The organism is Bradyrhizobium sp. AUGA SZCCT0177, from assembly GCF_018130125.1.
Lineage (GTDB): Bacteria > Pseudomonadota > Alphaproteobacteria > Rhizobiales > Xanthobacteraceae > Bradyrhizobium.
Map to the genome: position 1 here is coordinate 1 of NZ_JAFCMA010000031.1, position 57,671 is coordinate 57,671.

48 protein-coding genes and 1 tRNA gene are annotated in these 57,671 nt (G+C 61.8%); 26 read left to right on the forward strand and 23 right to left on the reverse strand.

Annotation, left to right across the window (positions count from 1 at the left end; genetic code table 11):
• Nucleotides 1-463 (reverse strand): Crp/Fnr family transcriptional regulator (locus JQ597_RS29470; RefSeq protein WP_212268991.1); only part of this gene is annotated, 463 nt, incomplete at its 3' end.
• Between the two features lie 335 nt (nucleotides 464-798).
• Between JQ597_RS29470 and JQ597_RS29475 the strand changes: the two genes are divergently transcribed.
• Nucleotides 799-1,770, forward strand: a complete 972-nt coding sequence (locus tag JQ597_RS29475) for an NAD(P)H-dependent flavin oxidoreductase (protein ID WP_212268992.1) — start codon at nucleotides 799-801, stop codon at nucleotides 1,768-1,770.
• 216 nt (nucleotides 1,771-1,986) lie between these two features.
• Here JQ597_RS29475 and JQ597_RS29480 read toward each other — a convergent pair whose 3' ends face one another.
• On the reverse strand, nucleotides 1,987-2,991 hold the full coding sequence (locus JQ597_RS29480) for an NAD(P)H-dependent flavin oxidoreductase (RefSeq protein ID WP_212268993.1): 1,005 nt from the start codon (nucleotides 2,989-2,991) through the stop codon (nucleotides 1,987-1,989).
• Between the two features lie 206 nt (nucleotides 2,992-3,197).
• Complete coding sequence (locus JQ597_RS29485) at nucleotides 3,198-3,611, reverse strand: GFA family protein (protein WP_212268994.1); 414 nt, start codon at nucleotides 3,609-3,611, stop codon at nucleotides 3,198-3,200.
• A 105-nt stretch (nucleotides 3,612-3,716) separates the two neighbouring features.
• Here JQ597_RS29485 and JQ597_RS29490 point away from each other — a divergent pair, with 105 nt between their 5' ends.
• Nucleotides 3,717-4,616, forward strand: coding sequence for a LysR family transcriptional regulator (locus JQ597_RS29490; RefSeq protein ID WP_212268995.1), 900 nt, complete (start codon nucleotides 3,717-3,719; stop codon nucleotides 4,614-4,616).
• Nucleotides 4,613-4,756, forward strand: coding sequence for a hypothetical protein (locus JQ597_RS29495; protein ID WP_212268996.1), 144 nt, complete (start codon nucleotides 4,613-4,615; stop codon nucleotides 4,754-4,756). The genes JQ597_RS29490 and JQ597_RS29495 overlap by 4 nt, the downstream gene beginning before the upstream one ends.
• Before the next feature lie 543 nt (nucleotides 4,757-5,299).
• Here the strand turns inward: JQ597_RS29495 and JQ597_RS29500 are convergent.
• From JQ597_RS29500 to JQ597_RS29510, 3 genes are all read right to left on the reverse strand, one after another.
• Nucleotides 5,300-5,890 carry a thermonuclease family protein gene (locus JQ597_RS29500; protein ID WP_212268997.1) on the reverse strand — a complete coding sequence of 197 codons (591 nt, stop codon included), beginning with the start codon at nucleotides 5,888-5,890 and terminating at the stop codon, nucleotides 5,300-5,302.
• Nucleotides 5,891-6,396: 506 nt separating this feature from the next.
• Entirely contained in the window at nucleotides 6,397-7,620 is a 1,224-nt protein-coding gene (locus JQ597_RS29505) for a hypothetical protein (RefSeq protein ID WP_212268998.1), read from the reverse strand.
• Between the two features lie 629 nt (nucleotides 7,621-8,249).
• Nucleotides 8,250-8,339, reverse strand: a tRNA-Ser gene (locus JQ597_RS29510).
• A gap of 194 nt (nucleotides 8,340-8,533) precedes the next feature.
• Here JQ597_RS29510 and JQ597_RS29515 point away from each other — a divergent pair.
• Nucleotides 8,534-8,878: a hypothetical protein gene (locus tag JQ597_RS29515; protein ID WP_212268999.1), complete on the forward strand. Its 345-nt coding sequence runs from the start codon at nucleotides 8,534-8,536 to the stop codon at nucleotides 8,876-8,878.
• Between the two features lie 17 nt (nucleotides 8,879-8,895).
• On the opposite strand, the gene JQ597_RS29520 is transcribed toward JQ597_RS29515, so the two are convergent.
• The 4 genes from JQ597_RS29520 to JQ597_RS29535 all read right to left on the reverse strand — a co-directional run bounded on the left by JQ597_RS29520 (nucleotide 8,896) and on the right by JQ597_RS29535 (nucleotide 16,013).
• Nucleotides 8,896-10,356 carry a trehalose-6-phosphate synthase gene (locus JQ597_RS29520; protein WP_212269000.1) on the reverse strand — a complete coding sequence of 487 codons (1,461 nt, stop codon included), beginning with the start codon at nucleotides 10,354-10,356 and terminating at the stop codon, nucleotides 8,896-8,898.
• A 208-nt stretch (nucleotides 10,357-10,564) separates the two neighbouring features.
• The gene (gene otsB, locus JQ597_RS29525; protein WP_212269001.1) at nucleotides 10,565-11,401 is read right to left on the reverse strand and encodes a trehalose-phosphatase; all 837 of its coding nucleotides are present in this window, start codon (nucleotides 11,399-11,401) and stop codon (nucleotides 10,565-10,567) included.
• Between the two features lie 6 nt (nucleotides 11,402-11,407).
• On the reverse strand, nucleotides 11,408-12,901 hold the full coding sequence (locus JQ597_RS29530) for an MFS transporter (protein ID WP_212269002.1): 1,494 nt from the start codon (nucleotides 12,899-12,901) through the stop codon (nucleotides 11,408-11,410).
• 1,141 nt (nucleotides 12,902-14,042) lie between these two features.
• Entirely contained in the window at nucleotides 14,043-16,013 is a 1,971-nt protein-coding gene (locus JQ597_RS29535) for a methyl-accepting chemotaxis protein (protein WP_212269060.1), read from the reverse strand.
• A gap of 489 nt (nucleotides 16,014-16,502) precedes the next feature.
• On the opposite strand from JQ597_RS29535, the gene JQ597_RS29540 reads away from it, so the two are divergent.
• The 4 genes from JQ597_RS29540 (at nucleotide 16,503) to JQ597_RS29555 (ending at nucleotide 21,503) form a co-directional block, all read left to right on the forward strand.
• A complete protein-coding gene (locus tag JQ597_RS29540; RefSeq protein WP_192735652.1) occupies nucleotides 16,503-16,988 on the forward strand; it encodes a (2Fe-2S)-binding protein in 486 nt (161 codons plus the stop codon).
• 88 nt (nucleotides 16,989-17,076) lie between these two features.
• The gene (locus tag JQ597_RS29545; protein WP_212269003.1) at nucleotides 17,077-19,416 is read left to right on the forward strand and encodes a xanthine dehydrogenase family protein molybdopterin-binding subunit; all 2,340 of its coding nucleotides are present in this window, start codon (nucleotides 17,077-17,079) and stop codon (nucleotides 19,414-19,416) included.
• A gap of 13 nt (nucleotides 19,417-19,429) precedes the next feature.
• Nucleotides 19,430-20,230: an FAD binding domain-containing protein gene (locus JQ597_RS29550; RefSeq protein WP_212269004.1), complete on the forward strand. Its 801-nt coding sequence runs from the start codon at nucleotides 19,430-19,432 to the stop codon at nucleotides 20,228-20,230.
• A gap of 160 nt (nucleotides 20,231-20,390) precedes the next feature.
• Complete coding sequence (locus JQ597_RS29555; RefSeq protein WP_212269005.1) at nucleotides 20,391-21,503, forward strand: CaiB/BaiF CoA transferase family protein; 1,113 nt, start codon at nucleotides 20,391-20,393, stop codon at nucleotides 21,501-21,503.
• Nucleotides 21,504-21,652: 149 nt separating this feature from the next.
• On the opposite strand, the gene hppD is transcribed toward JQ597_RS29555, so the two are convergent.
• Entirely contained in the window at nucleotides 21,653-22,768 is a 1,116-nt protein-coding gene (hppD, locus tag JQ597_RS29560) for a 4-hydroxyphenylpyruvate dioxygenase (protein ID WP_212269006.1), read from the reverse strand.
• Nucleotides 22,769-22,892: 124 nt separating this feature from the next.
• On the opposite strand from hppD, the gene JQ597_RS29565 reads away from it, so the two are divergent.
• A complete protein-coding gene (locus JQ597_RS29565; protein ID WP_212269007.1) occupies nucleotides 22,893-23,363 on the forward strand; it encodes an Lrp/AsnC family transcriptional regulator in 471 nt (156 codons plus the stop codon).
• Between the two features lie 48 nt (nucleotides 23,364-23,411).
• Here the strand turns inward: JQ597_RS29565 and JQ597_RS38360 are convergent, their stop codons facing one another.
• Together JQ597_RS38360 and JQ597_RS29575 are read right to left on the reverse strand one after the other, a co-directional pair.
• Nucleotides 23,412-24,620, reverse strand: a complete 1,209-nt coding sequence (locus JQ597_RS38360; protein WP_212269008.1) for a tetratricopeptide repeat protein — start codon at nucleotides 24,618-24,620, stop codon at nucleotides 23,412-23,414.
• 36 nt (nucleotides 24,621-24,656) lie between these two features.
• Entirely contained in the window at nucleotides 24,657-25,187 is a 531-nt protein-coding gene (locus JQ597_RS29575; protein ID WP_212269009.1) for a hypothetical protein, read from the reverse strand.
• A 178-nt stretch (nucleotides 25,188-25,365) separates the two neighbouring features.
• Here JQ597_RS29575 and JQ597_RS29580 point away from each other — a divergent pair, with 178 nt between their 5' ends.
• From JQ597_RS29580 to JQ597_RS29595, 4 genes are all read left to right on the forward strand, one after another.
• Complete coding sequence (locus JQ597_RS29580) at nucleotides 25,366-25,677, forward strand: DUF1272 domain-containing protein (RefSeq protein ID WP_212269010.1); 312 nt, start codon at nucleotides 25,366-25,368, stop codon at nucleotides 25,675-25,677.
• Nucleotides 25,678-25,926: 249 nt separating this feature from the next.
• On the forward strand, nucleotides 25,927-27,426 hold the full coding sequence (locus tag JQ597_RS29585; RefSeq protein ID WP_212269011.1) for a ferritin-like domain-containing protein: 1,500 nt from the start codon (nucleotides 25,927-25,929) through the stop codon (nucleotides 27,424-27,426).
• 37 nt (nucleotides 27,427-27,463) lie between these two features.
• The gene (locus JQ597_RS29590) at nucleotides 27,464-28,981 is read left to right on the forward strand and encodes a LodA/GoxA family CTQ-dependent oxidase (RefSeq protein WP_212269012.1); all 1,518 of its coding nucleotides are present in this window, start codon (nucleotides 27,464-27,466) and stop codon (nucleotides 28,979-28,981) included.
• A gap of 2 nt (nucleotides 28,982-28,983) precedes the next feature.
• Nucleotides 28,984-30,117 carry an NAD(P)/FAD-dependent oxidoreductase gene (locus JQ597_RS29595; RefSeq protein WP_212269013.1) on the forward strand — a complete coding sequence of 378 codons (1,134 nt, stop codon included), beginning with the start codon at nucleotides 28,984-28,986 and terminating at the stop codon, nucleotides 30,115-30,117.
• A gap of 108 nt (nucleotides 30,118-30,225) precedes the next feature.
• Here JQ597_RS29595 and fahA read toward each other — a convergent pair whose 3' ends face one another.
• The 5 genes from fahA to JQ597_RS29620 form a co-directional block, all read right to left on the reverse strand.
• Entirely contained in the window at nucleotides 30,226-31,497 is a 1,272-nt protein-coding gene (fahA, locus tag JQ597_RS29600; protein ID WP_212269014.1) for a fumarylacetoacetase, read from the reverse strand.
• 204 nt (nucleotides 31,498-31,701) lie between these two features.
• Nucleotides 31,702-33,048 (reverse strand): homogentisate 1,2-dioxygenase, encoded by a 1,347-nt coding sequence (gene hmgA, locus JQ597_RS29605; RefSeq protein ID WP_212269015.1) that lies wholly within the window; start codon nucleotides 33,046-33,048, stop codon nucleotides 31,702-31,704.
• A 2-nt stretch (nucleotides 33,049-33,050) separates the two neighbouring features.
• Nucleotides 33,051-34,007: an MBL fold metallo-hydrolase gene (locus tag JQ597_RS29610; protein WP_212269016.1), complete on the reverse strand. Its 957-nt coding sequence runs from the start codon at nucleotides 34,005-34,007 to the stop codon at nucleotides 33,051-33,053.
• A gap of 130 nt (nucleotides 34,008-34,137) precedes the next feature.
• On the reverse strand, nucleotides 34,138-34,365 hold the full coding sequence (locus JQ597_RS29615) for a DUF2783 domain-containing protein (protein ID WP_212269017.1): 228 nt from the start codon (nucleotides 34,363-34,365) through the stop codon (nucleotides 34,138-34,140).
• On the reverse strand, nucleotides 34,362-35,987 hold the full coding sequence (locus JQ597_RS29620) for an FAD-dependent oxidoreductase (protein ID WP_212269018.1): 1,626 nt from the start codon (nucleotides 35,985-35,987) through the stop codon (nucleotides 34,362-34,364). The genes JQ597_RS29615 and JQ597_RS29620 overlap by 4 nt, the downstream gene beginning before the upstream one ends.
• A gap of 257 nt (nucleotides 35,988-36,244) precedes the next feature.
• On the opposite strand from JQ597_RS29620, the gene JQ597_RS29625 reads away from it, so the two are divergent.
• Nucleotides 36,245-36,682 carry a MarR family winged helix-turn-helix transcriptional regulator gene (locus JQ597_RS29625; RefSeq protein WP_249148314.1) on the forward strand — a complete coding sequence of 146 codons (438 nt, stop codon included), beginning with the start codon at nucleotides 36,245-36,247 and terminating at the stop codon, nucleotides 36,680-36,682.
• A 177-nt stretch (nucleotides 36,683-36,859) separates the two neighbouring features.
• Here JQ597_RS29625 and JQ597_RS29630 read toward each other — a convergent pair whose 3' ends face one another.
• Together JQ597_RS29630 and JQ597_RS29635 are read right to left on the reverse strand one after the other, a co-directional pair.
• Nucleotides 36,860-37,204, reverse strand: a complete 345-nt coding sequence (locus JQ597_RS29630; protein ID WP_212269020.1) for a RidA family protein — start codon at nucleotides 37,202-37,204, stop codon at nucleotides 36,860-36,862.
• Between the two features lie 9 nt (nucleotides 37,205-37,213).
• Entirely contained in the window at nucleotides 37,214-38,020 is an 807-nt protein-coding gene (locus JQ597_RS29635; protein WP_192735666.1) for an N-acyl homoserine lactonase family protein, read from the reverse strand.
• Nucleotides 38,021-38,406: 386 nt separating this feature from the next.
• Here JQ597_RS29635 and JQ597_RS29640 point away from each other — a divergent pair, with 386 nt between their 5' ends.
• From JQ597_RS29640 to JQ597_RS29660, 5 genes are all read left to right on the forward strand, one after another.
• On the forward strand, nucleotides 38,407-39,945 hold the full coding sequence (locus JQ597_RS29640) for a caspase family protein (RefSeq protein WP_212269021.1): 1,539 nt from the start codon (nucleotides 38,407-38,409) through the stop codon (nucleotides 39,943-39,945).
• A gap of 136 nt (nucleotides 39,946-40,081) precedes the next feature.
• On the forward strand, nucleotides 40,082-40,759 hold the full coding sequence (locus JQ597_RS29645; protein WP_212269022.1) for an OmpA family protein: 678 nt from the start codon (nucleotides 40,082-40,084) through the stop codon (nucleotides 40,757-40,759).
• 157 nt (nucleotides 40,760-40,916) lie between these two features.
• A complete protein-coding gene (locus JQ597_RS29650; protein ID WP_212269023.1) occupies nucleotides 40,917-41,846 on the forward strand; it encodes an efflux RND transporter periplasmic adaptor subunit in 930 nt (309 codons plus the stop codon).
• Nucleotides 41,846-45,013: an efflux RND transporter permease subunit gene (locus JQ597_RS29655; RefSeq protein WP_212269024.1), complete on the forward strand. Its 3,168-nt coding sequence runs from the start codon at nucleotides 41,846-41,848 to the stop codon at nucleotides 45,011-45,013. The genes JQ597_RS29650 and JQ597_RS29655 overlap by 1 nt, the downstream gene beginning before the upstream one ends.
• A 177-nt stretch (nucleotides 45,014-45,190) precedes the next feature.
• Nucleotides 45,191-45,577, forward strand: coding sequence for a nuclear transport factor 2 family protein (locus tag JQ597_RS29660; protein WP_249148316.1), 387 nt, complete (start codon nucleotides 45,191-45,193; stop codon nucleotides 45,575-45,577).
• A gap of 10 nt (nucleotides 45,578-45,587) precedes the next feature.
• Here JQ597_RS29660 and JQ597_RS29665 read toward each other — a convergent pair whose 3' ends face one another.
• The gene (locus tag JQ597_RS29665; RefSeq protein ID WP_192735671.1) at nucleotides 45,588-46,262 is read right to left on the reverse strand and encodes a Crp/Fnr family transcriptional regulator; all 675 of its coding nucleotides are present in this window, start codon (nucleotides 46,260-46,262) and stop codon (nucleotides 45,588-45,590) included.
• Between the two features lie 218 nt (nucleotides 46,263-46,480).
• Between JQ597_RS29665 and JQ597_RS29670 the strand changes: the two genes are divergently transcribed.
• The 4 genes from JQ597_RS29670 to JQ597_RS29685 all read left to right on the forward strand — a co-directional run bounded on the left by JQ597_RS29670 (nucleotide 46,481) and on the right by JQ597_RS29685 (nucleotide 52,264).
• Nucleotides 46,481-48,643: an AsmA family protein gene (locus JQ597_RS29670; protein ID WP_212269026.1), complete on the forward strand. Its 2,163-nt coding sequence runs from the start codon at nucleotides 46,481-46,483 to the stop codon at nucleotides 48,641-48,643.
• 248 nt (nucleotides 48,644-48,891) lie between these two features.
• Nucleotides 48,892-51,372, forward strand: a complete 2,481-nt coding sequence (locus JQ597_RS29675; RefSeq protein ID WP_212269027.1) for an adenylate/guanylate cyclase domain-containing protein — start codon at nucleotides 48,892-48,894, stop codon at nucleotides 51,370-51,372.
• A gap of 315 nt (nucleotides 51,373-51,687) precedes the next feature.
• Nucleotides 51,688-51,954: a hypothetical protein gene (locus JQ597_RS29680; RefSeq protein WP_212269028.1), complete on the forward strand. Its 267-nt coding sequence runs from the start codon at nucleotides 51,688-51,690 to the stop codon at nucleotides 51,952-51,954.
• 43 nt (nucleotides 51,955-51,997) lie between these two features.
• Nucleotides 51,998-52,264 carry a hypothetical protein gene (locus JQ597_RS29685; RefSeq protein ID WP_212269029.1) on the forward strand — a complete coding sequence of 89 codons (267 nt, stop codon included), beginning with the start codon at nucleotides 51,998-52,000 and terminating at the stop codon, nucleotides 52,262-52,264.
• Between the two features lie 69 nt (nucleotides 52,265-52,333).
• Here the strand turns inward: JQ597_RS29685 and JQ597_RS29690 are convergent, their stop codons facing one another.
• Nucleotides 52,334-52,564, reverse strand: a complete 231-nt coding sequence (locus JQ597_RS29690; RefSeq protein ID WP_212001010.1) for a hypothetical protein — start codon at nucleotides 52,562-52,564, stop codon at nucleotides 52,334-52,336.
• A gap of 1,086 nt (nucleotides 52,565-53,650) precedes the next feature.
• Here JQ597_RS29690 and JQ597_RS29695 point away from each other — a divergent pair.
• Nucleotides 53,651-54,427: a calcium-binding protein gene (locus JQ597_RS29695; RefSeq protein WP_212269030.1), complete on the forward strand. Its 777-nt coding sequence runs from the start codon at nucleotides 53,651-53,653 to the stop codon at nucleotides 54,425-54,427.
• A gap of 204 nt (nucleotides 54,428-54,631) precedes the next feature.
• Nucleotides 54,632-54,940 carry a HigA family addiction module antitoxin gene (locus JQ597_RS29700; protein WP_212269031.1) on the forward strand — a complete coding sequence of 103 codons (309 nt, stop codon included), beginning with the start codon at nucleotides 54,632-54,634 and terminating at the stop codon, nucleotides 54,938-54,940.
• 20 nt (nucleotides 54,941-54,960) lie between these two features.
• Here the strand turns inward: JQ597_RS29700 and JQ597_RS29705 are convergent, their stop codons facing one another.
• Nucleotides 54,961-56,565 (reverse strand): winged helix-turn-helix domain-containing tetratricopeptide repeat protein, encoded by a 1,605-nt coding sequence (locus JQ597_RS29705; RefSeq protein ID WP_212269032.1) that lies wholly within the window; start codon nucleotides 56,563-56,565, stop codon nucleotides 54,961-54,963.
• Nucleotides 56,566-56,819: 254 nt separating this feature from the next.
• On the opposite strand from JQ597_RS29705, the gene JQ597_RS29710 reads away from it, so the two are divergent.
• Nucleotides 56,820-57,665, forward strand: a complete 846-nt coding sequence (locus JQ597_RS29710; RefSeq protein ID WP_249148310.1) for a class I SAM-dependent methyltransferase — start codon at nucleotides 56,820-56,822, stop codon at nucleotides 57,663-57,665.
• The last annotated feature ends 6 nt before the right edge of the window (nucleotides 57,666-57,671 follow it).

The following is a 57,671-nucleotide window of genomic DNA, read 5'->3' on the forward strand; positions in this document are numbered from 1 at the left end:
CGAGCAGAAGCAGCAGCCGCGCAAGTCGTTTCTCACTCGAATTAAATAGTTGGTCGATCAAATCGTCTTCAACCCGGCTGTTTCGGGTCAATAGATAAGCTACAAATAGCTCCGAAAACTTCGGTTCGTCATGCAGGACCGCAATCATTGCAGACTTTGATATCGAGGTGATCAGGCTTTCTTCCGTCGCCGTGCTCGTTGCGATCCGTAGGGAGTGGCCATTCATACACCCTTCGCCGAAGAACTGGCCGGGTTCTAAAATACCGACGACCGCTTCCTTGCCTTGGTCAGATAGCACGACAATTTTGACGCCGCCCTTCTGAAGGTAGAAAATCGTATCGGCGACTTCTCCTTGAGAGAAGATGATCTGATCCTTGCGATAAACCGATATCGTTTTTCCCGTCCCAACTTTGGCGAGAAACGCCAGAGGGTCAAACGGGTTCTTGGTGCGCTCAATTGCCATGTCTTGGCCCGCGGAAGGTGCGCAGCGCAGCTATTATACGCCACCACCATTTCAAATAGAACGGCAAAATGGAGCCAAATGGGGCGGGTCACAAGATAGAGGAGCCCGCTCGGGGGCGGGCGTATCGCGACGTCCGTTGTTGGTCAATCGCGTCGGTTTGACGGTCGGCCAGCCACTTCCGGTCTACCCCCGTCAACGGACATCGCCAGATCGTCTCGGCTCTTCCGCTTCGTGCCACAAACGGACCTTCTCTGTGGCTATGTGGGGCATCTCATGTGACAGTGTTTGACGTTTGCCAGCAACGATCAGCCGGCGCGCTGAGAGAAACATACAACATGATCACAACAAGGTTCACCGAGTTGGTTGGTTGTACAATCCCGATCCAGCAAGCCGGAATGGGCGCGGTATCTCCTCCGGAACTGGCGGCGGCAGTATCGGAAGCCGGTGGCCTCGGGATGCTCGGTATGGCCCATCTGGGGTTGACTCCTGCTTCGCTCTCAAACCACCTCGACCGACTGTGTGCTCTCACCGACAAGCCTTTCGGCGTGAACTTCATCGTCGCGCCCCAGATCAAACAACTCGACCTGCGCTGCGTCGAGATTGCCGCGCGTGCGGCTAGAGTCGTCGAGTTTTTCTACGGCGAACCGGACCGCGCACTCGTAGAGATGGCGCACGGCGGTGGCGCGCTGGTTAGCTGGCAGGTTGGCTCGAAGAGCGAGGCGGTCGCGGCTGCCGACGCCGGATGCGACTTCATCGTGGTGCAGGGCGTCGAGGCTGGCGGTCATGTCCGTGGAAATGTCGAAATGATGACGGTCCTCGGCCAAGTGATCGGGTCGGTCGATGTGCCTGTGCTTGCGGCCGGCGGGATCAGTACCGGCCGTGCGATGGCGGCGGCGCTCGCAGCCGGAGCGGACGGCGTACGCGTGGGGACGCTCTTTGTCGCGGCGACGGAGGCGGCCGCGCACCCCGAGTACGTGGCCGCGCTGATCGCCTCACAGGCCGAAGACACCATCTACACCACGGCATTCTCGCGCAGCTTCCCTCATGCGCCCCATCGCGTCCTCCGTTCGTGCGTCACAGCGGCCGAAGCCTTCCAAGGTGATACGGTCGGCGAGATAACCGCGCTCGACGGCACACGGATGCCGGCGCTGCGTCTCGCAAGCTTTGGTGTTGACAAGACCGCGACGGGAACGATCGCGGCGATGTCCCTCCTTGCCGGCAAATCGGTCGGCGCGGTGACGCAGGTCCAATCGGCAGCGGAAATTCTTCGGAATTTGGTCGATGAGTGCGTTCGGGAGCGCCAATAGGGCGTTGTTCGTCGTTGCTCAAGATGCTCCAAGACCGCGAGGAAACCCTCGCCTGTGTAGACAAGGGTATCGAGTAAGCGGTTCCGCAATATCCGCTCGGGGTCAAGCGTCGTTTTACCGGTCCGCCGATGGCTTCCGGTTTTCAATGAAAGCGGACATCGCCATGACCGGTCAGCATGTCTCAAGGGTGCCAGGACAAACATGCGCCTCGACCATTCAACTTCCTAGCTGCTGTTGAGCTAACCGAAGCAAGATGGCTTGAGCTTCGCCAACAATCTCGCGCACGATCTCTGCTGCGGGTTGTCTCTTGTGAACAAGGGCAACACCCTGTCCAGCCCAGAGCGACAACGCATCTATATCCCCCTCGGAATCAGCGCCGGGCGTGTAGGATCGATAGCGCACAATCGACCCGCGTGATTTCGAGTTAGCCACCATATCACCCTCACCGGGGCGCTTGCCCGCTGCGGGGCGTCCTGCGGCTTCCCACGCAGCGACAGTACTATTGCGCAATACACGATGAGGTGCGTTGGGCCAGCCGATGTCAAACAGTTCTTCGAGATAAACGGTATCGTCTTCCGTGGCCTGCAGTATTCGCTCGCGATAGCGCGGATGAATGGCGGCCTCATCGCTCGCAAGAAAACGGGTCCCGATCCAAGCCCCCGAAGCGCCCAGTGCCAAGGCAGCAGCAAGCCCGCGGCCGTCGGCAATACCGCCCGCTGCAAAGACGGGAACTGGTCCGACCGCATCGACTACTGCGGGAATGAGTGGCATCGTTGCGACGTTACCACGCACATGGCCCCCAGCTTCCCATCCTTGTGCGACAACGGCGTCAACCCCGCTCGCTACTGCGTGCCGCGCTTCCGCAGCCGTGCTAACGGTGTGGAGCACTGTGGCACCACCAGACTTTGCGCGGGCCACAAGGCCTGAAGGATCGCGCCAGAAGAAGGAGATAACCGGCACGCCCTCCTCCAAACAGGCGTCAAGGCGCTCTTCTTGCGGAAACTCTAAGTTCAGATTGACGGCAAACGGTTTAGTCGTGAGAGCGCGAGTTTCGCGGACCAATTGGCGCAATCTCGATACATCCGCCCCCCACAGCGCAAGTGTACCGAGACCGCCAGCGTTGCTGACTGCAGCAGCGAGGGCGGGGCCGACTGCCCCACCCATGGGCGCTTGAATTATTGGAACTTCGATCCCAAGCCGTTCACAACCTGCCGTAATCATTGGGTCACTCCATCAGCAAAATACGCATTCTGGACCAATCGTTGGGCAATATTGTCCGAGTTAGCGCGCTGGGCACGTTATAAGTGCCACCAGCAGACCAAAGCGCCCGCGCAGATCCTCTAGCCCGATGCCGCGGGGAATGGCGGACGACGATGAAGACGCGTTGATCGGCTTCGCTGGATCGATATGGGAAATTGCTGTCCTGCTCAGCCCGGGTTCGCGGGTGCTTGCGTGGCCCCCTCGGGAATACCGACCCAAGGCAGTTTTTCGGCACACCAGATATGCAAGTTGGGCGCGAGCCAGTTCGAGTCGTCGAGCGTGCCAGCCTTGATGAACACGATAGCGCCGTATGCCGCGCCGTGGCTGTAGACGTGTGAGCCGCAATCGCCGCAGAAGAACCGATAGAAGGCCTTGCCGCTCGCGCCGCTGTGGTCCTCGTAGTGGCGCGGACTACCGCGTTCGATGCGGAGTGTGTCCTGCGGCACGGCGACGTTCATCGAGAAAGCAGAGCCCGAGTTCTTGCGGCACGTCCCGCAATGGCAGACCACTTGCATCACCGGCTCAGCGCCGGAGCGGTAGCGTACGGCGCCGCAGAGGCACCCTCCCTCGATCGTCGGCATCGCATCTGCCTCCCTGCTGTTCACTCCCGTGTGGAAATCCGTGAAACGACCATACCCAGCGACCTGACATTGCTCTAATCGCGATACTATGGTTCTAATATTGCTATGGCCAATATCAGGAAAGTTGATCTCAACCTGCTCGTCGTGCTCGACGCACTGCTCGAAGAACGCAACGTCACGCGAGCGGCCGCGCGGCTCGGCTACACGCAGCCGACGGTTAGCGGCATGTTGATGCGCCTCCGCGACCTCTTTGGCGATCCCCTGTTCGTACGCACCCAACGCGGCCTGCTGGCGACCCCACGAGCACAGGCGCTGACCATTCCATTGAAACAGTTGCTCGACGACAGCCGGCATCTCGTCGCACACGATGCGTTCGATCCGGTTCACGCCGAGGTCACCTTCAGGGTCTCGAGCAACGACTATATGCAGCACGCTGTTCTCACCCCGTTCGTAAAAGTGCTGAGGAGCGAGGCGAGACAGATCCGGTTGGCCATAGTGCCACCGATTATCGAGGGCCTCAGCGAGGCCCTCGCACGCGGGCAGATAGACCTGGCGATCACCGCGGCTCAGTTTGCGATGTCTGATCTGCCGTCACGGCTGCTTTATCGCGACCGCTATGTCGTCGCGGTTCGCCGTCAGCATCCGCTCGCGGGCGATGCGGCCATGACTGTTGAGCGCTTATGCGAATACGATCACGTTGTGGTGTCGCCAACAGGCGGATCGTTCGAGGGCGATCAGGCGTTTGCGCGGCTTCAGCAACGGCGCAAGGTTCGCTATTCCCTGTCAACCTTCCTGCTCATTCCGGAGATATTGCAGACGGACGATCTTGTGGCGCTCGTTCCATCTCGCCTCCTGCGTCAGCACAATAAGCGGCTGTTCGTGCGCGAGCTCCCTTTCCAAGTCCCCAGTTTCGAGGTGATTGCCGTTTGGCATCCGCGCAACGAGAAGGATAAAGCCCATCGTTGGCTGCGTAGTCGATTAGCGGAAATTGCAAAACTCCCGTGATCGAGACACTGCTCGATGTCGCACAAACCGGCGCCATTGCCTGGTTCGGCGCAAGCGAAACGCGCCGTGCTAATAAGCGCACAGTTACGGCTTCTGCGCCGCAGCACTCTCGTGAACTGCTGGTGGTTCAATTAGGCTAAGTCGGCTGCTGCACGGGTCGACGCGCTTAATCTTGTAGAACTTGCGCCGGAGGATCGATGATGGGTTGACCGCTTTCACGCATCAATCCCAATGCAAGTAGGGCACGTCCGACGATTGAAAATCACCTGCCGCTCACGCCTCTTTCGTAGTCGACGACCTCGCCCCAATTCGGCCGGGGGTCAACCCAGCCAACGCTACCGCACTTCGTACACTTCAGGTGCGCGCATATGTCGGCCCAATCCCATTCCGGCAGGTCGTCCAGCTTCACGCACGCCGAATGCCAGCAACGTTCGCGCGGGTCGCCAACCGGCGGGCCGATGCAATAGACAAGAATGGACTTGAAGCCAGCCGCCTTCGCGGTCGTCGGCGTCCCGCCGGACCAATATCGGAGTTGGGAATTGGGTTTTCTACGCCACGGCATGGTGCATCAAAGCGCAGCCGGGTCGGACTCACGAATCACACCACCGCTTGCGACCGGAACAGCATCGCGGCGCGACCGGCGGCGGGTGTGGATATGTCGGCGAGAGAATCGGAAGCCTGCATCAACACCAAGGGCGGGGCAGCGCTGGACAGCTAGTCGCTCCGCACACGAACCGAACTGCCAACCCTTCGCCGATCAGAGTTGACCCAACGTCTACGCCATTGACCCGGAGCGTTCCGCAGCGGCGGCCGAAGTTGCAGGCATTGGTGCCTTCCGTTCCCACCGGACAAGAGCAAGCGACTTGCTGGAAATCTGGACGACCGCCGTTGACAAGTTCGCGCAGCCGCCGTTGAGCGGCTTCGCCCTTCTGGCGCTCCGCTTCGCATCGCGCGCGGTTGCCTGTTTCGGGCGCGTTGAAGCCTACCAAGCGGACGTTCGATCCACCGTCGCCAAGACCAATAGTATCCCCATCGACGACATACACCGAAATTGAAGCGGGGGCAGAAACCGATTTGGTTGGGCTCGCTATCTTCAGGTCATTGGAAAACTTCGGCCAGGCTAGGGCGGCCACTAAACCGATCAGAACGCAAAGGACGATCAAGCCAGAAAAATAGAGCGAGCCGCGCGGCTTCGATTTGAACCCATCGATCATCTTAAACCGCTTCGGGTCGGCCCATTTGATTCTGCGAAATTTGTGGACGTTGTCGGGCATGGCCCCATCATCTTAGCGTTCACGCGGTAAAGCCACTGACCTTGACCGCGTCTTCGAAGCGTCGGGGCGCGAGCGCTGGCGTTGTGCTCCTTATGCAACCGCGAACGACGTTAGGACGGCGTTGATACGTTCGTCGGTTGTCGGCTTTCATTTTAATCAAATCGGAACGAAGCGCTTTAGAGTGCCTTGAACCAGTGCCGCACCGGTCGGGGGAATCGTACAATGAAAATCTTAGCAGCTTTGAGCCGGGTCGCCTCCCCGCCGGAAAGGCCAACCCCGCGCGCCCGCCCGTTCGACGATGGTCTTGTCGAACTCGCCCGATTGATCGCGCGCGAAGTGCCTGCCGGGGACGCTGAGGCCTCGTCAACCGCCCCCAGCGCCAACCCGCCTCAGAGCGAACGCAGATAGCGCTCAACGGCCGAATAGGCAGATTGACCCCGAGGGCGCTACCTACCCCCGACCTACCCCGCCTGATTTTTGAGGGCGCACGCCCTACGCGCAAGAATTCATGTGCCTCCCGATTTAAAATCGTGGACATCGATTGATGTCTTACAGCTCACGTTGGCTTGATAATTAGCATCGCTTGTCCGAAGCAATTCGCGAGTGAGTGTATGCACCAGCTCGACTAGATCGCTCAGCTTTTTGTCTTCCTCCTCGTGCGAAAACGGCGATATCAATATCCCGTGCATCACCGAGTTGCGTATTTCGTTCCAGGCCGAAAACTGAGCTGGCGTAATTATCGCCTTCGCTTTGAGGCTCCGAAGGTTGTTTTTGGTTGTTTCCTTTTCGAAGTTAAAATTGTGTACAGCTGTGACTGCCGTTCCCTTTAGGCGCACAGGAGCCGTTGAGTTCTCAATCACCTTAACAAGGGCGGCCTTTTCGACCTTCTCAGCATTTTTGTCTCGCATGGTCATCGGCTTCACCGGTCTCAGCAGCTTGGTCAAACCCTCGCTTGCGCTTGCTAGAGTTAGAGCCATCACCCAACGCGACGCCAATGCAACTTGGCCCAACTCATCATAAAAGCGAGTTATGGGGTGTGGCTCGAAATTGGGATGACCACGGTCATCCCGCGCGAGCGCAATCAAATTGAGAAATCGGCTGTACCATTCAAAGAAATCGCCCCACTTTGCATCATCTCCCCAGTGCCAAAACGCAGACCAAACCGCGTTCTTCACCTGCGGCACGGTCGAGACAAACACTATCGAACGATCGCCCAAGTTTCGGGCATGGAGGCGCGGCATAGCCGGTTGACCGAACAAAATTCGAAGCGGTTCGACCAACCAAGCCTCTGTGAATGTTGGCGGTAGCTGTTCTGAGTGAGAAGCCGTTATCATGACGCAACCGGCTTTCGTATCGTAACTGAACGAAATGGTCGAACCGAGCATCTCAATTTTCTTTTCCTTATGGCCGATCATCGCAAGCGCCAAAGGATGGTGTCGATCAACAGAATAAATCAGTTCGGTGCATGAGGATCGAGTGATGCTCTCACTCGCATCATCGCGGATCAGCGACTGCAATTCGCCCTCAAACCTTCCCTCGCTCGGGTTCCAGGTATGGGGTATAGTGTAACCACAAGTCCACTCGATCCCGTCAGCGTCAACGCCTTCAAGACGCATGCGAGCGATGCCGTCATACGAATGCTCACGTTGGTAACGCATGGTGTCGAGAAGCGATTTTCCATCCACCGCGGATGCTTGAAATTTGTATGATAAATTCGACAGAGATTGCATGCGGATTTCCCCGCTGCCGGTGGCGAGCGCGGATGGTAAGTGATCTCGTCCGATCAACTGCATCCTAGGGAAAGTGAGAACTTTCGGAGTGATCAGAAATGATCGCCATCGGTCTAGCGTTGCCAACGTAGGCCCCTTAATTCACGACCGGACTAGAGTGGCAGCCCATCGAATATGCTGCCTTGAAGAAATTGATTGACGGCCCGACCCCGCTTCTTCTCAATTGAACCGGAAGCGCTAAACGCGTGCAAGGTGCATCGCCACACTCTCAACAGTGCTACGGCGGTGGATCGGCGGCTCTGCGAAAGGGTGTATGCTAAGGTGTATGCATTGGTTACAAATAGCTAAGTGGCTGAATAAGCAATAATTGTCATCGTTTTCGGCGGACACTCTCGTAACCGAGCCGCGACGAGGGAAACCGGAGACTGGGTTTCTTTCGTCTTGCGGTTGAACTCTGGGTCGGAGCGTCCCAAAATCCTGAAGTTTCTGTCTAGCCCAAGCGCAAACACCCGCGCTCCCCTCTCGCCGCGGTTTCGGCTTTAGCGACGGCAAGTGCGAAACTGATCCGGGGGTCGATCCGGGGGTTAGTTTCCATTTTCCGCATAAAATTTAGCATTTTCAGGTGCTTCTGGCGGAGAGAGTGGGATTCGAACCCACGGTACGGTTTCCCGCACACACGCTTTCCAAGCGTGCGCCTTAAGCCACTCGGCCATCTCTCCGGAGGCCCTCTCTTGAAGGGGCAGGACACATTTTGCAAGGGACCGCGGACCCGCGCGCTGAAATTTCCCCAATTGTCTGAATTTATTGGGTAATTTGTCCCTAATGTCGGCCTGGGCAACAGCTTGGCGCTGGGCCTTGAACCGGAATCAGGGTATCGCCGACGACCATACGGCAACCACGGGCGGAGAACGGCATGATGATCACGCGAGCGCTTTCATTCGCCACCCTGATAGCGGCGCTGGTCGCAGGCGCCGCGGTCCCCGCCATGGCGCAATCCTGCACCCGCCAGGGCGTCGATGTGAGTTGCGACGACGGAAGGCGCGGCATCCTTTCGGGGGAAGCGATCATCTGGGCCGACGGCACGCGCTCGAGCCTGGCCTCGCCGCATCCGAGCGTCATCATCGGCAACAAATCGTCCGTCATCGTCGGAAAAGGCGTATTCGTCGGGAAGGGCAACGGCGTGGTGCCGATGGAGAATCCGAGCGATCCGCGCCGGGCACGCTGTCCGGTGCTGGATGGCGTCTCCTATTGCTACTGAGCTGTTCGTGGACGTCTCTAATGATACCGCGCGCCGTTATTGACGGAGCGTAGCGGCAACCGGGTCGGCGTATCAGCCGTGACAGGTTCCAAAGGGCCACTATCGAGCTGGCTTTCCTGCAGCGCGTCGATGAAATCGGCAAACCATTGCTGGATCGTGCCGCCGCGCAGCTTTTCCATCATCGCCTCCCAGCGCATCCGCCGTTCGGTCAGCGGCATCGAAAGCGCCGTTGAGATGGTGCGGGCCATGCCGTCGATATCGTGCGGGTTTACCAGCAATGCGGTGTCGAGTTCGTTGGCGGCGCCGGCGAATTTCGACAGCACCAGCACGCCGGGGTCGGCGGGATTTTGGGCGGCGACATATTCCTTGGCGACGAGATTCATGCCGTCCTGCAGCGGCGTCACCACGCCGACCTGCGCGGTGCGGTAAAGCCCCGCGAGCACAGCCTGGCCAAAGCCCTTGTTGAGATAGCGGATCGGCGTCCAGTCGACTTCGCCGTGGACGCCGTTGACGTCGCTCACGAGTCTGGCGACATCGCTCTGCAGATTGCCATAGGCTTCGATTGCGCCGCGCGACGGGGTCGCGATCTGCAGCAGCGACACGGTGCGCAACAGCTGCGGATGCAACGCCCACATCCGGTCGAACGCCTTGATGCGGTTGATCAGCCCCTTGGAATAATCCAGCCGGTCGACGCCAATCGCGAGCTTCTCGCCATTCAGGCTGCGCCGCAGCCGCGACACATCCGGATGGGTCGTGGCCTTGGCGGCCTGCTGGGCGAATTTCTGCGGATCGATGCCGATCGGAAATACCGCGGCGCGCGTCCGGCCATGGCGCGAGACGACGATCCCGTCCTGCACGGCGAGCCCGAGATCTGACTGCGCGTAAGCCAGGAAATTCTCGCAATCCTCTTCTGTCTGGAAACCGATGAGATCATAGGCCAGCATCGCCTCGATCAGATCGCGATGGTGCGGCACGCCTGATATCACCGAGCGCGTCGGCCACGGCGTATGCAGGAAGAATCCGATCGGCTGTGTTACGCCGAGATCACGCAGCTCGGCGCCGAGCGCGAGAAAATGATAGTCCTGAACCCAGAACGCGGAGTCCGGCTTTTTGAAGCGCAGCAATGCGCGCGCCATGAAGGCGTTCACTTCGCGATAGCTGACGTAATCGTCCTGGGAGGCGCGAATCAGATCGGCGCGGGAATGCAGCGCCGGCCACAGCGCCGAATTCGCAAAGCCCTCATAATATCCGCCGTAATGCGCCGCCGGCAGATCGAGCATGGCAAGCGCGCCCGCGCCCAATGCTTCAATTTCGGCGAAAGGTTCCTTCAGGTTCCCGTCACGCACGCGACCGCTGGAACCGACCCAAATCGCCCCGGACTTCTCGACAACCGGCAATAAAGCCGCCGCGAGGCCACCGGTCATGGGTTCATTGGGCTTTCCGCGCGCAACGCGGTTCGAGACGACGACGAGGTTCACAGGTCCCCTCCTGTTGCTGCACTCGCGAATTAACAACCATTCATCAATATGGTTCCTGGCCAACCTTTCAACGAATTGAAACCAAATTCGGGCTGGCGGGGACGGAACTCACCTGATCTCACGAAAAAGAAAATTTTTCGCGAGATGATGGTGATGCGTCAGGGAACTGTGTTCTAAAACCGGCGCCATTTGAAAAATCGTGCGCTGATCATGGCAACGCCGCGTCTCTTTCGTCGTCGAGCAGGTGCGCTAGAAACTCCCGGACATCGCTCGGCGAATCGAAATGTCCCTGCACGCCTTGCGCGCGGCGACCGACAGAGAATGCGAGACCATCGTAATCAGGCATAATGCCGAACACCGTTTCGTCGGTGACGTCGTCGCCGATGAAGAGCGGACGGCGGCCCTTGAACGGTTCGCGCGTCATCAGCTCGCGCACGCCGGTCGCCTTGGTGAAACCGGAATGCTTGATCTCGCAGACGCATTTGCCCGGCAGCACTTCGATCGGCGCATTCGGCAGGTCGGCCCTGATCAGCGACACCGCTGCATAGATCGCCTTCTCCGCATGCGGCGCCAGGCGATAATGCAGCGCCAGTGAATAGCCCTTGTCTTCCAGCAGTATTCCCGGACTGAGCTTGGCAATCGCCGCCAGGCGGCGCTTCAATTCCCTGTCCATCGGCGGCGCATGGGAATCGACCGATTCGTTGTCGGGATCGATGCGCATTTCCGCGCCATGGCCGCCGACGGCCGGGAATTGCTCCGGCGCGAAGATCAGGTCGATATCGTTGAGCGAGCGGCCGCTGACGAGCGCCAGCGCACCGTTGGTGCGAGCCAACAGCCGGTTCAGCGTCTTCGACAGCCCCGGCGGCACCCAGACCTCGCGCGGCGTCGGCATCAATTCGAGCAGCGTGCCGTCGATGTCGAGCAAGATAGCGGTTTCGCTCAAATGCGGCACCAGCGAGCGCGGCACCGGAACGGTTTCCGGCGCACCTTCCTCCTCGCCAACGATCTCATCTTCCAATGGCATTTCCAACAGATCCTCGTTCATCTTATCCTACTCCACAAAGGCTAGCGGTCGTGCGACAGTTTCGAGCGACTTGCGCTCGGCGGCGACGGCGTAGCGCCATGCCACGGCTGCCGCAACGACCATCAGTGCCGACCCCAACAGGTAGCCGGCGAAAACACTCGTGCGCGATCCCGTATCGATCAATGCACCAAACAAAGCAGGCCCAATTACGCCGCCAATTCCGGTGCCGATCGCATAAAACAGCGCGATCGCCAGTGCGCGCACCTCCAGCGGGAACGTCTCGCTGACGGTGAGATACGCCGCACTCGCCGCGGGCGAGGCAAAGAAGAAGATCACCATCCAGGCGATCGTCTGGGTCTGCGCGGTCAGGGCCCCGATCGAGAACAGATAGCCCGACAGCGCCAGCAGTACACCCGACACGCCATAGGTCAGCGTGATCATCTTGCGGCGGCCCAGCGTGTCGAACAGCCGGCCCAGCAGCAGCGGACCGAGAAAGTTACCCGCCGCGAACGGGAGGATATACCAGCCGACATGATTGGCCGGAATGCCGAAGAAATCGGTCAGGATCAGCGCGAAGGTGAAGAAGATCGCGTTGTAGAAGAACGCCTGCGCGACCATCAGCACGAGGCCAACCATCGAACGCTGGCGATAGACCGTCAACAGGGTGTGCGCGACTTCGCGCAACGGCGTATGGCTGCGCATACGCAATCTGATCTTCGGCAAGACATCCTTCGTCTCATCCCGTACCTGCCCCGCCGACTTCTCGATTGCATCCACGATCGCGTGCGCCTCATCAGGACGGCCATGGATCATCAGCCAGCGTGGGCTTTCCGGAATCCACATCCGCATCACGAACACGACAAGGCCAAGGACGGCGCCGGTCATATAGGCGAGGCGCCAGCCCATATCGGGGCCGATCCACGCCGGATCGAGCAGCACGATCGCGCAGACCGCGCCGAGCGCAGCTCCGAGCCAGAAGCTGCCGTTGATGACGAGATCGGTCCAGCCGCGATAGCGCGCCGGCACCAGCTCCTGGATCGTCGAATTGATCGCGGTGTATTCGCCGCCGATCCCGGCACCGGTCAGGAATCTAAAGAGCGCATAACTTCCCACGCTCCATGAAAACGCGGTTGCCGCGGTCGCCGTGAGATAGACCGCGAGCGTGATGAAGAACAGTTTCTTGCGGCCGATCCGGTCGGTCAGCCAGCCAAAGCCGAGCGCACCGAGCACGGCGCCGGCGAGATAGGCGCTATTGGCCAATCCGACATCGAAATTCGAAAACCGAAGCGTCGGGCTTTCCTTCAACGCACCGGACAAGGCGCCGGCCAGCGTGACTTCCAGCCCATCCAGAATCCAGGTGATCCCGAGCGCCAGCACGACGCGGGTATGAAATCCGCTCCAGCGCAAATCATCGAGCCGCGCCGGAATGGAAGTTTCGATGACGCGATCATTATCCTGCCGCACGGCCGCGGCGGCGGGATCATTCGCTGCCGAACGTTTCCCTGTCAGCTGCACACCCATGGGAATTGAACCAATGAAAAAACACCCGGAACGCCCCAGCCCCAAGGTTCTTTGGCCCGAATTAAGGCAGACGTGATGCCCGCCACGGGGAGACAACGTCCGCGTGGTGTCATGGTTCCCGCATTGCGGCAGGGGAGCCGTGCGGATTTAGCACCGCGGTTCCTTCGCATCATTGCGAGTCAACGGGTCGCAATGACGGAGGATAGTGCGACTCCACTCGATCCTGTCGTCGTCATGCGCGGGCAGCCACCACCATTTGTCGTCCCGGCCTCGAGCCGGGACCCATACCGCGTGATGCTCATTGTTGCAGAAGGTATTTGACACTTGCGTTCTCACCGATGGGCCGCGGCGTATGGGTCCCGGCTCAAGGCCGGGACGACGGCGGTACTTGTTGCGCGACCGTCATACAAAACGCGGTTTCGCGATCTCGCGACGCGATGCGCCCGAGCTTTGCCAGAAACTTCCCGCCCTCGAAAATGAGGGCGCAGGGAAGACCGGGTGCGCGCTGCACCCGCGGTCTCGCGTGCGGTTTGCACAAAACAAAGTGCACACGAGCATACAGGGCAGCGGTGAACACCCGGCCTTCCCTGCGCAATGGCTTTACGGCTTATGCCGTGATCTCCCCGGAGACGAGTTCTTGGTTGACTCCGTCGCCGCCGTTCCCGCTTGCGCTTCTCCGACAGCTTGACGCCTGCAACGGGCGCCAGGACCACACGGTTTTGCCGTACGCTTATCCACGCCGTCGTCGAGGCGTAAACCAGCGTCCACCGCAACCCGTCCAACGTCCGTGACGACGGCCGACGCCCTTCTGAGTAGGACGGGATGGCGATAGATGCGCACTGATTTGGGTCGAAGGAAAGGATAATACTTTTGATTTTCGGAAATTTCTGACTTGACACAATTTCTGATAATCGCAACTGATTTGCCCGTCGGGTTGTTTTGTCGCAGGCGACAACGACATTTGCTCTTGCGAGCGAAGCGACTCAGGCGAGAGCGATCCCATTCATGGTCGTCCCGGCGAAGGCCGGGACCCATACGCCGCGGCCGTGGTGATACGGCGAGCCGGCAGAGATTCTTCAAACAACAAACAGTTGTGGCTATGGGTCCCGGCCTTCGCCGGGACGACGATGGAGCGATGTCCTTACGCCGCGCGGATATTCGCCATGAAGCGGTCGAGCTCTTCGCGCAGCCGGGTGCTTTCGCTCGACAGCGTGCGCGCCGAATGCAGTACCTCTTCCGAGGCCGTACCGGTCTCGGTCGCGCCGCGGTTGACCTGCATGATGCTGGCGGCGGCTTCCTCGGTGCCTTGCGCGACGTTCTGAACGCTGCGTGCGATTTCCTGCGTCGCCGTACTCTGCTGTTCGACTGCGTCCGCAATCGTCGTGGCGATGTCGGAGATCTTGCCGATGGTGCCGCCGATTTCCTTGATCGCGGCGACCGATTCCTGGGTTGCGCCCTGCATGCCCGAGATGTGATTGGAGATCTCGTCGGTCGCCTTCGCGGTCTGGCTGGCGAGCGATTTGACCTCGGAGGCGACGACGGCAAAGCCGCGGCCGGCATCGCCCGCGCGGGCGGCCTCGATGGTCGCGTTCAGCGCCAGCAAATTGGTCTGCTCGGCAATCGCCGTGATCAGCTTGACCACGTCACCGATCTCTTGTGCTGCGCGCGACAGTTTTCCGATGCGGTTATCGGTCTGTTCGGCCTGGCGCACCGCGGCTTCCGCAATCTGGCTGGATTCCTTGACGCGGCGGCCGATCTCGTCGACGGAGGCCGAAAGCTCCTCGGTCGCGGACGCCACCGATTGCATGTTGCCGGACGCCTGCTCCGAAGCGCCGGCGACCTGGCTCGACAGGCTCTGGGTGGTTTCCGCCGTTCGCGTCAGCGTTCCCGCCGATGCTTCCAGCTGCACGGCCGAGGCCGAAACGTTGGAGACGATGGCGCCCACCGCGGCCTCGAATTCGTCGGCAAAGCGAATGAGTTCAGTGCGGCGCGCGGCGCTGCTCGCCTTGTTCTGCGCCTCTTGCGTGGCGGCGTCGCGTTCGGCCTTGGCGACCGCCTGGACCTTGAACTCCTCGACCGCGCTGGCCATTTCGCCAAGTTCGTCCTTGCGCCCGAGGCCGGGCAGCACGACATCGAAATTGCCGGCGGCGAGTTCACGCATCGCACCACACATTGCGGTCATCGGCTTGGAAATGCCCTTGCCGAGCAAGAACGCCCAGACACAGCCGAGCAGGAAGCCGCCGGCCGCCAGGATCAGGATCAGCCGTTCGGTTTCGCCAATGCTCGCATTCGACTCCGCCTCGAGCCGCTTCTGATCGGCCAGCAGGCTGGACTTCATGACGGCGGCGCCCTTGCTGATCGCGGTGACGGAATCCGTCATGTCGAGCGTCAGATCGTCGATTTCCTTGGCGTTGTGAATCAGCTTCGCCAGCGCCTCCCGGTAGGCTTCCAGAAGTCCGGCGGACTCCTTGAGGTCGGCCACGACCTTTTCATTCTTTGAGGAAATCGACTTCAGCGAGTTCTCGACGAATTTCAGACGCGCCAACGCGCTGGCGGCCACCGCCTTGTCGGAATTGATGACGAACGTGTTGACCAGTGCGGTGACGGCCTGAAACTGCTCATAGACCTTTTTCGCGCCGAGACTGATGACCTGCTGCTCGGCCTCGTCGGCGTTGCTGGGGAGATCGTCGAGCTTGTAGTGCAGCGACATGCCGCTGCGCGTGAGCTGGTTCTGGGTGATCCGCGCGCTCTCGTCCTTGACCTTGACGACGTCGGCAAAGATCTTGGCAAAGGCGCGGAATTCCCGCTCCAGCTTGGCGAGCTGTTCGAGCCGGCCTGGATCGGTGGTGCCCTTCATCGAGGCAATAATGGCTGCCTTCAGGCTGGCTTCGGCCGCCAGCGTCGCCTTGCCATCCTCTTCCTTGGCCGTGACCACGAAATAGCGGGCGAGCGAACTATAGGAAATCAACTCGCGGTCGATGTCGCGCGCCAGATCGGCTTCCTGCACGCTGCGCCGGTAGGCGTCGACGCCTGCGGAAACGTGTTCAAATCCCATATAGGCAATGCCCATGCTGACCGCCGAGATGGCCAGGGTCACGGCAAAGCCGAGCATGATTTTGGCGCGGAATCGAAAGGTTGGGAGTTTGATCGAGAACAGGCCCGTACGTTTCAGCAATTCCACCTCAAGCCCCCCGTTTTCATTCTGAAAACCCGGATCGGGAGGCCCTGCCCCCGATCCAGTGCGCAAAACTAAGGCACAATGGATAAGGCTGGGTAAATTCCGGCTCCATTCGCCTTGGGTTGCAGGGCTGGAAGCATACTTTTTTGTCTTGGTCCCCCTTTGGGGGCCCGGACGATCTCCGCAAGTATGATGCGGTGCGGGGTGGACGAGACCTCACCCCGTCAATCTACCTTCCGCCACGCGCAGCGCTTTGGCTGCACCTCGGCCCGCCCGCTGGAGCGCGCCGAAGAATCGGCTGATCGACGCCGCGTCGCCGCGAGGATGTCATCACAATGACAAGGGCGACCAAAATCCTAGTTGCAAGTTCCCCCGCCCGTGTTTCTAATTGGAATAATTATAAAACATCGGGAGGTATCACGCGTGTCTACCATCAAATTGACGGTGAACGGCAAGGCTGTCTCAGCCGACGTCGAGGACCGGACCCTCCTCGTCCATCTGCTTCGCGAAAACCTCAACCTGACCGGCACCCATGTCGGCTGTGACACCAGCCAGTGCGGCGCCTGCGTCGTCCATATCGACGGCCGGGCGGTCAAATCCTGCACCGTGCTGGCGGGCCAGGCCGCCGGGTCCAACGTCACCACCATCGAGGGCATCTCGAAGGGCGACGAATTGCACCCGATGCAATTGGCGTTCCGCGACAATCACGGCCTGCAATGCGGCTATTGCACCCCGGGCATGATCATGTCGTCGATCGATATTGTGAATCGCCATGGCGGCAAGCTCGACGAGGAAACCGTTCGGCAGGAGCTGGAAGGCAATATCTGCCGCTGCACCGGCTACCACAACATCGTCAAGGCGGTGCTCGATGCAGCCGGACGCATGAAGGTCTCGCAGGCGGCCGAATAGCTGCCGCAGACTACCAAACCAGCATTCAAAGGCCGCTTCGTTTCGATGGAAATGGCGGAAACAATAACTCCGGTTGGGAGGACAGGACATGGGCGTTGAAGGCATTGGCGCAAGCGTTGTGCGCAAGGAAGACCGCCGTTTCATTACCGGCAAGGGCCGTTACGTCGACGACATCAAGATTGTGGGCCTGACCCACGCGCACTTCATCCGCAGCCCGCACGCCCACGCCAAGGTAAAGAGCATCGATACTTCAGCGGCAAAGGACATGCCCGGCGTGGTCGGCATCCTGACCGGCCAGCAGATCGTCGACGACAAGGTCGGCAATCTGATTTGCGGCTGGGCCATTACGTCGAAGGATGGCACCGGCATGAAGATGGGCGCATGGCCGGCGATGGCGCCGGAGACCGTGCGCTTTGTCGGCCAGGCGGTCGCGGTCGTGATCGCCGAGACCAAGAACCAGGCCAAGGACGCCGCCGAAGCCGTCGTCGTCAACTACGAAGAACTCCCGGCCGCCGCTGATATTCGCGCGGCCATCAAGCAGGGCGCGCCGCAGCTTCACCCTGAAGCGCCCGGCAACGTGATCTACGACTGGACGATCGGCGACGAGGCCGCCACCGAAGCCGCTTTCAAAGCGGCGGCCAACGTGGTTTCGCTCGACATCACCAACAACCGCCTGGTGCCGAACGCGATGGAACCGCGGGCGGCGATCGGCGAATATAATGAGGCGGAGGAGCACTTCACGCTCTATACGACCTCGCAAAATCCGCATGTCGCCCGTCTTGTGCTGTCGGCGTTCTATAACATCGCCCCGGAGCACAAATTGCGGGTGGTGGCGCCCGACGTCGGCGGCGGCTTCGGCTCCAAGATCTTCATCTACCCTGAGGAGATGGTGGCGCTGTGGGCCTCCAAGAAGGTGGGGCGTCCGGTGAAGTGGACCGGCGATCGCACCGAGGCCTTCCTGACCGACGCCCATGGCCGCGATCACCTGACCAATGCCGAACTGGCGCTCGACGCCAACAACAAGATCACCGGCTTGCGCGTCAAGACCTACGCCAATCTCGGCGCCTATATGTCGCTGTTCTCGTCGTCAGTGCCGACCTATCTCTACGCGACGCTGTTGTCGGGCCAGTACAACATCCCCAACATCTTCGCCGAGGTGATCAGCGTCTACACCAACACCACCCCGGTCGACGCCTATCGTGGCGCGGGCCGGCCCGAAGCGAGTTTCGTGGTTGAACGGCTGCTGGAGACGGCGGCGCGGCAGTTGAAGGTCGATCCGGCGGAACTGCGCCGCAAGAACTTCATCACCCAATTCCCGCATCAGACGCCTGTTATCATGGCCTACGACATCGGCGATTTCGGCGCCTCGCTGGACTCGGCGATGAAGGCGATCGACTACGCCGGCTTCCCGGCGCGCAAGGCGAAGGCCAAGTCCGAAGGCAAGCTGCGCGGCATCGGCCTCTCCTGCTACATCGAGGCCTGCGGCATCGCGCCATCGAAAGCGGTCGGCAGTCTTGGCGCCGGCGTCGGCCTGTGGGAATCCGCGGAAGTCCGCGTCAACCCGGTCGGCACCATCGAGATCCTCACCGGCTCGCACAGCCACGGCCAGGGCCATGAAACCACGTTCTGCCAGCTGGTGGCCGAACGCCTCGGCGTTCCCATCAGCCAGGTGCAGATCGTCCATGGCGACACCGACAAGGTGCAGTTCGGCATGGGCACCTACGGTTCGCGCTCGGCCGCCGTCGGCCTGACCGCGATCCTCAAAGCGATGGAGAAGGTCGAGGCCAAGGCGAAGAAGATCGCAGCCCATGCGCTCGAAGCCTCCGAAAGCGACATCGTGATCGAGAACGGCGAGTTCAAAGTCACCGGCACCGACAAGTCGATCGCGCTGCCGATGGTCGCGCTCGCCGCCTACACGGCGCACAATCTGCCCGACGGCATGGAGCCGGGCCTGAAGGAGGGCGCGTTCTACGACCCGACCAACTTCACCTTCCCGGCCGGCGCCTATATCTGCGAACTCGAGGTCGATGCCGCCACCGGCAAGACCTCCTTCGTCAACTTCGTGGCGGCGGACGATTTCGGCCGGCTGATCAACCCGATGATCGTCGAGGGACAGGTCCATGGCGGGCTCGCCCAGGGCATCGGCCAGGCACTGCTCGAAGGCGCGGTGTATGACAGTTCGGGTCAGCTGCTGACGGCGTCGTTCATGGATTACGCCATGCCGCGCGCCGACGATCTGCCGTCGTTCAAACTGAACCACACCACGACGCTGTGTCCGGGCAACCCGCTCGGCGTCAAGGGCTGCGGCGAAGCCGGCGCGATCGGCGCGTCGGCTGCCGTGATCAACGCGATCACGGATGCGATCGGCAACAACAAACTCGAAATGCCGGCGACGCCCGATCGCGTCTGGCACGCCATTCACGGTTGAGAGGGAGAGAATCATGTACGAGACAATTTATCATCGCCCCTCCTCGGTCGACGAAGCCGTGGCACTTTTCGGCAAAGGCTCGGATTCGAAATATCTCGCCGGCGGCCACACGCTGATTCCCGTGATGAAACAGCGGCTGGCCGCGCCGTCCGACGTGATCGATCTCGGCAAGATCAAGGAACTGATCGGGATCGAAGCATCAGGCGATACGCTGACCATCAAGGCGGCCACGACCTATTTCGACATCATGCAAAGCGCAGATGTGAAGAAGTCGATCCCCGCGATCGCCTACCTCACCTCGGTGCTCGGCGATCCCGCAGTCCGCTACCGCGGCACGATCGGCGGCTCGATCGCCAACAACGACCCGGCGGCGGATTTTCCCGCGGCCTTGGTTTCGCTCGGCGCCACCGTGAAAACCAACAAGCGCTCGATAGCGGCGGATGATTTCTTCAAGGGCCTGTTCACGACGGCGCTGGAAGACGGCGAGATCATCACGCAGGTGTCGTTCCCGGTGCCGGCCAAGGCCGGTTACGAGAAGATGCGCCATCCCGCCTCACGCTTCGCGCTGACCGGCGTGTTCGTGACCAAGACCAAGGCCGGCGATGTCAGGGTTGCGGCAACAGGCGCATCGCAAAACGGCGTCATGCGGGTACCGGTGATCGAGACAGCGCTGAAGGCGAACTGGTCGGCCGGCGCGCTCGACAGCGTCAAAGTCTCCGACAGCGGCATGCTCGCCGATATCCACGGATCCGCAGCCTATCGCGCCAACCTGGTCAAGGTAATGGCGCAGCGCGCGGTGACTGCGGCGGGCTAATAACCACTAAACGCAAGTTCCCATGCAAGCGGCGCGCAGCGATGCGCGCCGCTCTGCATTTGGTCAGATTCTTGAGCAAAGAATGCTTGCCACGCGCAGCCGGAGGCGAGACAATTTAGCTAATCAGCTAATTAAAAATACCTTTTTGGGAGAACAAGACGTGCTCGACAAACCCGCCGCCCAATCCGCAGTTCGCGCCTCCGGCCCGCTCGCCGGTTTTCGCATCGTCGAGTTCGCGGGCATTGGCCCGGGTCCGTTCGCCTGCATGATGCTGGCCGACATGGGCGCGGAGGTCGTGACGCTCGACCGCGTCGGCGCCAGGAAGAATTTGAAATCGGTGGCCGGCCGCGGACGGAAAGTCGTCGAACTCGATCTGAAGGACAAGACCGCGGTCGCGGGCGTGCTCGACTTGCTCGCCAATGCCGACGCGCTGATCGAAGGCTTTCGTCCCGGCGTGATGGAGCGGCTGGGCCTCGGGCCCGACGTCGTGATGGCGCGCAATCCGCGCCTGGTGTTCGGCCGCATGACCGGCTGGGGTCAGGAAGGCCCGCTGGCGCAGGCCGCCGGCCATGACATCAACTACATCTCGGTCACCGGCGCGCTCGCCGCGATCGGCACCAAAGAGAAGCCGGTGCCACCGCTCAACCTGGTCGGCGATTTCGGCGGCGGCGCGCTCTATCTCGTGGTCGGTGTCCTCGCGGCGCTTTTGGAAGCGTCCAAATCCGGCAAGGGCCAGGTGGTCGATGCCGCGATGTGCGACGGGGCGGCATCGCTGATGTCGATGTTCTTCGACATGACCGCGATCGGCCGCTGGACCGAAGGACGCGATCAGAATTTCCTCGACGGCGGCGCGCATTTCTATGGCGTTTACGAATGCTCCTGCGGCAATTTCATTTCGATTGGATCGATCGAGCCGCAGTTCTACGCGCTGCTGCGCGAACACGCTGGCCTGACCGACGCCGATTTCGACGCCCAGATGGACCGCAACGCCTGGCCGGCGCTGAAGGAAAAACTCACAAAAGTGTTCAAGAGCAAGAGCCGCGAAGACTGGTGCAAGATCATGGAAGGCACCGACATCTGCTTCGCGCCGATCCTGACCATGGCGGAAGCGCCGAAGCATCCACACAACGCCGCGCGAAAGATCTTTGTCGAACGCCACGGCGTAACCCAGCCCGCGCCGGCGCCGCGTTTTTCGCGCACGCCGTCGGCGATCCGGGATGCGGAGAAGGCGGAGATTGGGGAGCTGACCAGCGCGTGGAAGGCGGGGAGATAGCCCCTGTTGTCGTCCCGGCCTTGAGCCGGGACCCATACGCCGCGGCTCCTCGGTTAAGAACGGCTGTTCGTCGACCTTTCGTCTCACGAACGACGGTGGTTATGGGTCCCGGCTCAAGGCCGGGACGACACCGAGTTTTACGCGCGGGCTTACGCCGCGTCCACCTTCAACACGCCCCTGCGAATCTGATCCTCCTCGATCGATTCGAACAGCGCCTTGAAATTGCCCTCGCCAAAACCGTCGTCGCCCTTGCGCTGGATGAACTCGAAGAAGATCGGCCCGATCGCGTTCGCCGAGAAGATCTGCAGCAGCACCTTGGTATGGCCGCCTTCGACGACGCCTTCGCCGTCGATCAGGATGCCGTCGCGCTGCAGCCGCGCGACGTCCTCGCCATGGCAGGGCAGCCGTGCGTCGATCTTCTCGAAATAAGTCAGCGGCGGCGACGGCATGAACGGCAAGCCGTCGGCGCGCAGCATTTCCACCGTGCCGTAGATGTCCCGCGCGCCGCAGGCGATGTGCTGGATGCCTTCGCCGCGATAGGTGTTGAGATATTCCTCGATCTGGCCGGAATCACCGGCGTCCTCGTTGATCGGAATCCGGATCTTGCCATCCGGACTGGTCAGCGCGCGCGAGAACAGGCCGGAGGCGCGGCCTTCGATGTCGAAGAAACGGATCTGGCGGAAGTTGAACAGTTTTGCGTAGAAGCCGGTCCAGACATCCATGCGGCCGCGATGGACGTTGTGGGTGAGGTGGTCGATATAGAACAGACCGGCGCCGGCGGGACGCGGGTCTTTGGCATCAAGCCATTCGAACTCGCTGTCATAGGCCGAGCCCTTGGCGCCGTAGCGATCGACGAAATACAGCAGGCTGCCGCCGATGCCCTTGATGGCGGGAACGTCGAGCGTCTTCTGCGCGGACGGGATATCCGCGGGTTCCGCGCCGAGCGAGATCGCGCGCGCGTAGGCCTGTTTCGCATCGACCACACGGAACGCCATCGACGGCGCGCAGGGGCCGTGGGCGGCCACGAAATTAAAACCGTGGGTGCCGGGTTCCTCGTTGATGAGGTAATTGATGTCGCCCTGGCGATAGACCGTGATGTTCCTGGTCCTGTGGCGGGCGACCGGCACATAGCCCATCAGCTTGAACAGCGCGTGCAGTTCTTCCGGCCGGGGATGCGCGTATTCGACGAACTCGAAACCGTCGGTGCCCATCGGATTGTCGGCGCTGATGACGGCGGCCGGCGCGTCGTGCGGAAATGGACCCATGGCGGAATCTCCTTCTTGATTTGATCCATGGAGTTTCCGCCAGATCAGGCGCAATGTGCATGCAAATGGCGGCGGGATTGGCTATAGTCATGCACAATTCGTGCATCAAATGGACATTTCGCGCATGATTCCGGTAGACGCTTTCGACCTCAAAATGCTGGCCGCGCTGCAGGACGACGGCCGGCTGACCAACCAACAACTGGCCAATCTGGTCGGCCTGTCGGCATCGCAATGCTCGCGGCGGCGGATGCGGCTGGAGGAAGAGAAGGTGATCGCGGGCTATCACGCCGACCTCGCTAGCGAGGCGCTCGGCTTCAACCTGATCGCCTTCATCCACATCACGCTGGCGACGCATTCGCCCGACAACGCCAAGAAGTTTCGCGCGCTGGTGGGCCGCGTCGACGCGATTCAGGAGGCCTATTCGCTGACGGGTGACGCCGATTATCTGCTCAAAGCCGTGCTGCGCGACCTCAAGAGCCTCTCCGACATCGTCAACAACGTGCTGATGCCGCACCAGAGCGTGGCGCATGTGCGCTCGTCGATCGTGCTGGACCGGTTGAAGGAGAGCGCGAAGCTGCCGCTGAAGGAGCTGTGACGTTCAAATTATGCAGTAATACTGATCCCGCGCCCGGTAACGCCAAAACTAATTTCCCAGCAGCTTGTTCACACTGTTGATCGAAGCAAAGAAGCCTCGATTTCGTGTGAAGATAAACCATGATGGAGCCACCATCGTCCTCAGCTCCTTGAATGACTGCTGGGCGTGGGCCGTCAATTTGTCGACCGATTCTGGCGCCGCGCCGTTTTTTCTACTTTCTTGTGCTTCAAGATACGCCTTTGAATACATCGCGAGGGCAAAAACCTCCAAGCCATAGTAATTTGGGTCTTGATAGAGTTTGTCGCCGAGTTCTGCGTATATGTTCGCCATTCTAAGTTGGTAAGGCTGGACATGACTAAAGTCGAACAGCTTCAGCTCTTTTAGAACTTTTGCGTATGCTGCTGGTGCTTCGCTGGATGCGCCCGTTTCAGCATTCAAGTGTGCAATCGCGACCTCTGCGAGGACTACATCTCGCTTACTCTCGACTTGTAGCTGCTTGTCATCAACAGCTTCCTGAAACGCCTTCTTTGCTTTGTCATAGTCTCCATCGGCCATGTAAGCATAGCCGAGATTGGTTCTTGCGTACGGGAATGTACTGTCTTCCACCAGCGCCTTCGCGAAGTTCTCCTTTGCGGCTTCTACGTCCCCTGAAGCTAGACCGACGTAGCCTAGATCATTGTAAGCTCTGGCGCGCATGCCTGGATGTGTCGACTTGGAGGCCAAGGGCACCGTAAAATCCTTCTTTGCGCTATCGAGGTCCCGCAGGTAGACGTGCGCAATGCCACGAAAGATTTGAGCGCTCGGATGTGCCACGCTTCCGAAGCCGCCGTCCTTGTGAGATTCCAGCAACGTAGCTGCCGCGTCAAATTCAGCTATTGCAGCATCAATACCGGCGGCTTCTGGCTTTGAGCCCGCTTTCAGATTTTGCGTCGATCGCTTAAGCTGATTGACACCTTTAAAAAACCTATACGTGGCAGCCCACAGCGGGTCCGAAGGAGGAGGATCATTAAGCTCCAACAGCGCACCTTCGAAGTCCTGTCGCCCGTACTTCACACAAGCCCTCAGCAATGGTTTCCAGTTCGATCGAGGGTATTCTCTAACAAATCGTTCAAGCAAAAAATCTCCTGTTCGAGCAATGTCATTCTCCAAAAGGCAAATCCGAAGCAGGTTGAAGGCTTGGTAAAGACTCAAGAACTTCTTAGCAAGTGGATCGTCAGTGAAATAACTTTGCGCTTGGGCTAGGTAGCGGTTTTCCACATACTGGTACAGCGAGAGCCGGAGTAGATTTGTGACTTAGCCATATGCAGGACTGGCAGCATATAGTTCTTCGTCGGTCAGGGTCACTCGATTTAGGAAGTATGGGTAGCTTTTTACTTTTCGCGAGAGATCTTGCGCACTAATGAGGCGCTCGGCGAACGGCAGGCTCCAGAGGTCGTAAGTTCTATCCTCGCTTTGAATTTTGATAGGCTCACCGTCAATGGCGATGCCGTTGTCGGGTAATTCGCCCTTCCAGCCGATAACTGTCCGCGTGCAAACAAAACCGAAAACGAAAATCACACAAATAAAGCCGACTAGGCTAAAGAAGACTGTTTCAGAAGTGAGGAGCGGTCTAATCCGACCAAGAATCATGCTCTTTGTTCGCTCCGGAAGAAAGCCGTACGCAGTGCCGATGAGTCCACCTGTCGCAGCTGCGAGGAGAGCACTGACCTTGTCTAGCGTTGTGTCAAAATAATACCAGAGCAACCAACCAATTGTTCCGACCGAAAGCAAAAAAGCCAATACATTTAGAAGCTCTATCGGAATCGATTTCGCTAACCTCTTCATCAAAACGCCCTCCAAAAGGAGCGGGTTGAGATTCAAACTATATTCTACTTATAGTCGATTATACAATCCTAGATTTTTGCAGCCTTTTGGGTCCATGGCCGGATTCGAGGGGTATTCGCCATTATCTTACCCATGCGAATTTGCGATCATCCGTTTGAACCAACGCGAAGAGACCACCATGGCGCTGCAACTCCGGCCGAACTGCGAATATTGCGACAAGGACCTGCCGCCGAACGCGACGGAAGCGCGGATCTGTTCCTATGAATGCACGTTTTGCGCCGACTGCGCCGACAACAAGCTGCACAATGTGTGCCCGAACTGCGGCGGCGGTTTTGCGCCGCGACCGATCCGGCCCGCCACCGAGCGGCGGCCCGGCGTGTCGGTGACAAGACATCCGCCGTCGGAGAAGCGCGTGCACCTGAAATACAGCATCGAGGATGTCGCGGCGCATTGTGCGAAGTTTCGCCATATCCCGCCGGAGCAGCGTTGAGCCGCCCGCCGTCCCGACCAGCGCCGTGTCATCTCGCTTCGGATAGCGGATGGCTTGGCAAAAACTCTTGGACATAGGAATTCCACGGTCCGGTCGAAGCGGCTGACGCATCAGTCAAAAAAGCTTCGATCTCCGATGTAGCGCCTCTGTGAAAAATTCAACCGTTTCAAATTTTCTTGCAGAATTGAATTCTCCCGCTTAGCGTGTATTGTAACAGATCCTAGTGCCTGGCTGGTATCGGTGGCGCGCATGTCTACGCATGAACGTGTGGTCTGGTATAGAGCTCGCCGAGAGGCGCCCGTCGCCAAGCAGAAGCCCCTGGCGCCATCTGCCCCGATGGATGGGCACTTTGATGAACGAACACTCCGGAGCCTGCGCCGCGGGTTCCAAACTCATCAGAGCCGCCAGGCCGACCTCCTGGTCCATCCCGACTTCGGAATTGGCATTCCTGTCGTCGAGGGAGCTGACACCGCCAAGAAGTACGCGATCGGCCTGCTAAAGCTCGCGGCCGAGATCGAGCACGCACTGATGGTGCAGTATTTGTATGCGGCAGACTCAATCGATCCTGAGAAGGATACCGAAAATCTGGCAAAGAAAATTCGCCAGGTAGCGATCGAAGAAATGGGACATCTCGGCACGGTGCAGAACCTGCTGCTCCTTCTGGGTGGTCCTCAAGCATTCCACATGCAGCGAGATGTGATCCGCCGTAAAAGCCCCTTCAATCCCATACCGCTGGTTCTAGAGCCCGTCACACTCCTCTCGCTCGCGAAATACGTTGCCGCCGAAATGCCGGAACATGTACCTGAGGCCCACCAGGCCAAGGTTGACGAACTGGTCGCGCTCGCCAGGTCGGACCTCGGCTTCGAGCCGCGGCGTGTCGGAACGGTCTATGCCATGATCCGCTGGCTGTTCCTGCCCAAAGCGGAAGCGTTGGCATGGATGGACCTGAAAACTTTGGTGCCGGATGCGCCACTGGCGGCCCATCCCCACCTGGAGGAGTCGGACTTCCAGCCGGCGGCCGTGATCGAGGCGTACGAGCTGTTTGGTGGAGATTGGGGAGACGATAGCTCGCTTTTCCTGCTGGAGAGGGCCACCGATCGAGCCAGCGCATTGGCCGCATTGAAATTGATCACCGAACAGGGCGAAGGCTTCGAGCGTAGCGAGGACGCACATTTCAATGAATTCCTTGAACTGGTCGACGCGTTCGAGAAAGCGCCGTTCGGTCGGCCGATTGCCACATCGCCAACGTTGAGCCCGGGGCACGGCGGCGAGAAGCCAACAGTGGTTACGGCGCTCTATACGGGCAAGTGGATGGAAGTGCAGGCGCTGCAATACCAGCTTCTGGTGGTCGGCCTGTTGCACGCAATGAGCCTGCCGCGGACCGGTCCCGACCCGACCTTGGCCGCGGCGCGTGTCGAATTAGCACGCCAGGCCATCGTGGTCATGCGCAGTACACTTTTGCGACTGGCGTCGCACTTGATCAGCCTGCCTGTCGGAGCCACCGGATCAGCCGCCGCCGGCCCGTCTTTCGATCTGGACCCGCGCGTCGCGGAAACTGCTGGCGTAGCCGATTACTTGGCCAGACAACGCGCGATCCTGACCCGACTCTCAGTCCTCTACGGTGAGATCAAGGCCTCCCCGGAGTTCGATGCCGGTTCGACGATCGCCGACTTTTTGCGCGTCTTGCGAAGGCAGGATCGTGAGCGAGGCGACTTCCTTGATACGTTGCCGCCGCCGGCGATGGTCTGATGGGTTTCTTAGATCACAGAGAACGTGGAGGCTGAATATGGCCATCTATCGGATATATCCTTCAATCGGGTTCGCCCGCGTGGGCGGCGACGACGATTTCTTCCTTGGTCCAGAGATTCCAGGTCAGGGCCCCATTGAACTCGACGGCGCGACGGTGACGCGCTTCAAGAGCACGAACCACAAACTCATTCGCAAACAAGCTGCCCGTTTTCGGCTGTTTCAGTCCGATGACGGCGGAACAACCTGGCTTCCGGCGGAGCTCCCTGCGAGCGCCACGGTCGAATGGTCGGTCACGCTGCACAACAAGAAGGCCGCCGTTGTTCGTTCTTCCGAGCCGCCGACGTCTCCCCAGCGACCGGTGATGGATCCTGCGGCCGCCGCCATGAGTATCCAGCCGCCGACTGCGACCATTAGCGGTCCGGGCAAGGTTGGTACGCCGATTGAAGACACATTCACGACCACAGGCAACGGCGGGACCCCGTTCAACGCCCAGGTGAAGCTTGGTCAGTTGCGGACCGACGCGGAGGGGCGCCTGATCGTGCTGGGTGGTGACGGCATCTCGGATTCTCCGACCGGCACACCAATCGGTGGGCTAGCGGGTACAACCTACTACAAGAACCCCAAATGGTACGATGACGTCGCCGATGGCCCAGTGACCGCGACGATCAAACTCACCCCCGACGCCGAACCAATTGCTGCGGAAGGCGGTGCGTGGGTAATCGTGGGACCACCCGACTTTGCGCCAGGCATCGGGGGTATCGTCACACTTTATGACGTTGTCCGGCAGGTTGGAATCGACCAACTCGGCTTCCCGCCGCCACCGCTCATCCCATCCTTTGATCGGGACATCATGCCGATAATTCGGCGCGCGCGCCGTCATCGCTGGGTGCATAATGGACCACAATGGGGCAACGCCGCGTTCGATGCCTCCGACGCCGATCTGCGAAGCAAGGATCCGGCGAAGGACGGTATAAAGGAGGCCGTTCGGAAACGTATTCTCTTGGCCGAGGACGTCACCGAGGGTGGCTTTGCGGGCCATACCTCGCCTGCTGGGCCTCCGTTCAAGCTGCGCAAGCATCAGACTGACGCGCTCAACGCTTGGCTGGCGCGAAACTTTGACGATAAGCCCGCCCCGTTCGACGCAACGCCGACGGCCGAGGGGCTCACCCGCGCGGCACTTGAAGGGGCTGTTGGTCAAGGGTTCTGTCCCGGGATCGAGGCTGGCATTCTCGTCCTCGACAAGACGATATACCGTTCGCCTTTTGACTTTCGGATCGACCATGCGAGTGTGGCAGCGGGCGACCTGACTGCATTGATGGCGCAGCCTTGGCAGGCAGACTTCCTGAAATGCCACACTGAGTGGTGGCCAAGCCAACGGCCAGACCTGGCACCACAATCCAACGATTTCGAGGATAACAAGCGCTGGATTCGCGGGATTGGCGGCAGTGAACACGGCAAGCTGGTCAAGGAGTTCCAGCGGCTCGGCTTCATTGTGCAGACCGGCCCGGAGTCGTTCGTCGAGGCGGAAAGAGATACGACGTTCCCGGTAGCGTGACGATGACGGCGCCCTTCGATGTCGCCGTCATCGGGCCCGGACCGGCAGGCTGCGCTTGCGCTATAGAACTTGCACGGGCGGGGTGGCGTGTTGCGCTCCTGGGTCCGCTCATCGACGATGACTGCCGCTCCGGCGAAGTCATTGGTCCTAACGTCCGCCGGTATCTGCCGGCGGAAAAAGCCTTGAATGGGATTCCCATACGCTTCGTCGCATCGGAATGGGCTGACCAGGGTTTGGAAATGCGCGACCTGCAGCTTGAGACAGGCCGAGCCGCTGTAACAGCCGCTCGGCCTGCCCTTGATCAATATCTCTTGGCCGAGGCTTGTGGCGCAGGGATCCGTCATATCGCGGCGAAAGTTCTCTGGTGTTCGCGGGACGATGCAACCTGGCGAATTCACCTCGCGGGAATCGCCGCGCCACTAGCCGCACGCTTTGTAGTCGAAGCTACCGGGCGCGGCGGTCGCTCACCGGCAGTTGATGGTGCCAAGCGGCACTATCTCGATCGACTGGTCGTGCTTTGGCGCTTGGTTGCCGCGGAAGGCGCCGACGATAACACACTGCATCTCGCAGCCTCGGCAGACGGCTGGTGGTATCGCGTCCCGAACGGACATGGTCGCGACTTCCTTGCCCTGGTGACCGACGCAGATTTGGTGCCAGCCGGCACACGTACTGGCTTTTTCGAGATGTGCGCTGCGCGCACCGAGTTCACGGCGGACATCACAACACCGTTGACGCCGGTGCGGATCACTGACGCCCGGACCTCGCTTCGCCTGCCGCAATCGGCGCCGGGCTGGATACCCATCGGCGATGCTGCGTTCTCATTAGACCCTTTGTCCGGTGATGGCGTTTCGCGCGCACTCGTCGACGGGATCGAAATTGCGCGTTTCCTGACATCCGGCAGTGCACCCGACGGACCGACATGGGATCTGCGCGACGTGGCCGCCGATCGGATGCGGCGTTTGATGCGACAATTGTCGGCACGATTTGACTATTACGCCGCGGTAACTCGCTGGCCGGAGTCCGTGTTTTGGTCCCGACGCCGGTCCGCTGCCGATCTCTACAAACGCGGCGACAAGGCCATCATTTTCCAAGATCCGCGCCGCGCGACAGCTCTCAGCATCGACGGCGGCATCTAGTCGAAACTTCTTCTGCAAGCCCGATGATTTGAAGCGCATCGCGCTACGTGCAGATAAGGCGGGTCAAGGCATCTCCCAACCATAACCCATCCCCGTGCAGCCACGACCTTACTCCGCCCCCACGATCGTGCCTTCGACTTCGCCGAAACCAACGCGGTAGCCGTCGCCCTGGCACCAGCCGCGCATCACGAGCGAATCGCCGTCTTCCAGGAACGTACGCTTGACGCCGCCGGGCAACTCAATCGGCTCGCTGCCGTTCCAGCTGATCTCCAGCAGGCTGCCGCGCTGATCCTTCTCCGGGCCGGAGATGGTGCCGGACCCTAAGAGATCGCCGACATTCATGGCACAGCCGGACGAGGCGTGGTGCACCAATTGCTGCACCGACGACCAGTACATGTACTTGAAATTGGTGTGGCAGATGCCGGCGGCCGCGTTCATGGAGCCGGCGCGCAGGGCGACGTCGAGTTGCATGTCGTAATTGTTCGGCTGCGCCTGGCGCAGATATTCCAGCGGCTGCGGATCCTGTGCGGGACCCTGGACGCGGAACGGCTCCAGTGCCTCGCGCGTCACGATCCACGGGCTGATCGAGGTCGCGAACGCCTTGGCCTGGAACGGCCCCAGCGGCACATATTCCCATTGCTGGATGTCGCGCGCGCTCCAGTCGTTGAGGATCACAAACCCGAAGATCATCTCTTCGGCCTGTTTTTCAGTCAGCATCTCGCCGATCGCCGACGCCTGCCCGACGACGACCCCCATTTCCAATTCGAAATCGAGCCGTTTACACGGCCCAAAACTCGGCACGTCAGCTGTCGGCGGCTTCAATTGCCCGCGCGGCCGGCGCACCCTGGTGCCGCTGACGACGACGGTCGATGCGCGGCCATTGTAGCCGATCGGCATATGCAGCCAGTTCGGCTGCAGCGCATTGTCCTTGCCGCGGAACATGACGCCGACATTGGTGGCGTGCTCCTTCGAGGAATAGAAGTCAGTGTAGCCGGAAACCGCGATCGGCAGATGCAGCGTGACCTCCGCCATGGGCACCAGCGTGCGCTGGCGCAGTTTTTCATTGTCGCGCAGTTCGGGATGATCGTGGCGCAACAGCTCGCTGATCCGCGCCCGCGTCCGCGACCACACCTCCGGCCCGAGCGCCATGAACGCGTTGAGCGATGCGTTCGCGAACACGCCGGGTTCGACGACGTCGATCCGGCAATCCTGCGCGAGCTGCCACAGATCGAGCACATAGTCGCCGATCGCGACGCCAACGCGTGGGGCGAGCCCGTCCTTGGCGGAGAACACGCAGTAGGGGAGATTCTGGATCGGGAAATCCGACGCGGGATCGACCGGGATGAAGGATTTCAGCTTGGGATCGTTGGGATGGGGCATCATTTTTCCCGATGTTGAGTGGCCGGCACTTCACCCTCCCTGGAGGGGGAGGGTCGGCTCGCATGGAGCGAAGCGAAATTCGAGACGGGGTGGGGTGACGGTCTCTCAACTCGGGCACTGTTCGGAACGAGAGACTTCCACCCCACCCCGCCACTCATTTCATGAGTGGCGACCCTCCCCCTCCAGGGGAGGGTAAGAGAACCGTCACGGTTTGTTCGGATCGAATCGCTTTTCCAGTCCCTGCCAGCAATCCGCGTAGTCGTCCTGCAAGGTCGCCGACTTCGCCGCGTGCGCGGTGACGCGCTGCGGGTAGCGGGTCTCGAACATGAAGGCCATGGTGCCGGTGAGCTTCACCGGCTTCAGCTCGCCGTTGCTGGCATGATCGAAGGCCTGGCGGTCCGGGCCGTGCGGCAGCATCATGTTGTGCAGGCTGATGCCGCCGGGAACAAAGCCTTCCGGCTTGGCGTCGTAGACGCCGTAGATCAGCCCCATGAACTCCGACATGATGTTCATGTGGTACCAGGGCGGACGGAAGGTGTTTTCCGCGACCGCCCAGCGCTCCGGGAAAATCACAAAGTCGATGTTGGCGGTGCCCGCGGTTTCCGACGGCGAGGTCAGCACCGTGAAGATCGACGGATCCGGATGGTCGAAGCCGATGGCGCCGACCGGCGAAAAGGTGCGCAGGTCATATTTATAGGGCGCGTAATTGCCGTGCCACGCCACCACGTCGATCGGCGAATGCGGCAGCGTCGTCTTGAACAGCGAACCGCCCCATTTCACGAACAGTTCGGTCGGCGTGTCCTTGTCCTCATAGGCCGCCACCGGGGTGAGGAAATCGCGCGAATTGGCCAGGCAATTGGCGCCGATCGGACCACGTTCGGGCAGCGTGAAGGCGCCGCCATAATTCTCGCAGAGATAGCCCCGCGCCGGCCCATTGGTGAGCTCGACACGGAATTTGACGCCGCGCGGGATCACGACGATCTCGCCGGGTTCGGCGTCAATGCGGCCAAACTCGGTGACAAGGCGCAGATTGCCCTGCTGCAGCACGAACATCATCTCACCATCGGCATTGTAGAAATGCTGATCGACCATCGATTTGGTGATGAGATAGACGTGCGCGGCCATGCCTCCTTGCGTGTTGGCGTCGCCTGCGGTCGTCATGGTCTGCACGCCCTGCAGAAACGTCATGTCTTCTTTCGGAATCGGCGCCGGATCCCAGCGCAATTGCGCGATCGGCAGTTCGTATTCGTGGCATGGCGCGGTGCGCCACAACCCGGCATCGGCCTTCTCAAAACGTCCCGAGTGCTTCACCGAGGGACGAATGCGATAAAGCCACGACCGCTCGTTGGCGCCGCGCGGCGCGGTGAAGGGCGAGCCGGAAAGCTGCTCGGCGTAGAGCCCATAGGCGCAGCGCTGCGGCGAGTTGCGGCCGATCGGCAGCGCGCCGGGCAGCGCCTCGGTCTCAAAGCTGTTGCCGAAGCCGGACATGTAGCCCGGCGTCACGCCAACGGTGCCTCGGGAAATCGTGTCAGGCGAGGTGTTGATATTCATGGTCATCCTCCTCCTTGCAGGGCGGCCCACATTTCCTGATCGCGCTTGTCGGTCCAGATCACGGGATCGTCGATCCCCGAAGCCTCGTCGAACGCGCGCGAGACGTTGAACGGCAGGCAGTGCTCGTAGATCGCAAAGCTGGAAAATTTCGGGTCCATCACCTCGCGCGTCGCCGCCATCGATTCCTTGAGGTTGCGGCCCCTGGCGACCGAGGTCTCGGCCGCGCCATAGAGCGTGGTGACGAAATCGCGCGTCATCGCGATCGCGTCGCGTCCGGTCGCAAGCCCCTTCAGCGCATCGCCGCGGCCGGGCGCGATCGCCTTGGGATTGAAGGCGCGGATTTCGTTCAGGGTCGTCGGCCATTCGCGCAGATGCGCATCGCCGCAATAGCAGGCCGAGTGATACTCGATGAGGTCGCCGGAGAACATCACTTCGGCATCCGGCACCCAGGCCACGATGTCGCCGGAGGTGTGCCCCGCGCCGAGTTGCATCAGGCGCACCTCGCGCTTGCCGAGATAGATCGACATCTCGCCTTCGAAGGTCAGCGTCGGCCAGGTCAGGCCGGGGATGCTCTGGGCATCCTGGAACAGGCGCGGGAAGCGGCCATACTCAGAGTCCCAATCCTGCTGGCCGCGCTCCTCGATCAGGCGATAGGTTTCCGCCGAGGCGACGATGCCCTGCGCCTTGTAGGCGGAAGCGCCTAGCACGCGCACGGCGTGGTAATGCGACAGCACGACATATTTGATCGGCTTGTCGGTGACGGTGCGCACCCGTTCGATCACTTTATTCGCCATCGCCGGCGTCGATTGCGCGTCGAACACCAGGCAGCCATCGTCGCCGACGATAACAGCGGAATTCGGATCACCTTCGGCGGTGAAGGCGTAGAGATCAGTACCGATCTCGGAGAAAGTGATCTTCTTTTCCGCCATGTCCGTGGTGGACGCGAAACCCTTGGCCATCAATTCAATTCCTTTTGCGCTAGCTCTATCCCCGTCATTGCGAGGAGCGAAGCGACGAAGCAATCCACACTTGCTTTGCTGCTCGATGGATTGCTTCGCTGCGCTCGCAATGACGGCATGTTCAAACTTTTCATTGTTGTTGCTGCTGTTGCTGCTGGCTGGCATCGAGCATCCGCCGCTTGGCGAGCGCGATGGCTTCGTTCAGCACCGCGATGTCGCCGATATGGTTGGCGAGCACCAGAACCAGCGCGGCGTCGAGATCGGCGCTCTGCGCATCGCTTAAGCCCCGATGCACCTCGACGATGGCGCGGAAGGCGTCGTCGGGTTTTGCGAAATTCGAACTGGTGGACAGCGTCATGACAGCCCTCGATTGAGACCCGCCGCACGCGCCAACGCCGCATCCAGCGCCGGCCGGGTCGGATGCCGGAAGCGCGCGGCGACATAGCCGTCGGGCCTCAGCAGATAGGCGGTGCCGGGCTCGGCGTCGTAGCGCGTACCCGCAAGGCCCATGGTGTCGGCAAGGCCGTGGTCGCTGCCGATGCGAATGGTTTCCACGCCTTCGGGCGCATCGATCGCGGCACCGTTGCCAAATTCCAGCAACGTGAATTGCGCTCCCCTGCCAACGAAGGCTTCGGTCAGAAACATCGGCTGGCCGCTCGCTGCCGCAATCGGCGCATCCGGCATCGACGCGCCGGGCCGCGGGCCGCCGCGCCACGCATCGCGATCGGCGGTCGACAGCGGCGTGTCATAGGTGGAAGGCACCGACAGCCGTCCGCCATTGACCATGCGCTTGCCGAATTCGGTTTCCTTGGCCAGCGACAGCACCGCCTTGCGCAGCCGCGCCTCCTGTTGCGACACCGGCGCCATGAAATCGGTCGAGCGCGTTGACTCGCGGATGTTCTCGTCCGCCGCGGCGCTGCGTTCGGTGTGGTAACTCTCGAGCAGCGCTTCCGGCGACGACCCGCGCAAGACGCGATCGAGTTTCCAGGCGATGTTCTCGGCGTCTTCGAGGCCTGAGTTGGCGCCGCGGGCGCCGAACGGCGAGACCTGGTGCGCGGCATCGCCGGCAAAGATCACGCGGCCGTGCAAGAACTTCTCCATGCGCCGGCACTGGAACTTGTACAGCGATATCCATTCGAAATCGAACTTGTCGTGGCCGAGCATGCGCGCGATCCGCGGCCGTACATTTTCCGGGCGCTTCTCGACGACAGGATCCGCATCGGGATGCAGCTGCAGGTCGATGCGCCAGATGTCGTCCGGCTGCTTGTGCAGCAGCGCGGAGCGCCCGGCGTGGAACGGCGGATCGAACCAGAACCAGCGCTCGGTCGGGAACGCCGCCGTCATCTTGACGTCGGCGATCAGGAACTGATCCTCGAACACTTGCCCGGCGAATTCCGCGCCCACCATCTGCCGCAACGATGAGCGGGCGCCGTCGCAGGCGACGACGAAGCCGGCATGCAGCCGGTACGGTCCGTCAGGCGTTTCGATCGTCAGCAGCACATGGTCGTTGCGCTGTTCGAGGCCGACTACCTTGTTGCGCCAGCGCAGGTCGATGCCGGAAAGCTCCTGGACCCGATCGACCAGATAGGCCTCGGCATAGAACTGCTGCAGGTTGATAAAGGCGGGCCGCTTGTGGCCCTCTTCCGGCAGCAAATTGAACTGGTAGAGCTGCGAGGCGCCGTGAAAGATCTTGCCGACGCTCCAGACCACGCCCTTGTCGACCATGCGCTGGCCGACGCCGAGCCGGTCCCAGAATTCCAGCGAACGTTTGGAAAAGCAGATCGCGCGCGAGCCCTCGCCGATCCGGTCGGCATCGTCGAGCAGCACCACGGATTGGCCGCGCTGAGCGAGATCGATCGCCAGCGACAGCCCGACCGGCCCGGCGCCGACCACGACGACGGGATGTTCGGCCGCATCAGCACCGGCCCGATCCTGGTCGGGGTGCCTGCGGTAGCCGAATTGGGTTTTGGTCTGGACCATTGGAAGGTTTACTCTGGCCAAGGGTGCGCGGACTTGCTAAATTAGTCGCATCTGCAACTATCTTAAACCCGCTGGCGCCCCCGGCGTCAACTCAAATTGGAGCGATTTTGGCCAACGCGTCGTCCAGCGAGAACAGCGCCCGATCCCGATCCGCGCCCGACAGCGGCACGCGCAAAGACGGGGATAAGGATGGAACGCCTGCGAAAGCCGCAAGAAACGGCGGCCGTCTCGACCTCTTCAAATTCGTACCGTTCCGGCTGAACCGGCTGGCGGCCGAAGTCTCCTCGGCGCTCTCGGCCGAATATCAGGCGCGGTACGGGCTCGACATTCCGGAATGGCGCGTGCTGGCGACGCTGGGTTTTCGCGTTGAGCCCTGCAGCGCGCAATACATCGCCCATTGCACCCGCACCCATAAATCGACCATCAGCCGCGCCGTCACCACGCTGATGAAACGGCAGATGATCGAGCGCGTCGAGAACGAAGAGGACCGCCGCGAATTCCGGCTGCGCATGACGGGAAAAGGCAAGGTGCTGTACGAGGAGCTGATCCCGCGCCTGCTGCGCCGGGAACAGGAGATTTTGTCGTGCCTCTCCGCGCCGGAGCGAAAGGCGTTGGCCGCGCTGCTCGGCAAGATCGAGGCAAGCCTCGACCTCGTGCAGACCAGCGCGGAGGCCGACGCGAAGGAAGCGTATTAATCCTCAACCCTCATGGTGAGGAGGCGCTCTTGCGCCGTCTCGAACCATGAGGCCATAGACGGGCCCGCATCCTTCGAGACGCCGCGCAAGAGCGCGGCTCTTCCAGCGACAACGGCAGAGCCGTTACGCGGGATGAGGGTCTATCAGCACGCCCGCGCGAACTCGAAACCGCGCCGCCTACTTCGTCGCCGTCACCACGATTTCCACGATATGCGGCGGTTCGAGCTCGACGCCGAGGCAGGCGCGCATCGGCGGGTTACTGGTGTCGACCCATTCATCCCAGGCGCGGTTCATCTCGCTTTTGCGCTTCATGTCGGAGATATAGACGATCGCTGACAGGATTTTGCTCTTGTTCGAACCGCACAGAGCAAGGCTCTCGTCGATGCGGGCGAGCGCCTTGACGCTCTGCTCGTACATCGATGATGTGACCGGATCGGGCGCGACCGCCACGGTGAGCACCAGATCGTCGTGAACGACGGCGCGGCTGCGGGTTGGCGTGAGGCCGGGAAAGCGTTCGATCATGGCTTGATCCTACTTCACAAACGATCGTGACGGCGCCAGGTGCAAGGCAAACGCATCGACCTTGTCGCTGGCGCGCGGATAGATTTCGCTCACGATCGGATCATGGCCGGGAATGAAACGATCGGGGTGGCCGGCCAGCTTTTCAACGATCTCCCAGCCCTGCACCATGTCGCCGACATTGTAGACGATCGGAAACGGGCTGCGCTTCTGCAGATTGGCGTAGTAATGCGCGGCGTCCGAGGCCAGCACCACGGGCCCGCGCGCGGTTTCGACCCGCACCACCTGCAAACCATCGGAATGGCCGCCGACGCGATGCACGGTGACGCCGGGCGCGATCTCGCCGTCGCCATTATGGAACGTGACGCGCTCGCCATAGACATGGCGCACCATCAGCGTGACGTGTTCGACGGAGAACGGATGCCGGATCAGGCCGTTGCACATGCAGCGGCCGGTCGCGTAGCTCATCTCGCGATCCTGCAGATGAAACCGGGCGCCGGGGAAGCGGTCGAGATTGCCGGCGTGGTCGTAATGCAGATGGGTGACGACGACGTCCTTGATGCTTGACGCCTTGACGCCGAACGCTTCCAGCGCATCGACCGGATTGAGGTTGAGCTTGCGCGACCGCGCCTTGGCTTCCTCGGCGTTGAAACCGGTATCGACCAGGATCTCGCGGCCGTGGCCGCGGATCAGCCAGACGAAGTAGTCGAGGTCCTGCGCCGTGGTGTCGTGCGGATCCGGTATCAGGAAATTCAGATGAGGGGTGCGCGGCGACATCGTCGCATAGCGCAGCGCGTAGATTTCGTAGGCATTTCCCATCGGTGTCACTTTTCTTGAGGTTTGAGTTTTGGCCGACGTCCGCAACAAGCCATCGTCATCCGCAAAGGTCAAACCGGCAGTGCGAATGACCATCCATGACAGGGCGGCTCAGAACCCCGCCGGTGGCTGGCCGGGCACCAGAGCCACGGCTGCCCCAGGGAAAGGCTCACGCAACCACCGGATGATCACGCACCGCAAATTCACGACGAACGGGATTTATTCCCCTTCAATCCCCAGGGATTCGTCGCGGTGAATTGTCGCAATTAACGCCGCCTTCGCAAGTGGTTGACGGCCTGCGGGGCTCGTTTGATAATGCGGTTTGCGTGGAGTATGGTCGCCGAGGCGCAAGCTGGGATCGGCGCTTTTTTGGCTGGACTGCGGTGATAATGAAAATCCGCCTTGCATTACTTCTCACAGTGATCTTTTCCGTGGCGTCGATCGCCCCGTCGTTCGGGGCCGGCGAGCGTTTTGCGCTGGTGATCGGCAATTCGAAATATCCGGACGCCGAAGCGCCGCTGAAAGAGCCGATCAACGACGCGCGCGATGTCGCCGAAGAACTCAAGCGCGATGGCTTCAACGTCGATATCGGCGAAAACCTCACCGGCGACGGCATGCGCCGGGCCTTCGAGCGCCTGTACGGGAAGATCAAGCCCGGCTCGGTCGCCCTGATCTTCTTCTCGGGTTTCGGCATCCAGGCGAACCGCCAGAGCTACATGATCCCGGTCGACGCGCAGATCTGGGCCGAGGCCGACGTGCGCCGCGACGGCTTCAGCCTCGAGATGGTGCTGGGCGAGATCAACAGCCGCGGCGCCGGCGTCAAGATCGCCCTGGTCGACGCCTCCAGGCGCAATCCGTTCGAGCGCCGGTTCCGCAGTTTTTCCGCCGGACTTGCGCCGGTCATCGCGCCGAACGGCTCTCTGGTGATGTATTCGGCGGCCCTTTCCTCGGTCATTTCGGATAATGGCAGCGATCGCAGCCTGTTCGTGCGGGAACTGCTCAAGGAAATCCGCACCCCCGATTTGATGGCCGAGGAAACTTTGAATCGCACCCGGGTCGGCGTCACCCGCGCCTCGCGCCAGGAACAGGTGCCGTGGATTTCGTCGTCGCTGGCCGAGGATTTCTCCTTCATCCCGGGCGGCGCAGGGCCGAAGCCTTCGAGTCCGCCGCCAGCCCCGCCTCCGGTTGTCGCCGCGCCCTCCCCGCCGCCGGTCGCCGCCGCTCCGTCACCTCCCCCCGCTCCGACACCGGCGCCTGCTCCGGCACCTCCCGCCGGAGCCCAGGTGGCCATTGCGACGCCGGCACCGCCGCCACCTGCACCGCCGCAGCCGCCCGCTCCGCCGCAGCCGCCAAAACAGGTCGAAGTCACCATCCCGCCGCCCGCTCCGCCGGCCAAGCCGACCGAGAGCAACACGGCGATCGCGGCGCTCGCCGATGATCCGACCATCAAGAGCCTCACCGCCAAGCTCAACGACAACCCCGACGATGGGGCCGCGCTGTATCGGCGGGGCCAGGTCTATGCCAGCAAGGGCGCCTACGAACTCGCGATCAAGGACTTCAACAATTCGCTGCGGCTCAACCCGAAGGATGTGGAAGCCTACAACAACCGCTGTTGGGCCCGCACGGTCATCGGCGACCTACAGGCCGCGCTGAAGGATTGCAACGAGGCGCTGCGGTTGCGTCCGAATTTCGTCGATGCGCTGGACAGCCGCGGCCTCGTCAACCTCAAGAGCGGACAGACCAAGAATGCAATTGCCGACTTCGACGCCGCGCTGAAGATCAACCCGAGATTGACCTCGTCGCTGTACGGACGGGGCATTGCCAAGAAGCGCAACGGCTCGATCCCGGAAGGCGATCTGGATATTAGCAACGCCAAGGCGATGGATCCGAATATCGTTAAGGAATTCGCCGATTACGGGGTACAGTGACGATTATTTGACGCTAACTGGCAGCCTCCTCGAACCGACAGGCGGGCGGCTAGACTAACGGTAATAGGCCGCGACCGGATTGGTCCGGCATCTCATTTGAATCACGTTTTGGAACCACGCGCAGGAGGGACTGCTAATGTCACAGAGCTCTGGAACAAAGACCCTGACCGGGCTCCTTTCGATCGCGACGCTCGGCGCCGCCCTCTGCTTTGGCATGGCCAGCGCGGTTGCCGAGGAGAAGGCCAAGGACAAGAATGTGACCGAGGATCAGATCCTCCGCGCGCTGGTGCCGGAAAAGAAGCCGCTGACCCGCGGCCTGTCGGTCGGTCCGCAGCAGGTTGATCAGGCCGCAGTTGCCGCCGAAGGGCAGTTCGTCCAGAAAATCCGCGGCCGCTCGACGCGGTCGCTGTCGTTCAGCGAGCGTGAAGAGATCGCCGCCATCGTCAAGGACAAGCCCAAGATCGATCTGGAAATCAACTTCGACTACAACTCGGCCGATATCAGCCCCAGATCGCTGGCATCGGTTCAGGCGCTCGGCCGCGCATTGTCCAATTCCGACCTGAAAGGCTCGACCTTCGTGGTCGCCGGTCATACCGACGCAGCCGGCGGCGAAGGCTACAACCAGGACCTTTCCGAGCGGCGCGCCGACGCGATCAAGCGCTATCTGGTCGATAAATACGGCATCAACGGCACCGATCTGGTGACCGTCGGTTACGGCAAGAGCAAGCTGAAGGACTCGAACCAGCCGATGGCCGAAGCCAATCGCCGCGTGCAGGTTGTGAACATGGAAAACAAGGCCACTGCGTCCAAATAGCCTGTTCAAGTACGGCGTGGCGTTGACCTAGATTTTCCGGCTACAATGCGTTCCGCAGCACCCTTGCGGGACGCATTTTGTTTTGGGTTCATTGTGATTTTTCGGTGAACCGGATGCACCCCGCTTCATTTGACTTCCAGTCTGGATTGATCCGGCGATGAAACTCTCCGAATACCTCAAACCTGCGCTCGGAGTAGCGTTCGTTGTTGTTGTGGGTGGCTTCTACTACTGGTTCGAGCACCGCTCCCGTCCCGAGCCCAAGGATACGCCGAGCCAGGCGCTGGTGATCGTGACCAAATCCACCAATGCCTGCTTCTCCGACATGGTGCGGGTCACCGGATTTATCGTGCCGCGCCGCGAAGCGCAGGTCGGCGTCGATCAGGAAGGCTCCAGGGTCACCGATGTCTTCGTCCGCGAAGGCGACATGGTGGCGGACAATCAGGAATTGGCACGCCTGACCGCGCCGCCGCAGCAGCCGGGAGCTCCGGGCGGCGGCAGGACCGGACCGATATCGCTGCGCACGCCTGGCCCAGGCCTCGTTACCGAAGTCAGGACCGCCGTCGGCGCGCCGGCCTCGCCGCAGGCCGGACCGATGTTCCGGATTTCGGTCAACAACGAGATCGAGCTGGAGGCCGAAGTGCCGAGCGTCCATCTGCTCAAGCTCAATCCCGGCGCCACGGTGCGGATCAGCCGCGACGACGCGCCCGATCTGGTCGGCAAGATCCGGCAAATCTCGCCGCAGATCGACCGCGCCACCCAGCTCGGCAAGGTCAGGATTTCGCTGAACAACAATCCCTCGCTCAAGGTCGGCATGTTCGCCCGCGCCAATATCGACGCCAAGCGCAGCTGTGGCGTCGCGGTGCCGCGTACCGCCATCGACCGCCTGACCCTGCAGGTGGTCAAGGAGAACAACAGGATCGAGACGCGAAAAGTCCGGGTCGGCCTGACGTCGGACACCTCTACGGAAATTCTTGAAGGCCTCGCCGTCGGTGAAACCGTCGTGGCCGATGCTGGAACCTCGCTGCATGACGGCGACCAGATCAAGACCATGTTTGCCGACGAACTCGAGCGCACGCGGACACGATAATGGCTTTGAATATCTCGGCATGGTCGATCCGGAACCCGCTTCCGTCCATCGTATTTTCAATCATCCTTCTGGTGCTGGGATGGGTCAGCTTCACCAAGCTCGCGGTCACGCGGCTGCCGAGCGCCGACATCCCCGTGATCTCGGTGGCGGTCTCGCAGTTCGGCGCGGCGCCCTCGGAGCTTGAATCTCAGGTCACCAAGACGATCGAGGACGGCGTATCCGGCGTCGAGGGCGTGCGGCACATTTCGTCGTCGATTACCGATGGCCTGTCGCTGACCACGATCCAGTTCGCGCTCGAGACCAACACCGACCGCGCGCTGAACGACATCAAGGATGCCGTCACCCGCGTCCGCGCCAGCCTGCCGCAAAACGTCACCGAGCCGCTGATCCAGCGCGTCGACGTGATCGGCCTGCCGATCGTCACCTATGCCGCGATCTCTCCGGGCAAGACGCCGGAGCAGCTGTCCTACTTCGTCGACGACGTCGTCAAACGCGCGTTGCAGGGCGTCCGCGGCGTCGCCCAGGTCGAGCGCATCGGCGGTGTCGAGCGCGAGATTCTGGTCTCGCTCGATCCCGACCGGTTGCAGGCCTCGGGGCTTACCGCCGTCAATGTCAGCCAGATCCTGCGCGGCACCAATGTCGACCTCGCCGGAGGCCGCGCCGGAATCGGCAATAACGACCAGGCGATCCGCACCCTGGCCGGCGCCAAGACGCTGAACGAACTCGCCGGCACCATGATCCCGCTGTTCGGCGGCGGCGAGGTGCGGCTCGACGATCTCGGCACCGTCACCGACACCATCGCCGATCGCCGGACCTTTGCCCGCTTCAACGGCGAGCCGGTGGTCGCGCTCGGCATCAAGCGCTCGAAGGGCGCCAGCGACGTGGTGGTCGCGGCCGCCGTGCAAAAACGCATCGATGCGCTGAAGGCGGCCTATCCCGACGTCGACCTGAAGATGATCGACACGTCGGTCGATTTCACCAAGGGCAATTACGAGGCGGCGATCTCGACCCTGTTCGAGGGTGCTATTCTCGCCGTCGTTGTCGTGCTGTTGTTCCTGCGCGATATCCGCGCCACGATCATCGCCGCGATCTCGCTGCCGCTGTCGATCTTCCCGGCGTTCTGGGTGATGGATCTGCTCGGCTTCTCGCTCAACCTCGTCAGCTTCCTCGCCATCACGCTGTCGACGGGTATTCTGGTCGACGACGCCATCGTCGAGATCGAAAACATCGTCCGCCACATGCGCATGGGCAAGACGCCCTACCGCGCTGCGTTGGAAGCCGCCGACGAAATCGGCCTCGCCGTGATCGCGATCTCGCTGACCATCATCGCGATCTTCGCGCCGGCAAGCTTCATGTCCGGGATCGCCGGGCAGTTCTTCAAGCAATTCGGCATCACCGTGTCGGTGCAGGTGTTCTTCTCGCTGCTCGCGGCGCGCTTCGTCACGCCGGTGCTGGCGGCCTACTTCCTCAAAGATCACCCGCATGAGGATCCGCCGCCCGGGCGCTTGCTGAAGGCTTACACCAGGCTCGTGACATGGTCGGTGAAACACTACTTCATCACCGTGCTGGCCGGACTTGCGATATTTGCCGCCTCGATCTGGAGCATCACGCTGCTGCCGCAGGGCTTCCTGCCGGCGCAGGACACCGCGCGCTCGCTGCTGGCGATGGAGCTGCCGCCAGGCTCGCAACTCGCCTACACCGAGAAGGTGACGGAAGAAATCGTCCAGCGCCTGCGCAAGCGCCCGGAGATCAAGAGCATATTCGTCGATGGCGGCCGGGTGCCGCCGGGAACGCAGGAAGTGCGGCGCGCCGCGCTGATCATCAACTACACGCCGAAGAAAGACCGCGACAGCAAGCACACCCAGCGCCTGCTCGAGCTCGATATCAGCAAGGAACTGGAAAACGTCCCGGACATCCGGTTCTGGTTCCTCGATGAAAACGGCCTGCGTGCGATTTCGCTCGTCGTGACCGGCATCGACAGCAACATCGTCGGCAACGTCGCCAACGAACTCGCGACCCAGATGAAGCGGATTCCGATCATCGCCAACGTGATCTCGGAAACCTCGCTCGACCGGCCGGAGCTTCGGATTCGCCCAAGGGCCGAACTGGCCGCACGGCTTGGCGTCTCCACCGAAAGCCTGTCGCAAACCATCCGCGTCGCCACCATCGGCGACGTCGGCCCGGCGCTCGCCAAGTTCGATGCCGGCGACCGCCAGGTGCCGATCCGCGTCCAGCTCGAGGACAGCGCGCGCGGCGACCTGCAGATGCTGCAGCAATTGCGGGTGCCGCTCGGCCAGCGCGGAGAGCGCGGCGGCGTGCCGCTGTCTGTCGTCGCCGACATCCAGCTCGACCAGGGCCCGACCAGCATCAACCGTTACGACCGGGAACGGCAGGCCACCGTCGCAGCCGACCTCGTCGGCACCGCGGCGCTGGGCGACGCTACCAAGATGATCTACGACCTGCCCGTGATGAAGAGCCTGCCGAAGGGCGTCAAGGTCAGCCCGTCGGGCGACGCCGAAAGCCTGGCCGAATTGTCGGACGGCTTTGCCACCGCCATCACCGCCGGCCTGATGATGGTCTACGCGGTGCTGGTGCTGTTGTTCGGCACCTTCCTGCAGCCGATCACCATCCTGTTCTCGCTTCCGCTTTCGATCGGCGGCGCGATCGCAGCCTTGCTGCTGACCGGCAAGCAGCTGACCACGCCGGTGTGGATCGGCATCCTGATGCTGATGGGCATCGTCACCAAGAACGCCATCATGCTGGTGGAGTTCGCGGTCGAGTCGATCCGCGAAGGCAACAAGCGCGATTTTGCGATCATCGACGCCGGCATCAAGCGCGCCCGCCCGATCATCATGACCACCATCGCGATGGCGGCCGGCATGATGCCGTCAGCGCTGGCATTCGGCGCCGGCGGCGAGTTCCGCTCGCCGATGGCGCTCGCCGTGATCGGCGGTCTGGTGTTCTCGACAGTGCTGTCGCTGGTGTTCGTGCCGGCGATGTTCATGATGATGGACGATCTCGGCGCGCTGATCTGGCGCTACGGCAAACTGCTGCTGGCCTCGGAAGCCGAGAGCGACGATGTTCCGCCGGGCGGCCATCACACCGCACCGCCTCCAGCCAAGGGGCCGCCGCCGGTCCCGCCGGCGATGTCGCCCGCAGCGAAGTGAGGAGCTTTCCACCCACGCAAGCCCTCAACGGTCGATAGCCGAGATCGCCTGCGGCTCTGCAGGCGCTTGCATCGCGCCGTTCATCCGAACCACTTCTGCTGTTGCCCGCATCGAAGCGGGTGCTATGCTCGGGCTCAACCAATAGTTTAAGGGAGCGGGATGGCAGATCGAGAAGCGATGCGAAAGCTCGTCGAGCAAGCGTATGCAGACCGCGGTAGCGGCAACATCGAGGGCCTCATGTCAGCGTTTCACGCTGACGCGGTTTTCGAACTTGCCGGGGAGCCGAAGGTCCTCGCATTGGCGGGAGCGGTTCGCAGTCATCCGAACGTTCGCGAAGCGATGACTGGTTTCATTGGCGCTTTTCAGTTCATCGAGCGTGACATCATCGCCTTTATCGCCGACGGCGACCGCGCGGCGGTGCACTCGCGGCTCACGATGCGGTTCAAGGATAAGACCTTCACGACGGAATTGACCGACCTGTTCAAATTCCAGGACGGAAAAATCATCGAACTCGTCGAGTTCGCCGATACGGCGCTGATCAAGGAAATAACCGCCGGGGCCTGACGATCAGGCCCTACTCGTTGCGCGCCACCGTCGTCAGCTTGTTCAGGTTCTGCAGCAGGATGCGCCCGCGCTGCAGATCCAGAATGCCGTCCTTGCGCCAGGCCTGCAGTTGACGGTTGACGCTTTCGCGCGCGGCGCCGACGAACACGCCGAGCTGCTCCTGCGAAATATGCACTTCCGATCCGAAATCGGCGGCCAGCGCCACCAGCCTTCGCGCCAGCCGCACCGGCAGCGGCTGCAGCATGGATTCTTCCATCCGCTCGCTCTGCCAGCGGATGCGCTGGCACAGCAAGGTGATGATCTTGATGGCGACTTTCGGCTCACGTTCGAGGAAGGCGAGGAAATCCTCACGCCGGAGCACGAACAGTTCCGTCGCCTCGCCGGCGGTGGCGTCCGCGGTGCGGCTTTGGCCGTCGAGCACGGCGACTTCGCCGAAGAGGTCCCCCGAACCCATGAAGTTCAGGGTCAGGCGGCTGCCGTCGGAGGCGCCGGTCTCGATCCGGATCTGGCCGCGGCGGACCCCGTAAAGGGCGTCGCCGGGGTCCCCCTTCTGGAACAGCATCTCGCCGAGCCCCAGTTGCTGGGTGTGGCAGAGTCCGGAGATTCGCTGCAGTTCGTCGGCGCCAAGGTCCGCGAACATCGGGTTCATCTTCAAAATGACCGCAAATTCGGCCTGTTTGCTCATTGGTTTGCCTTCCAGTTCGATCCCAAAACCGTCCCCAAAGGCCCTAGCAAGATTCACCCCGACCGAAGTGTGTCATAAGTCACATAGCATTGCAGTAGCCTTGGAATAATTTTGGCTTCTTTGAGCGATGTCCCCTTCCGGGATAAGCTCGCTTGTCCGGCTGTGCCCCATCGGGCGCGGCCGAAACCGATGCCGTTTGCCCGGTCTGGAAAGTCGAAATGAGAGCATTGAAATTCGCCGTGGCCGCCATCGGCGCCGTGATCGTCATCATCGCGCTGCTGCTCGTGATCGGCATCCCGTCCGGCTTCATGACGTCGCAGATCCAGGAACGGGTCGAGCGCGAGACCGGCTACAAGCTCACCATCAACGGCGGAACCAGGGTCGGGCTCTGGCCGTCGCTCAACATCACGCTGAACGACGTCGCGCTGCAGGATCCGAAAGATCGCGACATCAACCACCGCCTCACCGCGGTCAGCATCCAGGCAGACGTGACACTGGCGAGCCTGTGGTCCGGCAAACCGCAAGTTACCGAACTTGTCATCGTTCGTCCGGTGCTGAACCTGCCGCTGCAGCGCGAACGCATCAAGGATATCAATCAGCCGTCGAGGCCGGCCGCCGCGATCAAGGGCGAAGCCTTTACAATCGAGCATGTCAGCGTCACCGGCGGCACGATCGTGTTTTCCAATCTGCGCGACCGCGTCGAGAACAAGATCGAGACCATCAACGCCGACATGACGATCGATGCCGACCGCAAGATCCGGGCGACCGGCAATGCGCGCGCCGGCGAGCACGCGTTGAAATTCGACATCAAGGCGGTGGCCCCGGCACCGCCGCTCGAACGGCAGAACATCCCGACCGAATTCAAGATCGATGCACCCGGCTTCCTGCACGGGCAGCTGTCGGGCAAGGCGGAAGTCCGGCTCAACGGCCCGGTGGTGATGATCAACGGCCTGACCGGCACGCTCGGCGACGGCGCGTTCAATGGCTGGGCCTCGGTCGATACCGCAAGCAAGCCGCTGGTGAAGCTCGATCTGGATTTCCAGCGGCTCGATGTCGCGATGGGCCGTGGTGACGGCGGTTCGGCGGCGCAGCCCTGGAGCAATGCCGCGATCGATCTCAATGGCCTCAATTATATCGATGCCCAGGCGCGGATCTCCGCGGCAGCGCTCAATATCGGCGACGCGCGTTTCGCGCCGGCGGCGATCGACGTCACGCTCAACAGCGGCGTGCTGAAGACGCAAGTTTCCAATCTCGGCGCCTATGACGGCAACACCAATGGCGATCTCACCATTGATGCCTCGACCGCCAATCCTTCGTTTGCGCTGCGGGCCGATCTTAACGGCGTACGCGCACTGCCGTTGCTGAGGAGCCTGGCCGATTTCGACAAGCTCGACGGCAGGATGCAAACCAAGATCAGCGTGCGCTCCACCGGCAACAGCCAGCGCGCGATCATGGCTGGTTTGCAAGGCACCGCGTTCGTCGTGTTCCAGGACGGCGCCATCAAGGGCCTCAACGTCGCCCAGATGATCCGCTCGCTCACCTCGGGCACCCTGTCCGGCTGGCAGGAAGGCAAGGAGCAGTCGACGGATCTGTCGCAGCTTTCGGCGTCGTTCAAGATCGACAAGGGGCAAGCCGTCACCACCGATCTCAATCTGGTCGGCCCGCTGGTGCGGATGACGGGCGTCGGCACCATTGCGCTCGACACCAAGCAGATCGGGTTCCGCGTCGAACCAAAGCTCGTGATGACCACCGAAGGCCAGGGCCGCGCCAATGAGCCGGTCGGATTCGGCATTCCCGTGATGATCGAGGGGCCGTGGGGCGCGCCGAAAATCTATCCGGACATGCAGGGCATTTTGGATAATCCCGACGCCGCCTATGCCAAGCTCAAGGAGATGGGCAAGGGGCTGTTTGGTCCCAATGGCGGCGGCCTCGGCTCCGCCCTCGGCGGCCTGCTCGGCGGACAACAGGGTGTCCCCCCGGGTGGACAACCGGGCGGACCGGGTGGCCAGCAAGGCAGCGGGCTTGAGGGGATTCTGGGTGGACTGCTCGGCGGCGGCCAGCCGGGGGGACCGGGTGGCCAAGGTGGCCAAGGCGGCGGCAGGCCTAACGAACCGCTCGGCGGCCAGCTGGGCGAGGCCATCGGCAATCTGCTGCAGCAAGGTCTGAATGGCGGTCAAGGCGGTCAGGGCAGACCCGCTCAAGGGAGTGCCGGCCAAGCCGCGCCGCGGCCGAACAGCCCGCGCAGCATTCCGATTCCGGGCCAGCAGCCCGCGGATGCCGAGCCCGCGGCGCCCGCCGCCCCGTTGGCGCAAAATGACGGTGCTCCGCAAGCCGACAGCCAGCCGATGAACGACGTCTTGCGGCAGCTGTTTAATCGGTGAGCTTGGTCCCTCGATAGACCGTGACCCCTCACCCCAGCCCTCTCCCACAAGGGGAGAGGGGGCCGACTTCCGCTGCCGCAACGGTCTCGGCCCGTAATGGCCACACGCACCGCCGATTTCCCCGGATAACTGCCCAAAGTCGGAGCTAACCATGTGTGGGATAGGCCACCTGCTCGGCCCTCAAATCGTGCTAAAAAGGCCCAACCGCGGCGGCTCCCGGCCGGGGAATGCCGCCAACGGCAAAACCGATGCGCGCGCAAGAGGCGTGGCGCACGAGGGTCGTGGATGTGAGCGCCGCCAAGGGCAAAGTCTGGTTCCTGCGTGAGGGCCTGTTCGCGAAATACGTCGTCGCGCTGGTCGGCCTTGTCGTGTTCGTGCTCGCCGTCAACGGCGCGATGGAAATCTGGATCAGCTATCGCGGCATCAAGTCTTCTCTGACCGACGGCATGTCGGAGAAGGCGGAAGCAACCGCCAAGCGCATCCAGCAATCGATGTCGGACCTCGAACGGCAGATCAACTGGGTGACGCGGACCTCTTCCTACAAGATCGAGGACCGCCGCGCCGACTATGCGCAATTGCTCAACCAGGTGCCCTATGTGAGCCAGCTGACGCTGCTGTCGGCCCAGGGCCGCGAGCAGCTCCGCATCACGCGCCAGACGGTCCACTACGGCAGCAACGCCGATTTCTCCCGCGACCTGCGCTTCACCGAGTCCGCGGCCCGCGGCACCAGCTTTGCGACGCCCTATTTCCGGGACGGGCGGCCGTTCACGTCAATCTCGTTGCCGCATTCGGATTCCCAGGTCACCGTCGCCGAAATCAATCTTACCTTCCTGCAGGACTTCTTCGGCGATACTGAGATCGGCAGGACAGGCTTTGCCTATATCGTCGACAGCAAGGGCCAGGTGCTGGCGAGTTCGTCGAAGGGCCCCGAAATCGGCAAGGACGTCTCAAGCCTCCCGCAGGTCGCCGCCATCAAGGGCTCGCTGCTGTCGGAGGGCACGGACATTGCCGGCAACGACGTGCTGACGACGGTGAGCGCGGTGCCGCGGATCGGCTGGTTCGTGTTCTTCGAGCAGCCGACGGCGCAGGCGCTGATGCCGATCCGCGATCAACTGATGCGCATCGCGCTTCTGATTGCGATGGGCCTCGTGACCGCGATCATCGCCGGCACTGTCATGGCGCGGCGGATGCTGGTGCCGATCAACGCGCTGCGCGCCGGCGCGCATCGCCTCGGCGGCGGCGATTTCAGCCACCGCATCGAGGTGAAGACATCCGACGAGCTGGAAGAGCTTGCCGACCAGTTCAACGGCATGGCGAGCCAGCTTGCGGAAACCTATTCCGGCCTGGAGGCCAAGGTGAAGGAGCGGACGCGGGATCTCGCGCAGTCGATCAACGAGCTGAAAGTGCTCGAGGAGGTCGGCCGTGCGGTGTCGTCGTCGCTCGACCTCAACGCCGTGCTGCCGACGGTCGCCGCCCGCGCGCTCGAAATCACCCATGCCGACGCGGTCTTGATTTACGGCTATGACGCCGCGAACCGCAAATTCAACCTCACCGAATCGATCGGCATCGACAAGGCGGCCGAAGGCAAGCACCTTGCAATCGAGGCCGACAACTCGCCGCTCGGCGAAGCCGCCGCGCGGGGCGAGCCGATCGCGATCCCCGACCTTGACGCGACGGCGGATCATCCGCTGCGCGACGTCGTGGTCGAGGCCGGTTTCCATTCGGTGCTGGTGGTGCCGCTGGTCGACCAGCAGGGCATCTTGGGATCGCTGGTGGTGCTGCGGCAAAACGCCGGCGAATTTTCCGACAACCTCATCGGCTTGATGAAGACCTTTGCGCACCAGAGCGTGCTCGCGATGCGCAACGCGCGGCTGTTCTCTGAGGTCGACCACAAGAGCCGCGAACTGGAGATGGCGAACTCCACGGTGCGCGAGCAGGCCGACAAGCTGCAGGAGCAGACCGACCAGCTCAAGGACTGGAACAAATCGCTGGAGGAACGGGTCGAGACCCAGCTCGGCGAGATCGAACGCATCCGCCGTCTCGAACGTTTCCTGGCGCCGCAGGTGGCGCAGCTGATCGCCTCCGGCGACGGCCATGAAGGCCTGCTCGACAGCCACCGCCGCGAAGTCACTGTCGTGTTCTGCGACATGCGCGGATTTACCTCGTTCACCGAGACCACCGAGCCGGAAGAGGCGATGAACGTGCTGCGGGAATATCACGCCGCCCTTGGCGCGCTGATTTTCAAGTATGAGGGCACGCTCGACCGCTATGCCGGCGACGGCGTGATGATCCTGTTCAACGCGCCGATCCAGTTCGAGGACCATGTCAAGCGCGCGGTGAAGATGAGCGTCGAGATGCGCGACGCCATCGGGCAGCTGACCGAGAAGTGGCGCAACCGCGGCCACAATCTCGGCTTCGGCATCGGCATTGCGCTGGGCTACGCCACGCTCGGCCAGATCGGCTTCGAGCAGCGGCTGGAATATGCCGCGATCGGCAGCGTCACCAACCTCGCCTCGCGCCTGTGCGACGAGGCCAAGGCCAACCAGATCGTGGTGTCCAGGCGCGTCTACGGCATGGTCGAACCATGGGTCGAGGGCCGGCCGATCGATGATCTCAATTTGAAGGGTTTTAACCATCCGATTCTTGCGGCTGAGATTACGAGCTGGCGGGAAGAGGTGGATAATGTGGTGGATGCGGCGTCTGCGGCGCGGCGGCAACAGAAGAAGTAATTGCCGTCGTCCCGGCGAAGGCCGGGACCCATACCGCGTGATGCTCACTTTGCGGAAGGTATCTAACGCCGGCGTTCTCGCCGATGGGCCGCGGCTTATGGGTCCCGGCCCCCGTGCGCAATCGCGCACTAGGCCGGGACGACGGTGGTGTTGGTCGGGCTCCTCGCACCAAACCGACAAATCGTCGCAGCATGCAAAAACAGCATCCTTCACCCGCAGCGCATAGAACCCGTTGCCCGCTGGATGCGACAAACGGCGGTCAGTTCGCATTCGAGGTCGCGGCCTGGACAGTCCCCAAACACCAGGAGCTTCCCGATGCTTTCCCGCACCACCTATGTATCCGTCATCACCCTTGCCGCCGCCGCCGCAGCCAGCCTTGCCACCGCCTCGGTCGCGCAGGCCGGGATGGTCGGCAATTCCAACTTCGCCGGCTCGAAGACGGTGATCAACCGTCCGATGCCGACGCCGCCCCGCGTTCAGACGCCGTTGCCGATGATCAAATCGAATCTCAAGCTGGATTGCCGTGCACACCGCGATCGGGACGCGGCGGGCAACGTCTTTGCTTCCTACCGTTGCCGCTAGGCGTCCCAGGACGACAAACACCCAAAAACCAGGAGCTACCCCGATGTTTTCCCGCACCGCCTATGTATCCATGATCACCCTTGCCAGCGCCGTCGCCGCCATTGCTTCCGTGTCCGTCGCGCAGGCCGGGATGGTCGGCAATTCCAACTTCGCCGGCTCGAAAACCGTGATCCACCACCCGATCCCGACACCGCCCCGCGTTCAGCCGACGCGGCCGATGATCCAATCGAATATCAAGCTGCATTGCCATAAATACGTCGCTCGGGACCCGAAGACGGGCCAACCCTCTATGGCCACCACTTGCCACTAGGCAACCCAGGACGACAGACGACATGGAACGATCAAGCTCCATGTCGTCGCCGGCCCGTCGTGACGAAGGTCAAAAGTTGCACTTCGCCGCGTTGACGACCTTGATGCCGCCGGTCTTGGGATCGAACTTGGCCTGCTTGCCGACGACGCAACCCTTGCCGTCGAGCTTGCCGTCATCGAACAGTTTCTTGCCGTTCGAATCGTAGATCGCCATGCGGTGCTTGCCCCTTGCGTAAGCGCCCGAGGAAGCGGTGAGCGCGACGGCGACGGCGGCGGTGAGGATGAGAGCTGAGCGGAACATTGGTGTAGACCTTTCGTGTTGAAATCTCCCCATCGGAGACAGCGCAAACGTAAGGTGTTCTGTCGTTCCGCACTGTGCGTGGAGTCACATCGGGTGCGTGTGTGTGTGTTTCGTCGGCAATTTCTGATTCGATTTTGAATATCCGCCTACGCTCTTCGAGCTACGGCGTGACGTGTCCGCGTCGTCGCCGCTCATCGTCGTCCCGGCGAAGGCCGGGACCCATAACCACCGGCGATAGTTGTTTTTGCGTGCAGGTCGTTATCTTCCCTTTTCAACAATAAGGGCCGCGGCGTATGGGTCCCGGCCTTCGCCGGGACGACAAAAACACGCCTTCGCGATCTCGCGACGCATTGCGTCCGAGCTTTGCAAGTAACTTCCTGCCCTCCCAAAAGAGAGGGCGCAGGGAAGACCGGGTGCGCGCTGCACCCGCGGTCCCGTGTGCGATTGCACAGAAAAGGCTGCACACGAGCATACAGGGCAGCGGAGAACACCCGGCCTTCCCTGCGCAGTGGCTTTACGGCTTATGCCGTGATCTCCCCGGAGACGAGTTCTTGGTTGACTCCGTCGCCGCCGTTCCCGCTTGCGCTTCTCCGACAGCTTGACGCCTGCAACGGGCGCCAGGACCACACGGTTTTGCCGTACGCTTATCCACGCCGTCGTCGAGGCGTAAACCAGCGTCCACCGCAACCCGTCCAACGTCCGTGACGACGGCCGACGCCCTCTGAGTGGGACGGGATGGCCAAAGATATGCACCTGATTTTCATTCTGGTAAACAGAAATATTTTTTATTCTGGGGCTTGACAGTATTTCCGTAAATCAGAACTGATTTGCCCGTCGCGCCAATTTGCCGCGCACCCTCCTACGTCATTCCGGGGCTCGCGAAGCGAGAGCCCGGAATCCATCGGGCAACAGCACTTGCTGCTTGATGGATTCCGGGCTCGCGCCAAGGGGCGCGCCCCGGAATGACGGAGGAAGCAACGTCCTAGCAGCCTGTTCCCCAGGGAACAGCGCCGGCCGCCCTTCCCTGCGATGTTCGCCGTCACAGGCAAGCCCATTCCGGGCGGCCGGCACAGAGGGAACACGACGATGATTTATCCTTGGAAGCCTTTCAACAAGCTGGATTACGCCGAACAGCAATCCGAACTGACCCAGGACGATGCGCGCGACGGTTTTCAGAACCTGGGCAGCGGCAACAACTTTCACTTCCAACTGACGGGGACTGCCCCCAAGCTCGTCAACGGCCAGGGCGGCAACGACACCATCATCCTGGACGGCAACTCCGCCGACACGGTGTTCGGCGGCTCCGGCGACGACACGATCGACGGCGGCGCGGGCAACGACACGCTCAAGGGCCAGGCGGGCGAGGACCACATCTTCGGCGGCGCCGGCGCGGACAACATCAGCGGCGGCAGCGACAACGACTATCTGGTCGGCGACAATGACGCGGTTGCGTCCAACCTGCATGGCATCGACACGATGTACGGCGGCAGCGGCGAAGACACGCTCTACGGCGGCGGCAAGGCCGACGTGATGTCAGGCGGCACGGGCAACGACAATTTCGTCTACTTCGTCGGCCTCGGCACTGAGAACGAGAGCGCGGTCGGCGCCGCGGACCGCATCACCGACTTCCAGGTGGGCGACAAGATCGACGTTTCCTTCATGGACGCCGACGGCAATTCCGCCAACGGCAACAGCGCCTTCACCTTCTCGTCCAGCGGTGCGACCACCCAGGCCGGCAAGTTCTGGTTCGAGACCCACGACGACGGCCAGCACGTGTTCTTCAACATCAACGGCGGCGCGGCCGACATGGAGATCATCTCGACCAACAGCCACCAGTTCACGACGGCGGACTTTATTCTGTGAGGTGAGTGGTTCGGTGCGGTGAGTGCTGGATGCGGAGGCATGGACCGCCAGCTTTTACGGGCTGGCGGTCTAGGCTTGGACTATGCAGCTGACCGATGGGCGCGGTGCTGTTATTTCGCTCGTCGGAAAAAATAATGCAGTTTAGAATGCTGGCGTCGAAAACGCTGCAAGATATATCCGGACGACCACAGCGATGTGTGAGCCATGTTGATGACAAAACGCAAGCCGGCGACGATTGGCGAAATTCTGGTCAAGAAATTCATGAAGCCGATCGGCCTCACGCAAGGCGCGCTGGCTGAAGCCATGGGCGTGCAACGCAAGCACGTCAACGAGCTGTGCAACGGTCGTCGCAATGTGACCGCAGCGACCGCCCTCATTCTCGCCCGCGTGTTCGGCAACAGCGCGGATTTCTGGCTTAACGTGCAGCGGCGAAGCGATCTGTGGGAAGCGATGCATTCACCACTGGAGCGCAAGCGGATTGAACGAGCGCGACCTCTGACGAAAGCGGCGTGAGCTGTGCCGTTAGCCACCCCCTACCCCAACCCCGCCCGCCTAAACCCCTCCAGATAATGCTCCCGCTCCACCTCATGCTCATACGGCATCTCGCTCGATAGCCACGCCAGCGAAATGTTCGGCTGGACGTTGCGCAGCCCCTCCAGCGCCGCGGCCGCCGCCTGGGTGAAGCCGGACATGCCCAGCGAAGCCGTCAGCACGCGGTGGGCGCCGACGAAATCGGGGCGCTGGCGCAGCGATTCGCGGGAGAGGCGGATCGCCTCCTCGTAGTTGCGGCCGACATACTGGCAATAGGCGGCGACGCCGCAATAGATGCCGGCAAAGGGATCGCGCGGAGAAAAGCGCAGCGCCTGCCGGGCGGCGGCGTCGCCGTCCTCCCAGCGCCCGCGATAGGACAGCGCCACGCCATAGATGCCGCGCGCCGGGGAGAAATTCGGATTGAGCCGCAGCGCCAACTCGAACTCGGCGATGCAATCGTCAAAGCGGCGGTTGAACAGATAGACGCTCGCCAGCGCATAATGCGCCCACGCATCCTCACTGTCGGCGCGGATCGCCGCCAATGCGGCGCGTTCCGCCGCCGCAACCGCCGTCGGCATGTCCTCCCAGCCCATATGGGCCGCAAACATGTGGCAGGCCGCGAGAAGACTGAGCGCCTGGCCGTAGCCGGGATCGACCGCGATGGCTTTTTCCAGCAGCGCCTGCGCCACCAGATTGTCCGATCGCGTCACCCGCCAGTAATGCGACAGCGCGCGCATCACGAGATCCCAGGCGTCCATATTGTCGGGCGTCTTGCGCTGGCTGCGGAAATTCTCGGCGGCATAGAGCTGCGGCTCGATCGCGGCGACCACGGCCTGCGTGATCTCGTCCTGCACCGCGAACACGTCGGCCAGGTTGCGGTCGTAGCGCTCAGCCCACAGGTGACTGCCGGTGACGACGTCGTTGAGCTGCGCGGTGATGCGCACATGGTCGCCATCCTTGCGCACCGAGCCCTCGACGACATAGCCGACGCCGAGCTCCTCGCCGATCTGCTTCAAATGCACCTGACGGCCGCGATAGACGAAAGAGGAGTTGCGGGCGATGACATAGAACCAGCGCAGCTTTGACAGCGCGGTGATGATGTCCTCCGAAATGCCTTCGGAAAAATATTCCTGCTCGGGCTCGCCGGAGATGTTTGTGAACGGCAGCACGGCGATGGCGGGGCGATCGAGCGGCGGCAGGGAGGCGGCGGCGGGTTCGGGCGGGCGTGGCGTTGATGCGGAGGCAGGGGTCGCGCTTTGCGGTGCAAGTGCACCGCTGAGCGCGGGTCGCGGCGCAATTGCGCCGCTGACGTTCCCGACGAAGCGAAAACCCTTGCGCGCGATGGTGCGGATCAGCGCCTGGTCCTTGCCGCTGTCGCCGATCGCGGTGCGCGCGGCGTTGATGCGGCTGGTCAGGGTGGATTCGGAGACGATGCGGCCGTGCCAGATGCTCTCGATCAGATCGTCCTTGGAGACGACGTGGTCGCGGTGCTCGACCAGGTACATCAGGAGATCGAACACCTGCGGCTCGACTGCGACAATTTGGCCATCGCGGGTCAATTCGCGCACGGCGCTGTCGAGCACATGGTTTGAGAAGTGAAACTGCACGCGAGGATCCCCATGGCCGGTTGATCGGACCCGTTTGGCGCCCGGTTTTGCCGGGTTTTGCTGGCGGGGCCGCTCAATTAGCGCGGTCAAATCAGCCATGACGTGTTTTACCTCACAGATTCCCGCCTCACAGAAAAATCAGGGTGGCCTCAAGGCAAAATCAGCCCCGTCTCAGAGTCTTTAGGTCCTCCGAGCGGCATGTTCGGTTCAGCGCGGTCGCCCCCGTGACCGCATGCCACAGAGGAGGAAACTGCATGGCCACCACAGCTACCGCCACCGCCCCGACCATGACGCCTGCCCCAGACCTTGCCGCGCTGAAGACCAAACAGCAGGCGGCGTGGTCGTCAGGCAATTACGCCATCGTCGGCTCCACGCTGCAGATCGTCGGCGAACAGCTGTGCGAGGCGATGGACCTCAAGGCCGGCGCCAAGGTGCTGGATGTCGCCGCCGGCAACGGCATGGCCTCGCTCGCCGCCGCGCGCCGCTGGTGCGAGGTGACCTCGACCGATTACGTGCCGGCGCTTTTGGAGCGCGGCCGGGCGCGCGCCAATGCCGAAGGCATGACGATGGAGTTTCGCGAGGCCGATGCGGAGAACCTGCCGTTCGACAACAACAGTTTTGAAGTCGTGCTATCGACCTTCGGCGTGATGTTCACGCCGAACCAGGACAAGGCTGCCGCTGAATTGCTGCGCGTATGCAGGCCGAAGGGCCAGATCGGCCTCGCCAACTGGACGCCGGACGGCTTCATCGGGCAGGTGTTCAAGACGCTCGGCAAGCACCTGCCGCCGCCCGCAGGCGCGAAATCGCCGGCGATGTGGGGCACGCGCGCGCGGCTCACCGAAATGTTCGACGCCGGCGCAGCCTCGATCAAAGCCGAATCCCGGCTGTTCAATTTCCGCTACCGCTCGGCCGAGCATTTCCTCGACGTGTTCAAGACGTTCTACGGCCCGGTGCTGAAGGCGTTCGCCGCGCTCGAGCCGGCCAAGCAGGAAGAGCTGCACAATGATCTGCACGCGCTGATCGTCCGCATGAACCGCGCCACCAACGGCAGCATGGTGGTGCCGAGCGAATATCTCGAAGTGGTGATTACGAAGCGATGACGATTC

Coding starts and splice junctions, on each gene's coding strand:
- JQ597_RS29475 (WP_212268992.1), top strand. CDS start 799: ATGATCACAACAAGGTTCACCGAGTTGGTTGGTTGTACAATCCCGATC.
- JQ597_RS29480 (WP_212268993.1), bottom strand. CDS start 2,991: ATGATTACGGCAGGTTGTGAACGGCTTGGGATCGAAGTTCCAATAATT.
- JQ597_RS29485 (WP_212268994.1), bottom strand. CDS start 3,611: ATGCCGACGATCGAGGGAGGGTGCCTCTGCGGCGCCGTACGCTACCGC.
- JQ597_RS29490 (WP_212268995.1), top strand. CDS start 3,717: ATGGCCAATATCAGGAAAGTTGATCTCAACCTGCTCGTCGTGCTCGAC.
- JQ597_RS29500 (WP_212268997.1), bottom strand. CDS start 5,890: ATGCCCGACAACGTCCACAAATTTCGCAGAATCAAATGGGCCGACCCG.
- JQ597_RS29505 (WP_212268998.1), bottom strand. CDS start 7,620: ATGCAATCTCTGTCGAATTTATCATACAAATTTCAAGCATCCGCGGTG.
- JQ597_RS29515 (WP_212268999.1), top strand. CDS start 8,534: ATGATGATCACGCGAGCGCTTTCATTCGCCACCCTGATAGCGGCGCTG.
- otsB (WP_212269001.1), bottom strand. CDS start 11,401: ATGAACGAGGATCTGTTGGAAATGCCATTGGAAGATGAGATCGTTGGC.
- JQ597_RS29530 (WP_212269002.1), bottom strand. CDS start 12,901: ATGGGTGTGCAGCTGACAGGGAAACGTTCGGCAGCGAATGATCCCGCC.
- JQ597_RS29535 (WP_212269060.1), bottom strand. CDS start 16,013: ATGCTCGGCTTTGCCGTGACCCTGGCCATCTCGGCGGTCAGCATGGGC.
- JQ597_RS29545 (WP_212269003.1), top strand. CDS start 17,077: ATGGGCGTTGAAGGCATTGGCGCAAGCGTTGTGCGCAAGGAAGACCGC.
- JQ597_RS29550 (WP_212269004.1), top strand. CDS start 19,430: ATGTACGAGACAATTTATCATCGCCCCTCCTCGGTCGACGAAGCCGTG.
- hppD (WP_212269006.1), bottom strand. CDS start 22,768: ATGGGTCCATTTCCGCACGACGCGCCGGCCGCCGTCATCAGCGCCGAC.
- JQ597_RS29565 (WP_212269007.1), top strand. CDS start 22,893: ATGATTCCGGTAGACGCTTTCGACCTCAAAATGCTGGCCGCGCTGCAG.
- JQ597_RS29575 (WP_212269009.1), bottom strand. CDS start 25,187: ATGAAGAGGTTAGCGAAATCGATTCCGATAGAGCTTCTAAATGTATTG.
- JQ597_RS29580 (WP_212269010.1), top strand. CDS start 25,366: ATGGCGCTGCAACTCCGGCCGAACTGCGAATATTGCGACAAGGACCTG.
- JQ597_RS29585 (WP_212269011.1), top strand. CDS start 25,927: ATGTCTACGCATGAACGTGTGGTCTGGTATAGAGCTCGCCGAGAGGCG.
- JQ597_RS29590 (WP_212269012.1), top strand. CDS start 27,464: ATGGCCATCTATCGGATATATCCTTCAATCGGGTTCGCCCGCGTGGGC.
- JQ597_RS29595 (WP_212269013.1), top strand. CDS start 28,984: ATGACGGCGCCCTTCGATGTCGCCGTCATCGGGCCCGGACCGGCAGGC.
- fahA (WP_212269014.1), bottom strand. CDS start 31,497: ATGCCCCATCCCAACGATCCCAAGCTGAAATCCTTCATCCCGGTCGAT.
- hmgA (WP_212269015.1), bottom strand. CDS start 33,048: ATGAATATCAACACCTCGCCTGACACGATTTCCCGAGGCACCGTTGGC.
- JQ597_RS29610 (WP_212269016.1), bottom strand. CDS start 34,007: ATGGCCAAGGGTTTCGCGTCCACCACGGACATGGCGGAAAAGAAGATC.
- JQ597_RS29615 (WP_212269017.1), bottom strand. CDS start 34,365: ATGACGCTGTCCACCAGTTCGAATTTCGCAAAACCCGACGACGCCTTC.
- JQ597_RS29620 (WP_212269018.1), bottom strand. CDS start 35,987: ATGGTCCAGACCAAAACCCAATTCGGCTACCGCAGGCACCCCGACCAG.
- JQ597_RS29630 (WP_212269020.1), bottom strand. CDS start 37,204: ATGATCGAACGCTTTCCCGGCCTCACGCCAACCCGCAGCCGCGCCGTC.
- JQ597_RS29635 (WP_192735666.1), bottom strand. CDS start 38,020: ATGGGAAATGCCTACGAAATCTACGCGCTGCGCTATGCGACGATGTCG.
- JQ597_RS29640 (WP_212269021.1), top strand. CDS start 38,407: ATGAAAATCCGCCTTGCATTACTTCTCACAGTGATCTTTTCCGTGGCG.
- JQ597_RS29645 (WP_212269022.1), top strand. CDS start 40,082: ATGTCACAGAGCTCTGGAACAAAGACCCTGACCGGGCTCCTTTCGATC.
- JQ597_RS29650 (WP_212269023.1), top strand. CDS start 40,917: ATGAAACTCTCCGAATACCTCAAACCTGCGCTCGGAGTAGCGTTCGTT.
- JQ597_RS29655 (WP_212269024.1), top strand. CDS start 41,846: ATGGCTTTGAATATCTCGGCATGGTCGATCCGGAACCCGCTTCCGTCC.
- JQ597_RS29660 (WP_249148316.1), top strand. CDS start 45,191: ATGCGAAAGCTCGTCGAGCAAGCGTATGCAGACCGCGGTAGCGGCAAC.
- JQ597_RS29665 (WP_192735671.1), bottom strand. CDS start 46,262: ATGAGCAAACAGGCCGAATTTGCGGTCATTTTGAAGATGAACCCGATG.
- JQ597_RS29670 (WP_212269026.1), top strand. CDS start 46,481: ATGAGAGCATTGAAATTCGCCGTGGCCGCCATCGGCGCCGTGATCGTC.
- JQ597_RS29675 (WP_212269027.1), top strand. CDS start 48,892: ATGCGCGCGCAAGAGGCGTGGCGCACGAGGGTCGTGGATGTGAGCGCC.
- JQ597_RS29680 (WP_212269028.1), top strand. CDS start 51,688: ATGCTTTCCCGCACCACCTATGTATCCGTCATCACCCTTGCCGCCGCC.
- JQ597_RS29685 (WP_212269029.1), top strand. CDS start 51,998: ATGTTTTCCCGCACCGCCTATGTATCCATGATCACCCTTGCCAGCGCC.
- JQ597_RS29690 (WP_212001010.1), bottom strand. CDS start 52,564: ATGTTCCGCTCAGCTCTCATCCTCACCGCCGCCGTCGCCGTCGCGCTC.
- JQ597_RS29695 (WP_212269030.1), top strand. CDS start 53,651: ATGATTTATCCTTGGAAGCCTTTCAACAAGCTGGATTACGCCGAACAG.
- JQ597_RS29700 (WP_212269031.1), top strand. CDS start 54,632: ATGTTGATGACAAAACGCAAGCCGGCGACGATTGGCGAAATTCTGGTC.
- JQ597_RS29710 (WP_249148310.1), top strand. CDS start 56,820: ATGGCCACCACAGCTACCGCCACCGCCCCGACCATGACGCCTGCCCCA.